At 55.0% G+C, this 52840-nt stretch carries 48 protein-coding genes, 1 tRNA gene, 2 pseudogenes and 1 riboswitch (1 of these 52 only partly in view); of the genes and pseudogenes, 24 read left to right on the top strand and 27 right to left on the bottom strand.

Annotated elements, in window-relative coordinates; translation table 11 throughout:
- Positions 1-179: 179 nt before the first annotated feature.
- A complete protein-coding gene (gene ybcJ, locus D4100_RS08985; protein ID WP_006322341.1) occupies positions 180-392 on the bottom strand; it encodes a ribosome-associated protein YbcJ in 213 nt (70 codons plus the stop codon).
- A gap of 10 nt (positions 393-402) precedes the next feature.
- Positions 403-1269 carry a bifunctional methylenetetrahydrofolate dehydrogenase/methenyltetrahydrofolate cyclohydrolase FolD gene (gene folD, locus D4100_RS08980; protein ID WP_006322343.1) on the bottom strand — a complete coding sequence of 289 codons (867 nt, stop codon included), beginning with the start codon at positions 1267-1269 and terminating at the stop codon, positions 403-405.
- A 209-nt stretch (positions 1270-1478) separates the two neighbouring features.
- Here folD and D4100_RS08975 point away from each other — a divergent pair, with 209 nt between their 5' ends.
- The 3 genes from D4100_RS08975 (at position 1479) to D4100_RS08965 (ending at position 2192) form a co-directional block, all read left to right on the top strand.
- Entirely contained in the window at positions 1479-1679 is a 201-nt protein-coding gene (locus D4100_RS08975) for a hypothetical protein (RefSeq protein ID WP_006322345.1), read from the top strand.
- Positions 1676-1969: a hypothetical protein gene (locus D4100_RS08970; protein ID WP_037432345.1), complete on the top strand. Its 294-nt coding sequence runs from the start codon at positions 1676-1678 to the stop codon at positions 1967-1969. The genes D4100_RS08975 and D4100_RS08970 overlap by 4 nt, the downstream gene beginning before the upstream one ends.
- A 146-nt stretch (positions 1970-2115) precedes the next feature.
- Positions 2116-2192: transfer RNA gene (locus D4100_RS08965), tRNA-Arg, on the top strand.
- Positions 2193-2213: 21 nt separating this feature from the next.
- Here D4100_RS08965 and D4100_RS08960 read toward each other — a convergent pair.
- Positions 2214-2579 (bottom strand): annotated as a pseudogene (locus D4100_RS08960) (tyrosine-type recombinase/integrase); the annotation flags it as partial.
- A gap of 333 nt (positions 2580-2912) precedes the next feature.
- On the opposite strand from D4100_RS08960, the gene D4100_RS08955 reads away from it, so the two are divergent.
- From D4100_RS08955 to D4100_RS08945, 3 genes are all read left to right on the top strand, one after another.
- Positions 2913-3545, top strand: a complete 633-nt coding sequence (locus D4100_RS08955; RefSeq protein WP_119804132.1) for a hypothetical protein — start codon at positions 2913-2915, stop codon at positions 3543-3545.
- Positions 3546-3767: 222 nt separating this feature from the next.
- Positions 3768-3953, top strand: a complete 186-nt coding sequence (locus D4100_RS08950) for a hypothetical protein (protein ID WP_119804080.1) — start codon at positions 3768-3770, stop codon at positions 3951-3953.
- A 330-nt stretch (positions 3954-4283) separates the two neighbouring features.
- Positions 4284-5744, top strand: a complete 1461-nt coding sequence (locus tag D4100_RS08945; RefSeq protein WP_119804079.1) for an APC family permease — start codon at positions 4284-4286, stop codon at positions 5742-5744.
- 57 nt (positions 5745-5801) lie between these two features.
- Here the strand turns inward: D4100_RS08945 and D4100_RS08940 are convergent, their stop codons facing one another.
- From D4100_RS08940 to D4100_RS08915, 5 genes are all read right to left on the bottom strand, one after another.
- Positions 5802-6479, bottom strand: coding sequence for a TetR/AcrR family transcriptional regulator (locus D4100_RS08940; protein WP_147417749.1), 678 nt, complete (start codon positions 6477-6479; stop codon positions 5802-5804).
- A 354-nt stretch (positions 6480-6833) separates the two neighbouring features.
- Positions 6834-8021 (bottom strand): cytochrome P450, encoded by a 1188-nt coding sequence (locus tag D4100_RS08935; RefSeq protein WP_119804077.1) that lies wholly within the window; start codon positions 8019-8021, stop codon positions 6834-6836.
- An 18-nt stretch (positions 8022-8039) separates the two neighbouring features.
- Positions 8040-8480: a flavodoxin domain-containing protein gene (locus D4100_RS08930; protein WP_119804076.1), complete on the bottom strand. Its 441-nt coding sequence runs from the start codon at positions 8478-8480 to the stop codon at positions 8040-8042.
- A gap of 68 nt (positions 8481-8548) precedes the next feature.
- The gene (locus D4100_RS08925; RefSeq protein WP_119804075.1) at positions 8549-9802 is read right to left on the bottom strand and encodes an FAD-dependent oxidoreductase; all 1254 of its coding nucleotides are present in this window, start codon (positions 9800-9802) and stop codon (positions 8549-8551) included.
- Positions 9803-10504: 702 nt separating this feature from the next.
- Positions 10505-11398 (bottom strand): LysR family transcriptional regulator, encoded by an 894-nt coding sequence (locus tag D4100_RS08915; RefSeq protein ID WP_119804073.1) that lies wholly within the window; start codon positions 11396-11398, stop codon positions 10505-10507.
- A 164-nt stretch (positions 11399-11562) separates the two neighbouring features.
- On the opposite strand from D4100_RS08915, the gene D4100_RS08910 reads away from it, so the two are divergent.
- On the top strand, positions 11563-12777 hold the full coding sequence (locus tag D4100_RS08910) for an L-dopachrome tautomerase-related protein (protein ID WP_119804072.1): 1215 nt from the start codon (positions 11563-11565) through the stop codon (positions 12775-12777).
- Positions 12778-12818: 41 nt separating this feature from the next.
- On the opposite strand, the gene D4100_RS08905 is transcribed toward D4100_RS08910, so the two are convergent.
- Positions 12819-13844 (bottom strand): GlxA family transcriptional regulator, encoded by a 1026-nt coding sequence (locus D4100_RS08905; RefSeq protein WP_244941650.1) that lies wholly within the window; start codon positions 13842-13844, stop codon positions 12819-12821.
- Between the two features lie 219 nt (positions 13845-14063).
- Here D4100_RS08905 and D4100_RS08900 point away from each other — a divergent pair, with 219 nt between their 5' ends.
- The 10 genes and pseudogenes from D4100_RS08900 to D4100_RS08850 all read left to right on the top strand — a co-directional run.
- Positions 14064-15962, top strand: coding sequence for a beta-ketoacyl synthase (locus D4100_RS08900; protein ID WP_119804071.1), 1899 nt, complete (start codon positions 14064-14066; stop codon positions 15960-15962).
- A 117-nt stretch (positions 15963-16079) separates the two neighbouring features.
- Positions 16080-16490, top strand: coding sequence for a hypothetical protein (locus tag D4100_RS08895; RefSeq protein WP_119804070.1), 411 nt, complete (start codon positions 16080-16082; stop codon positions 16488-16490).
- Positions 16491-16655: 165 nt separating this feature from the next.
- Complete coding sequence (locus D4100_RS08890) at positions 16656-17354, top strand: hypothetical protein (RefSeq protein ID WP_237141114.1); 699 nt, start codon at positions 16656-16658, stop codon at positions 17352-17354.
- 55 nt (positions 17355-17409) lie between these two features.
- Positions 17410-25248: a type I polyketide synthase gene (locus D4100_RS08885; RefSeq protein ID WP_119804069.1), complete on the top strand. Its 7839-nt coding sequence runs from the start codon at positions 17410-17412 to the stop codon at positions 25246-25248.
- Positions 25248-26264 carry an SMP-30/gluconolactonase/LRE family protein gene (locus D4100_RS08880; RefSeq protein WP_006319848.1) on the top strand — a complete coding sequence of 339 codons (1017 nt, stop codon included), beginning with the start codon at positions 25248-25250 and terminating at the stop codon, positions 26262-26264. The genes D4100_RS08885 and D4100_RS08880 overlap by 1 nt, the downstream gene beginning before the upstream one ends.
- A 1-nt stretch (position 26265) precedes the next feature.
- Positions 26266-27336, top strand: coding sequence for a 2Fe-2S iron-sulfur cluster-binding protein (locus tag D4100_RS08875; RefSeq protein ID WP_119804068.1), 1071 nt, complete (start codon positions 26266-26268; stop codon positions 27334-27336).
- A complete protein-coding gene (locus D4100_RS08870; RefSeq protein ID WP_119804067.1) occupies positions 27330-28484 on the top strand; it encodes an alkane 1-monooxygenase in 1155 nt (384 codons plus the stop codon). The genes D4100_RS08875 and D4100_RS08870 overlap by 7 nt, the downstream gene beginning before the upstream one ends.
- Before the next feature lie 26 nt (positions 28485-28510).
- Entirely contained in the window at positions 28511-29428 is a 918-nt protein-coding gene (locus D4100_RS08865) for an alpha/beta fold hydrolase (protein WP_119804066.1), read from the top strand.
- A gap of 263 nt (positions 29429-29691) precedes the next feature.
- A complete protein-coding gene (locus D4100_RS08860) occupies positions 29692-30600 on the top strand; it encodes a PhzF family phenazine biosynthesis protein (protein WP_119804065.1) in 909 nt (302 codons plus the stop codon).
- Between the two features lie 221 nt (positions 30601-30821).
- Positions 30822-30986: pseudogene (locus tag D4100_RS08850) on the top strand (MBL fold metallo-hydrolase); the annotation flags it as partial.
- A gap of 9 nt (positions 30987-30995) precedes the next feature.
- On the opposite strand, the gene D4100_RS25975 reads toward D4100_RS08850, so the two are convergent.
- Positions 30996-31301 carry a YnfU family zinc-binding protein gene (locus D4100_RS25975; RefSeq protein WP_006319856.1) on the bottom strand — a complete coding sequence of 102 codons (306 nt, stop codon included), beginning with the start codon at positions 31299-31301 and terminating at the stop codon, positions 30996-30998.
- Positions 31302-31469: 168 nt separating this feature from the next.
- The gene (locus D4100_RS08840) at positions 31470-32534 is read right to left on the bottom strand and encodes an aldo/keto reductase (RefSeq protein ID WP_006319857.1); all 1065 of its coding nucleotides are present in this window, start codon (positions 32532-32534) and stop codon (positions 31470-31472) included.
- Between the two features lie 97 nt (positions 32535-32631).
- On the opposite strand from D4100_RS08840, the gene D4100_RS08835 reads away from it, so the two are divergent.
- From D4100_RS08835 to D4100_RS08825, 3 genes are all read left to right on the top strand, one after another.
- Complete coding sequence (locus tag D4100_RS08835) at positions 32632-33543, top strand: LysR family transcriptional regulator (RefSeq protein ID WP_119804064.1); 912 nt, start codon at positions 32632-32634, stop codon at positions 33541-33543.
- A gap of 130 nt (positions 33544-33673) precedes the next feature.
- Positions 33674-34225: a flavodoxin family protein gene (locus D4100_RS08830; RefSeq protein ID WP_004949530.1), complete on the top strand. Its 552-nt coding sequence runs from the start codon at positions 33674-33676 to the stop codon at positions 34223-34225.
- A gap of 629 nt (positions 34226-34854) precedes the next feature.
- Positions 34855-36303, top strand: coding sequence for a GGDEF domain-containing protein (locus tag D4100_RS08825; protein WP_043912729.1), 1449 nt, complete (start codon positions 34855-34857; stop codon positions 36301-36303).
- 5 nt (positions 36304-36308) lie between these two features.
- On the opposite strand, the gene D4100_RS25775 is transcribed toward D4100_RS08825, so the two are convergent.
- Both D4100_RS25775 and D4100_RS08820 read right to left on the bottom strand, forming a co-directional pair.
- The gene (locus tag D4100_RS25775) at positions 36309-36470 is read right to left on the bottom strand and encodes a YnfU family zinc-binding protein (protein WP_167669652.1); all 162 of its coding nucleotides are present in this window, start codon (positions 36468-36470) and stop codon (positions 36309-36311) included.
- Between the two features lie 143 nt (positions 36471-36613).
- On the bottom strand, positions 36614-37093 hold the full coding sequence (locus D4100_RS08820) for a cold-shock protein (protein WP_043912731.1): 480 nt from the start codon (positions 37091-37093) through the stop codon (positions 36614-36616).
- Between the two features lie 224 nt (positions 37094-37317).
- Here D4100_RS08820 and D4100_RS08815 point away from each other — a divergent pair, with 224 nt between their 5' ends.
- A complete protein-coding gene (locus tag D4100_RS08815) occupies positions 37318-37827 on the top strand; it encodes a VOC family protein (protein ID WP_006319861.1) in 510 nt (169 codons plus the stop codon).
- 34 nt (positions 37828-37861) lie between these two features.
- Here D4100_RS08815 and D4100_RS08810 read toward each other — a convergent pair whose 3' ends face one another.
- The 5 genes from D4100_RS08810 to D4100_RS08790 all read right to left on the bottom strand — a co-directional run bounded on the left by D4100_RS08810 (position 37862) and on the right by D4100_RS08790 (position 42970).
- Positions 37862-38689 (bottom strand): amino acid ABC transporter ATP-binding protein, encoded by an 828-nt coding sequence (locus D4100_RS08810; protein ID WP_006319862.1) that lies wholly within the window; start codon positions 38687-38689, stop codon positions 37862-37864.
- A 9-nt stretch (positions 38690-38698) separates the two neighbouring features.
- Complete coding sequence (locus tag D4100_RS08805; RefSeq protein ID WP_006319863.1) at positions 38699-39586, bottom strand: amino acid ABC transporter permease; 888 nt, start codon at positions 39584-39586, stop codon at positions 38699-38701.
- Positions 39587-39628: 42 nt separating this feature from the next.
- On the bottom strand, positions 39629-40156 hold the full coding sequence (locus D4100_RS08800; RefSeq protein ID WP_119804063.1) for a GNAT family N-acetyltransferase: 528 nt from the start codon (positions 40154-40156) through the stop codon (positions 39629-39631).
- A 126-nt stretch (positions 40157-40282) separates the two neighbouring features.
- Positions 40283-41608, bottom strand: a complete 1326-nt coding sequence (locus D4100_RS08795) for an LLM class flavin-dependent oxidoreductase (RefSeq protein ID WP_119804062.1) — start codon at positions 41606-41608, stop codon at positions 40283-40285.
- 198 nt (positions 41609-41806) lie between these two features.
- Positions 41807-42970, bottom strand: coding sequence for a M20 peptidase aminoacylase family protein (locus D4100_RS08790; protein WP_119804061.1), 1164 nt, complete (start codon positions 42968-42970; stop codon positions 41807-41809).
- Between the two features lie 345 nt (positions 42971-43315).
- Here D4100_RS08790 and cspE point away from each other — a divergent pair, with 345 nt between their 5' ends.
- Entirely contained in the window at positions 43316-43525 is a 210-nt protein-coding gene (gene cspE, locus D4100_RS08785; protein WP_002210315.1) for a transcription antiterminator/RNA stability regulator CspE, read from the top strand.
- Between the two features lie 68 nt (positions 43526-43593).
- On the opposite strand, the gene D4100_RS08780 is transcribed toward cspE, so the two are convergent.
- The 3 genes from D4100_RS08780 to crcB all read right to left on the bottom strand — a co-directional run bounded on the left by D4100_RS08780 (position 43594) and on the right by crcB (position 46064).
- Complete coding sequence (locus D4100_RS08780) at positions 43594-44784, bottom strand: multidrug effflux MFS transporter (protein WP_119804060.1); 1191 nt, start codon at positions 44782-44784, stop codon at positions 43594-43596.
- 6 nt (positions 44785-44790) lie between these two features.
- Complete coding sequence (locus tag D4100_RS08775; protein ID WP_006319868.1) at positions 44791-45387, bottom strand: TetR/AcrR family transcriptional regulator; 597 nt, start codon at positions 45385-45387, stop codon at positions 44791-44793.
- A gap of 293 nt (positions 45388-45680) precedes the next feature.
- Entirely contained in the window at positions 45681-46064 is a 384-nt protein-coding gene (gene crcB / locus D4100_RS08770) for a fluoride efflux transporter CrcB (RefSeq protein WP_006319870.1), read from the bottom strand.
- A gap of 76 nt (positions 46065-46140) precedes the next feature.
- A riboswitch (Fluoride riboswitch) is annotated at positions 46141-46203 on the bottom strand.
- Between the two features lie 81 nt (positions 46204-46284).
- On the opposite strand from crcB, the gene D4100_RS08765 reads away from it, so the two are divergent.
- Positions 46285-46716 carry a GNAT family N-acetyltransferase gene (locus tag D4100_RS08765; protein ID WP_119804058.1) on the top strand — a complete coding sequence of 144 codons (432 nt, stop codon included), beginning with the start codon at positions 46285-46287 and terminating at the stop codon, positions 46714-46716.
- Here the strand turns inward: D4100_RS08765 and D4100_RS08760 are convergent.
- Positions 46713-47774, bottom strand: coding sequence for a diguanylate cyclase (locus D4100_RS08760; protein WP_119804056.1), 1062 nt, complete (start codon positions 47772-47774; stop codon positions 46713-46715). The genes D4100_RS08765 and D4100_RS08760 overlap by 4 nt on opposite strands.
- Before the next feature lie 219 nt (positions 47775-47993).
- Between D4100_RS08760 and tatA the strand changes: the two genes are divergently transcribed.
- Positions 47994-48200, top strand: a complete 207-nt coding sequence (gene tatA, locus D4100_RS08755; protein WP_119804130.1) for a Sec-independent protein translocase subunit TatA — start codon at positions 47994-47996, stop codon at positions 48198-48200.
- Positions 48201-48294: 94 nt separating this feature from the next.
- On the opposite strand, the gene lipA is transcribed toward tatA, so the two are convergent.
- From lipA to rlpA, 5 genes are all read right to left on the bottom strand, one after another.
- Positions 48295-49260, bottom strand: a complete 966-nt coding sequence (lipA, locus tag D4100_RS08750; RefSeq protein WP_006319875.1) for a lipoyl synthase — start codon at positions 49258-49260, stop codon at positions 48295-48297.
- Complete coding sequence (lipB, locus tag D4100_RS08745; protein WP_006319878.1) at positions 49253-49921, bottom strand: lipoyl(octanoyl) transferase LipB; 669 nt, start codon at positions 49919-49921, stop codon at positions 49253-49255. The genes lipA and lipB overlap by 8 nt, the downstream gene beginning before the upstream one ends.
- 134 nt (positions 49922-50055) lie before the next feature.
- Positions 50056-50319 carry a DUF493 family protein YbeD gene (ybeD, locus tag D4100_RS08740; RefSeq protein ID WP_004949579.1) on the bottom strand — a complete coding sequence of 88 codons (264 nt, stop codon included), beginning with the start codon at positions 50317-50319 and terminating at the stop codon, positions 50056-50058.
- A gap of 111 nt (positions 50320-50430) precedes the next feature.
- Positions 50431-51642, bottom strand: coding sequence for a D-alanyl-D-alanine carboxypeptidase DacA (gene dacA, locus D4100_RS08735; RefSeq protein WP_006319879.1), 1212 nt, complete (start codon positions 51640-51642; stop codon positions 50431-50433).
- Positions 51643-51882: 240 nt separating this feature from the next.
- A protein-coding gene (gene rlpA / locus D4100_RS08730; RefSeq protein WP_006319880.1) for an endolytic peptidoglycan transglycosylase RlpA crosses the window boundary here: on the bottom strand, positions 51883-52840 show its 3' portion. The gene runs 128 nt beyond the window's last position; only the last 958 of its 1086 coding nucleotides appear in the window; its start codon lies off the right edge, out of view; the stop codon is at positions 51883-51885.

Raw genomic sequence — 52840 nt, 5'->3', positions numbered from 1 at the left:
TCAACCTGCTCAACAACAGCAATTTTAAAAGACAAAGGATAGTCACGTTGTGTGCGTTTAAACTCAGCCATTATCACGTTCTCCGGATTTAAGTCGAAAACGTGTCAACGCTATTCAGGACGGGTCACCGCAAACAAAAAAGGCGCTGATGATCAGCGCCTTTTTCTATGGAGCGGGGCTTACGGCTTAACCACAACCTGGCCGCCGTTAAACTCCACTACCTGATCGGCGACGATTTTGCAGCGTTTGCGCGTTTCGACCTTGCCGTTCACTTTCACCAACCCTTCGGCGATGACTTCTTTGGCGGCACCGCCGCTTTCACACCAGCCCTGGAACTTGAGCAGGTCGCACAGTTCGACGTGCGGGTGATTATCCAGATTAAAAGTTTCCATACTGCCTTACTTATTTAGGTTGAACGTCGTGATATTCCTCGCAGGCCTGCAAGGTATTTTGGATCAGTGTAGCAACGGTCATCGGGCCAACGCCACCCGGAACCGGGGTAATGTAGGCTGCACGCTCACTGGCGGCATCGAAATCCACGTCACCGACCACTTTACCACTTTCCAGACGGTTAATGCCGACATCGACCACGATCGCGCCCGGTTTGATCCAGTCGCCCGGAATAAAGCCCGGTTTACCGACCGCCACCACCAGCAGATCGGCGTTTTCAACGTGATGACGCAGGTTCTTGGTGAAACGGTGGGTCACGGTGGTGGTGCAACCGGCCAGCAGCAGCTCCATGCTCATCGGGCGGCCAACGATGTTGGATGCGCCAACCACCACGGCATTCAGGCCGTAGGTGTCGATGTCATAACGCTCGAGCAGGGTGACGATGCCGCGCGGGGTGCAGGGGCGCAGCTTCGGCGCGCGCTGGCACAGGCGACCGACGTTGTACGGGTGGAAACCGTCGACGTCTTTATCCGGATGGATGCGTTCCAGCACTTTGACGTTATCGATGCCGGCCGGCAGCGGCAACTGCACCAGAATGCCGTCGATTTCGCCGTCGGCGTTCAGTTTGTCGATCAGTGCCAGCAGTTCGGCCTCACTGGTGGTGGCAGGCAGATCGTAAGAGCGGGAGAGAAAGCCCACTTCATCACAGGCACGGCGCTTGCTGGCGACGTAAATCTGTGACGCCGGGTTCTCGCCAACCAGCACGACCGCCAGGCCCGGGGCGCGTTTGCCGGCCGCCAGACGTTGTTTAACTTGCTCAGCCACTTCGTTTCTAACCTGCTGCGCAATCGTTTTACCATCAATAATCTTTGCTGCCATCAGTGAGGAAATCCATCAATTAAGAAAAGCGGGGGATGGCGCTATTTTGTCAGAAGCTGAGCGCGCTGTCAGGCGTTGAATCGCGATCGATGGCGTTTGCCGGTGGGGATTTACGTTTTTTTTATGCCAACGGAATGATCCTCTACGCCTTTTTTACCGGCTGCTGAGTAAGCTGGCATTATTCATACTGCGCTACGAGAGTAAAAATCATGATGGTCATCGCCCGGCTGCACTCATTGCGCCGCCCGATTGATAGCCAACCGAAGCACGTTGGTGAAACGGTGTTCGACTCTTCTTTGCACCCGGCGGATGTGGCGCAGCTGATTGCGTTGCACAAACTAGCGGTACACAAAGCGCAGCCTTCATGGAAAGCGCGGCTGCATGCGTTGTGCCGGGGGCTGCGAGCATGAGAAAACTCATGGGTATTAGTATGCTGCTGGCGTGGATGCCATTGGGCCACGCCTCGTTAAATGCTGAACCGGTCAGCGCCGCGCTTAACCAACAACTGACGGCGGCCTGCAACCTGCTGACGACGCAGCACGCCGACTGGGGGAATATCAACGCGGTGGTGCGCTCGGCCCGCGTTTGCCTGCAACGCCCGGCAGGGCAGGAGCAATCGGAACGCCTTCCCGCCACCGCCGATCGCGGCCTGGCCCAGCGCAGCAGCAGCCTGCTGCCGGATCTCACCCAAGATAAATGAAGGTGCTGGCCCAATGGGCGGCACGGGGGATGGGTGAAAAATCGCCATAAAGCACGGCTGCCGCCGTAACGTCATGAAAAGGCATTGACTCAGTGACCTCTGACCGTATAATCCCAACCCGCAACCCCCGGTTGCCGCATCTCAATGCGCCCTTAGCTCAGTTGGATAGAGCAACGGCCTTCTAAGCCGTAGGTCACAGGTTCGAGCCCTGTAGGGCGTACCATTTAGAATCAATGGCTTACGCTTATTCCCCAACGGCCACATTTTCCAAAAGTGCCAGATTAGTGACATTGCCCGCCAAGACTTCGTCAATTTTTCTCGCATGTTCGGTTAAATGGGAAGGGGAAAGGTGAGCGTAACGCTGAACCATCTCTATGCTCTCCCACCCCCCCATTTCTTGTAGCGCTGAAAGTGGCACCCCTGCCTGAACCAATCAACTTGCCTAGGTATGCCTCAAGTCATGGAAACGGAAATCAGTGATCCCTGCACGCCGTTTTCCTGTGTTCCATGCTGAGTTATCGTCAACGCGCATTTTCCTCACCGCTGGTGTTACTCCGCCACCAGGACGTCTGCGTACCGTCGTATGTACAAACACATAATTGGCCCGCCTCTGTGCGGGCTTTGTTATTTCTGGCGTATGGAACAACAAGGCTTGGAGCGCTTTCTATAGGGTGCGAAAACATGAAAAATTTTATGCCCTTTAAACGAAACAGAAAGCCATCTAAAAGGCGCATTTCTTGACAATAGGGTAACCTGCCTTCATTTTGCTCTTTATGGCGATGAGTATGGCGCTCTACAAGACGAGATAATTCAACTAGAAGTTGAAGAGGTCACGGCTAGGCGTTACACTGTTCGTTAAACAACCGTAGTTGTATGAAATAGCCGAAGCCTAAAACGCTTCGGCCTTCTTATCAGAAGTACTCCGGCAATGTTGGAGGACATTATGAACAGACAAACAGCGAACACGAGAATGCCATTAAATATCCCTGAGGCTGGTTTCAACACCAAGCTGAACGTCACAGCCAACAACATCGAGCACACGACAGCTTTCATGCAGAAAGGCGTTGTGGACTTCTCGCTGCCTGGCTACACGACGCCTCACGGTTATCGCCTCGTAAAAGCGCGTACTGAAGACCACTACCGCTTGGTTACCGACTCTCCAGATCCGGTGACGGTCTACGCTGTTCGTCTTGAATTCATGGACAACATCGTGCCCGGTAGAAGAAGCTGCACCCAGATTATGGTTTGGCGGAGTGTTCAGCCACAGTACACTTCTGCTGTTACAGGCTTGCCAAGAATGTTCTTCCAATATTTCTTGGAAAGTCATTCTATCGTGGTCTCCGACAGCGAGCAGACCAGCGACGGTCGCCGATTCTGGGAAGGCATGATTGCATGGGCAATTCAGGCGGATGGCTACCATGTTTATGTGTCAGATGGCACTGAGGAAGAACGTCCTCTGACTTTCATGACCTCGTGGGATGATTTCTATGGAACTTGGACTGATTTCTGTTGGGGTGATGATCGCGACTGTCATTCGCATCGATTGCTGGTAATAAGCAAAGATCAGCTTCACTGAGAATCAAGCACCAAAAATGAAACCCACCTCAGCCGGTGGGTTTTTTGCTATTAGGCACAGCAAAAGGGCGCATTTAGTTTTGATATGCACTATCGATCCCTATCCTGGGTATATTCTGAGTGTGCCCCTCTGATGTGAAGTGACAGTCGGGAAAGACCGACACCTAATCTAAGCCCTGGCATCCGCCGGGGCTTTTTACTTTCTGAAACCCGGAGCCGGGCAATGAATAACCAACACCTGCCGTCGGGGTTTCTCGAGGCGACTTTGCTGTGGATGAAAACCAATGCGTCAGCACTTTATGGCTCGTTCGCGGCATTCGGCATGGCTACCTTGCTGACGCTGCGCGATGGCAAGTTATGGATGGATGCTTTTATCGTCTTACGTCAATGGCTCAGACTTGGTAATTAATGGGGCTTACACTACCGCTTGAGGAGCTACCCATTAGCCTTCGGCATTGATGGACATTTTTCATTTCTCTTACTTTCTCGCAGTGGCCTACCACTAACGGGTAATCATCTTGGTGCATTTCCTTCATGCTAAGCACCTTCGAGGTGCATTGCTTAAACATACCCCCTGAGATATCCCTGCTAATACAGGCTTTATAACTTTGGCATGTCGCTTGCTTAACTTACGAACGGTCGTTCGTATTGGTGTTTGGTATCAACATTCATTTGACCAATAAATGTTGAGTCCTATGCCTTTCATAATTAAAACCATTCATCTGTGTGAGAAACTAACATGAGCCTGGAAACCAATGATTATGTTGTCACTCCTGCAACCGCTGGCGAATATAAGCTCAGCGGGCAGATGGGCATTATCAGCTTGGCACTGACGGTGCTGGCATTCTCTGCCCCGTTAACTACCGTTGCAGGTTATATTCCGGTTGCAATGATGTTTGGCGGTGTTTCAACGCCATTGATGTTTATAATCGTAACAGCAGTCATTCTGATTTTTGCTATCGGTTATACTGAGCTGATTGCAGTGATCAAAAAACCTGGCGATTTCTATGCTTTCATTAGCTTCGCTTTGGGAAAATCTACAGGGCTAGGAGCTGGGTTAATGGCTGCTGTCGCCTATTTCCTTATCCTGACTGGAGTCGCCTCTTATTTTGGCGTTGCGACAGCAGAATTGGTAAAAGGAGTGACTGGACTACAATATCCTTGGTACTATTACTCCATCATCTGCTGGGCTGCTGTTGCTCTGCTGGGATATCTACATGTTGAGCTTTCCGCCAAAGTCCTTACTTGGGTAATGCTGGCAGAAGTAATCATTTGTCTTTTTTTTTCTGGCAGCGTGATTGGCAGCGGCAACATTGCCATCCCCGTATTAATGCCATTTTCGGTTTCTGGCCTGACTGCTGAGGGGGTCAATACACCTTTCGCCATGCTTTTTGCTGTTTCTTTCTTTATAGGATTTGAGGCGACCTCCCTCTTTCGCGATGAAGTCCGATCGCCAGAGAAAACCATTCCACGAGCTACTTTTGGCGCCATCATCTTTATTGGGGCCATTTATACTATTTGCGCCTTCGCTCTGATTGCAGCTTATGGTCCAGAAGTTAGAACGGTAGCTCAGAACTCCCCGGCCACCATGTTCTCAGATGCACTGGCAAAATTTGTTAGCCCCAAAGTTAGCTTGACCGTTTCCGTATTAGTAATGACATCATCATTCGCTTCAGTGCTTTCCATTCATAACGTGCTGTCACGTTATTTATACAACCTAGGCACTGATGGTGCATTTCCTCGTGTGTTACGCAAAGTTCATCCACGCCATTCTTCTCCTTATATTGCATCACTTAGCGTTTCAGGCTTGGTCTTACTGGTGATGATGCCCTTTATCATGGGTGGCGTAAAACCTGAAGTTCTGTATGGACAGCTTTCCGGTGTAGGTACCGCAGGAATTATTATGTTGATGGCAGTAGTATGTATTGCATCTCTGGTCTGGTACTTCAAACAAGGCAGGAAAAGTACACTTAATTTTGGAAAACTGTTCTTCGCACCAGCGATTTCGGGAAGCTTTTTTATCGGGTTAACCGCGCTGGTGATGAAAAACTTCGATTTGTTAGTAGGTGGAGTACCAGGTGAACGGAGATGGATGCTGTTTTGTCTGCTTGGTGTGATGTGTATCGGCGCAGGTCTGGCACGAATTTATAAAAAAACAAGACCAGATGTTTATGCTCGTCTTGGTAGAACACATATGTAAGCGGTACAGCATAGTAAAGATGAGCTGCACTATGTGGCTCATCTCATTTAGTCGCTCTCAACTAATTTTAAGAATACCCGTCGCTATCTTTTCTGCATACTGAATACATTGTTCTAAATTCTCTTCACTGCCATCCCATTTCCACCAAGAGTTTGCGCCATCCAAAGTAACCCGAATTAATACCCCTTTCTGGTTGGCGTCTTCAATGCCAAAGTCTGTAGCAATTGACTCATACATAAAATCACAGAATGCCAGCCACTCAAGCATCTCTGAACGAAGCTCATAGGGCAAAATACCGCCCAGACGATCTGTTGACATCAGCATATCAAACAGGTCATTTTCGGGGTTTTTAATCTGTTGAGTGATATGTACACGAATCAATGCTGACCAATATTCGCTTTTGGTCTGACTTTGGCTCAACCCTTCTTTAACCGCAATGGCAAATGAATAGTAATGCCAGCGTAAAGCAGAGGAGACTATCTGATCCTTCCCATCAGGAAAATGTGAATAAATTGAAGGTGGCTTTAGATTCACTGCCTTTGCTAGGCTACGCATGGTTACAGCATCGTAACCATTCTTGGTAGCAAGCTTCAGGAAGGCTTGCAGGATTGATAGCTTACTTTTGGTGATATTTTCCCATTCAAAGGATGTCAGATAAGCATCCAGTCGCTGCAGCATTTCTTTTGTTGTACTGAGGGAGGACATAATTACCGCATAGATCAGAGAAAAGCTCACTTTACCTCAAAAAACACACATAACCTAAACGAAAATCATGCCTGTCAGGCCCCTTAAGAGCGGCCTGATAAACACCAATTTTGGACCATGGTTGGTTTTGGGTAAGTTATGACCTGCAGTAAAGAACGGGTAATTGCTTTCGAAGGACATTAAGCTGATTCATTTACGGCTCGAAAAACTTTACATCCCAGCAGTATAAGGGATAAAACATGCATAAAGACTCGAAACTATCAGCATTGCCATACTAACAGATATCATCAGAGTTGATGAAACAGTCATGTTCTTTACCCTTTTCATAACAATGATTTAATGACCGGAGCTAAAATAGTTTCCCGTTTTTCAGAGGCTTAACGATTAGTAAATGCGCAGCGGGAGTGAAAGATAACCACGTACGCGGTCAGTGTGCGCCAGGCCCGCTTCACCAGCGATTTCAATGCGGGACGCTTTTTTTGCGACGGCATCGAACACGGCCCGGATAGCCGCGCGACTGATCAACTGCCCAGCACACGCGTGATGGCCCACGCCAAACGTGAGGTTCATGCTGGTTTCAGGCGGGCGTTTATGATTGAACTCATGTGGATTTTCGAAGAATTCAGGGTCACGATTCGCCGCCGCAATCACTGAACGAACAGGCGTGCCTTTTACTACCGGAATACCATCAATTTCCGTATCTTCTGTCGCATAACGGATCATGGAAATTTCGGCCGGATACAGGCGCAGCATTTCGTTAATGATGGCATTACGTTCTTCAGGCTGTGTCCGATAAAGCTCGAATATTTTCGGCTCGCGAGCAAAATGGTTCAGGCCAGAAGCAATGACGGTCGCAGGGTTTGGCGAGCCTGAACCATAGAACAGCACCATCGTCTCCAGAACGGTACGTTCCGTTAGCTTACCTTCATCCACCAGCTTCAGAAAATCATCCACAAGACCTTGCGGTCCTTCATTGGGATTGCGGCGCTTCTCAGCAATATAATACGCGCAACGCTCGAACAAATAATTGAACGAATGCGCAGCCTTATCGGTATCATCCTGTCCTACACTATGGCCAAGTGCATCAGTACATGTCAGAAAATGGCGGTAAATTAAACCGGCATCATCTTCTGGTACACCGAGCGCGCGGCACATGGTTGCATGAGGAGGAACCACCGCCAGCTCGTAAAAGGCATCCATGATGCCGCCATCGCTGTAGCGAGCCAGCGCCTCTTCAGCAAGCTCCGTTGCCACGGTGACAAACTGATTGACCAGTTTAGGCGTAAACCATTTATTGGAGTATCGACGCAAGGTAGTGTGTTCCGGTGGATCGCAGTTCAGTACCGTATTGTCGAAATTGTTCCAAGGGCCATTACCGAAATGCGTCACACCTAGTGGGGCTTTCAGCCACTTCATTACATCATGATAACGTGTCAATACCACTTCGCCGTTTTCCATACGGTACACTGGATGTTCTGCGCGAACTTTATCGTACCAGGGATAGGGATTAACACGAAACAGGCGATCGGCCCATGGGAAGTATTTATCCTGTTTTTCTGGATGTGCAAACATAGCGGCTCTCCTCGTTAATTAAGCTACAATAAATTGACGACTGGCCCAACATACCGCCATGTCACTCACGTTATAAGGCAGAGTTGCATCATGGAAGCCTGTTTCTCCTACTTCCACTGCACCCAGTTCCCTCATCAAGGAAATCAGAGACTTAATTCCTTGATTATAAGTTTCGTAGGAACTGTCACCTAAGCCGAACGCGGAGAATTTCAGTCCCGACAGATCCGGAGAAGCCGCTTTTAAACTATCGTAAAACGGCGCGGCGGTCATAGGCAGTTCTCCTTCGCCATAAGTGGATGCCATCAAAATGACGTGTTCTTCCTGTGTAATCAGCGCCACATCATAGGTGTCCATTGCGACGGCTGCGGCTTCAATACCTGATTCGTTCAAGGCTGCAACCATGTCTTCTGCTGCCATTTCTGCGTTACCACTTTCTGTTCCAAAAATAATTTTCAACATATCAACCTCAGCAAAGTATTTGTCTAAAGTTACTGCATTTTTTTGCTTAAAAAAGAAAGCCTAAATGCTCAATTCATCTCCGATTGCGCAACCGAAAACGGCATCGTCATGACGGCAAGCATCTCCTCTACAGAAGTCATTTTCTTCCTGCACCGACCCGGAGGAGCAGAGAGAATTTCATGCTGATCCAAAAGCTTCCATTGCTCAAACGATACGGCTTTGTGCTGGATAACTGCCTCAATCGCGCAGAAACCAGGCTTGCCTTTACCAACCTTGCTTTTACGTAAATTAGCTACGATTGTCGCCGCGACCTCAGCTGCATCTCTTCTGTTTTCAGCTACTGTGCCGTTCGGTCCCCGTTTTACCCAGCCGGTGTAATAAATGTCAGTGGCCGGTTCAAATCGATCTGAAGGTGCATGGCAGAAGCCGATGGCCGTAATAATTGAGTCGCACAGGAAGTTCTTAACTTCACCACCGTCACTAGATTTCACCGTCAACACGGTATTTTCATTACGTGAAGAAATTAAAAGGGGAGTTGTATTGAAGTGAAAGCGGATCGCGACCTTTCCTTTTTTCTCTGTATTTGCTGCTAACGTGCTGAGCAGCAGATCTGCCGCGGGACAACTGATCGAAAGAGATTGATCTGCCGTACTCACCACAGCCTCTTGCAAATGACAAATCTCACGCAACATGGCGAGGTCAAATTTTGCGGCATCAATGGGAGAACGGCCTATGACGTCAATATGATTGACGCTACGGATATCATACTCACGTTTTGCCTCATCATTAATATCCGAACCATCCAGCTCGATTTCTGATTTCGCGATCAGTCTCACCACATCCATTGCAACATTGCCGTTACCAATCACTATCAATCTGCTACCTAAAGGGCGTGGCGCTTGATCGACACGCTCATCGCGTTTGGGATAACCATTAAGCGCTCTTAGCAGCTGCGCTGCACCCATTACACTCGGTTGGTCGTCTCCCGGAATCCCCAGTTGGCGATCAGCACTGAGCCCTGTTGCCATAACCACCGCATCGAACGCCGCCTTAAGCTCTTCGAGGCTGATGTCTTTGCCAATTTCGACGTTTCCTATAAAGCGCACTCCACCACGGCTGAACAACCGCTCAAATTGTGCAGAAACGTTCTTTGTTCCCTGATGGTCAGCGGCCACTCCGTAGCGCAAGAGGCCATAAGGTACAGGTAACGCTTCAAACACAGTGATGTCAGCATCAGGCAGAGCTTTCTTCAAAAACTGCGCGCTATAACATCCCGCTGGGCCGCTACCGATAATTGCTATAGAAGGGGTCAGTTCGCTCATACGAGTACCTTGATATTAAATACTACACAATACGAACGAACGGTCGTTCGCATGGATAAGGCTAAAAAAAACGACGCTATTATCACGGCCGTTGTTAACGATGCACATCAAGCTGTTGAACAAATCGCGTCAGGTTACTTCGCATCTCTGAACATACACTGGCATGCCACGAAGACAATAATCAATCTGTTTTTTAAAAAAAAAATCAGTAAGTTGGTAATTTATTTTTGAACACTTTTAGTGCGAAAAAAAACCAACTGCACCGTAAAGATGCAACTAGCCTTTTGTCAAATATTAAGGTTATCGGCTACTTTTATCGAAAACTAAAAAGCAAGGCTAACTCATTACTTTAGAATCACAGTGGTCAACGTGTGGTATTCCTGGACATGTAAGGAAGACTGATTACTTTGCTCAAAAATGGTGCAAGCCGAATTCTTTTCCTAATTTTTACCTTTAACGAAAAGTATATCTAAATTGGGCTTGCAAGCTTACGAGATTAAACTGTAAGTATCCCTGCAAACCGAACCATTCACTTTTAGAGATCTTCCGACATTCTTGACTATATCTCCTGAGGAGATCGCCATGCGTAAAGCCCGATTCACCGAACACCAGATCATCGCCATGGTTAAATCGGGCATGCAGGAGACTATCGCTAAGCTGGTGGAACTACCCCCGACCTCATAGACATTTCCCCCAACCCCCCTATAAACACAGCAGTTCGATCATCGCTCGCGTTGCCGGCGATTGGCGGCGATGCGGTGCGTATACCACCGAGAAGGGGCGTGAACGGCCGCGCAAATGCGGCAGTATTTCCACCAACCGGCCGTTTTCCATTCGGTCGTGAACGATAAATTCATAGCTCTGGCAAATACCGATACCCTGTTCGGCCAGGGAAACCACACCCAGTACGTCATCCGAAATTTCGATGGATGAGCTGGGTAGCCAGTCAACGTCACGCTCACCGTTGCGAAATACCCAGGGTGCGAGCCGGCCGGTGCGTGGCATGACGAATGGCAGGCACATATGCCGCTCCAATTCTTCCAATGTCTTGGGGGTACCGGCGCGATTGAGGTAGCCGGGTGAGGCGACCAAAAGCAACGCCGCATCCTCGAGCTTTCGCGCGACCAGGCCGCTGTCGGGCAAGTCGCCAAGGCGGATGGCGAGATCAAAACCCTCCGCGACCAAATCGACATTGCGATTGGTGATATTCAACTCCACCCGGACTTGCGGGTACTGCTGGGCAAAGCGCGCCAGCAGCGGCGGTAGACGGTAGTGCCCATAAGTGGTGGGCACGCTTATCCGCACGCGACCGGTCAGTTCGCCTTCCAACCCCTGGATCTCGCGCCCGGCGTCGTCCAACTGCTGAAATGCCGATCGCGCCTGCTCCAGGTAGAGCCGCCCGGCTTCGGTCAGGCCCAGATGGCGGGTGGTTCGATGCAGCAATTGTCGCCCCAGGCGCGTTTCAAGGCGGGAAACGGCCCGGCTCAGCACGGAAGCCGTGGTGGAAAGCGCCACGGCACCCGCAGTAAAAGAACCTTTCTCGCTCACCGCAATGAAAGCCTCTACATCCCCAAGGTAGTCAAATTTACGGCTCATCTTATCCTCTAAAGAACAAATCTTTGTCTATTAAGCCAATTTATCACCCTGAGAGTTATCAATACAATTTCCCTATTCCTTATTAAAGGGGGATTTACTGCAGCCTCGCCAAAACGCCTGAGCCCCCATTCACCGCTTTTCCTTACCTTCAACGGAGCACGTTTATGCCCAAACATTTCTTTCGTCTTTCCGCCATGGCCATGGTGGCTCTGCTGTCTTTCGAAAACGCGGCGATAGCGGCAGATTCACCAACCCTCGAACGCTGGCGCAGCTATACCGGTGTGAGCTGGGAATCGCCCAAAGGTGGCAAAGATCCGGTTGTTTTTTCCGGGTCGGTCAACGCGCCTATCGCCGGTATTCATTTCGATAAGCAAGGCACCGCGTTCGTGAGTACGCCGCGTCTGGTGTCCGCCGCTGCGCCTGCCACATTGAGCATTCTGGACACCCGCGCCACGTCCGGCCCCGCACGCTTGGCGGCATTCCCGTCCCGCGAGGGCAACGCCGTGAATGCCGCGCCGGAGCAAAGTCTGCGCAATGTGCTGGGCTTTTATGTCGATCGCGAGAACGGCTGGTTGTGGGCATTGGACATGGGCTTCGTCGCCGGCGAAGCCGAGGCTCCGGCCGGCTCGCAGAAGGTGCTGGTGCTGGATCTGAAGTCGGGCCGAACGATCAAGCGCATCGGCCTGGATGGCGTGGCCGACCGCAAAGGCAGCTTCCTGAACGACATTGTCGTCGATGAGCGCCGTCGCGTTGCCTATATCTCCGACAGCGGTTCGCGCAGCGCACCGAACAATAAGGTCGGCCTGATCGTGGTGGATTTTGCCACCGGCAATGCCCGCCGGGTACTCGACCGGCACGCGAGCCTGCAGGTTGAGGCGGGCGTGAAGGTCGTTGCGCATGGCGCAGACGTTTGGCCAGGTAACCCGTTACTTATCGGCATTAACGGCATCGCCTTGTCGCCGGATGGCCGCACGCTGTATTGGACAGTGACGACAGGCACGCACGCTCATGCGGTACCGACCGAGATGTTGCGCAATGCGGCGGCCACAGATGAACAGATTGCCGCAAAAATCCAGGATCTTGGCTCCGTCGGCGGTAATACCGATGGCATCGTGACCGACGCCGTCGGCAACCTTTATATTACCGACGTCACTCACAATGGCATCGTGAAGTTTGATCCCAAGAGCAGGGTGATGTCGCTGCTCGCCGCCGACGAGGGCATACGTTGGCCAGACACGCCGGCTATCCAGCCAGGAGGAGAGCTTATCTTTACCTCGAGCAGCTTGAATGATCACTTTGCGGGAAGCGTTAAACGGGGAGAAGAACGTTACGACCTGTGGCGCTTGCCATTGAGCGAGCGGCGAAAGCTGACTGATTGAGCATGAGATGTGATTGGGGCCCCTTGCGGGGCCCCTTCAGGTTAAAACTCTGATTCAGCCTCAGCGGTGGGGTGTTCGGCACGGAACATCTTGGCGCGAACGGTTTTGCGATAATCACCGGGCGAAACGCTGGAGATGCGTTTGAACTGGCGGTTAAAGTGCGCAATATCCTGGTAACCCACCAGAGCGGCAATTTCTTGAATACTTAAATTAGTCGTTTGTAACATATTGATTGCGGACTCAATCCGAACCTTTAATAGATATTGCAAGGGCGAAATATCGGTCGCATTTTTGAAGCGGCGGTTAAAGTTGCGCAAACTCATGCCTACCATATCGGCGAGTTTCTGCATCGGTAAGTCTGTCGTGCAATTTTCCTTTATCCAGGTTTGGATTTGGATTATATCCTCGTCAGGATGAGGCTTATTTTCTTCTCGGTAACACAGGCGTTCAAAGTGGCTGCGGATCTCGTGGAAGAAAGTCCGTTGCGTATGGTTTGCCACTTTTTTACCGTAGGTGGTCTCAATAAAATGAATGGTGAGGTCGGAAAGGGCCTTAACGCTGGCTGCACAGAAAATATTCTCGGACTGGGTGATGAAGTATTTTGTTTTTAAATTAACCTCGGGATAATCATGTGCGAACTGTTCGAAATAGTGCCAGTGGGTGGTGGCCGGTTGGTCATCCAGTAGCCGGGCTTCCGCCAGGAAGCAGCAACCGGTCCCGACGGCGGCTATCCGCGTGCCTTTTGCCGCCTGAATTGTCAGCCACCGGGTGATGGCCGTGTTTCGTCTCACAATAGGGCGCGGATTACGCCAGATGGCGGGAAGATAGATGATATCGTAATCGGCATCGTCTTCCAGTACGTCATCGGCAATCAGGCTAAAACCGCTGTGTGTCGGTATAGGATTTTTATTAATACCGATCGTGCTAATACTGAGGATGCTTTCAGGTTTACATAAGGTAAGTGCGTATTTATCTTGATTTTTATGATTGTTTCTTTGTTCTGCGAAATAACTACTCGCTGCTGCTTTCCACATTTCTATTGGCAGGCTGAGGCCGGAACTCAGCATGTGCTCACACAATACAAATCCTATCTTTGTATTTATCATTTTCCAATCAATACCTGATTTATTATTGGATTATTACTGCTACACCCGTCTTGGCCAAAAAAGTCTGCATTTTGGCCGGATTTTCATAATAGCTTTTGCCCACGCTTTGTAAACTGATATCTGTAAATTATCTAAAGTAAGTGAAGGCATAACGATGCCGCAGAAAGGCTAGGATACTCTATGGTCAAGTTACCTGTCATAACCGCATTCGGTGGCTACGGTCCCGCAGGTCGGAGCTCTTCGCACCACGCGTTTCGTCGCATGGTCATGGACGCTTTGCCGCAGGACCAGCAGCAAGAGACGCTATTATCATTAGCAGTACTGATGGGATTGCTTGAATATCAGGACGAAGGCTACCGTAACGCGGAAGGGAATATACGCTCAGCCGCACAGGCTGCGGCTGAAATAAAAGAAGCCGTGTTGCAAGGCACATTGATCAGAAAGATCGCCAAAGAGTATTTTGACGTCGATGCCGTGGCCAGCCATGCCAAATTGAATATGGCGGCGGGTGCCGAACCTTTGAGTTTTGATCTACCCAGCCGGCAGGTGCCCCAGCCTCTGCCGCAGGGGTGGCGGGCTGAACCGCTCACGAACGATCTGGTGCGCATTACCGTTCGCGGCGAGATGGATTGCAAAATCGACGTCACGCTGCGCACCGAAGCGCAAGCCGCGGGTCAATTGCCGCAGGGATTCAGGCCGGGCGACCACTACAGCTCGCAGTTTCATCCCCGTGCGTTGCAGATGGCGATCGTTGCGGCCTCCGATGCCATTAATGCCCTGGGGATCCCGTGGGACGAAGTCCGGGCGGCGATTGCGCCAGATCAGTTAGGGGTGTATTCCGGCAATATTCTGGGGCAGCTCGACGACCAGGGGTTTGGCGGTATGCTGCAATCGCGCCTGAAGGGCCACCGCGTCAGCGCCAAACAGTGCCCGTTGGGCCTGAACAGCATGTGCGCCGATTTTTTGAATGCCTATGTGTTGGGCAGTGTGGGGCACACCAGCGCTACCCTGGGCGCTTGCGCCACCTTTCTCTACAACCTGAATGCCGCAGCGGAAGATATCAAGGCGGGCAGGATCCGCGTGGCGATCGTGGGGAGCGCAGAGGCGCCGATCACCCCGGAAGTGATCGAGGGCTTCGATGCGATGGGGGCGTTGGCGACGGAGAGCAAGCTCAAACGTATCGACGAAACCGAAACGGCAGACTGGCGCAACAGCAGCCGCCCGTTCGGCAACAGCTGCGGTTTTGTGATTGCCGAGTCCAGCCAATATATCGTGCTGATGGATGATGAGCTGGCGTTGCAGCTGGGGGCGGAGATTCACGGTTCGGTGAGCGATGTTTTCATCAACGCCGACGGCTATAAACGCTCCATCGCCTCGCCGGGGCCGGGCAATTACATCACCATGGCGAAGGCTGTCGCTTCTGCCGTCACGATGGCCGGGCTGGAATGTGTACAACAAGGCTCTTTCATTCAGGCGCACGGTTCCAGCACGCCAAAAAACTGCGTGTCCGAAGCCGAAATCTTTGACCGAGTCGCCGAAGCCTTCTCCATTAACCAATGGCCCGTTACGGCGGTGAAATCCTATCTGGGGCACTCATTGGGGCCGGCGAGTGGCGATCAGTTGATTAGCTGCCTGGGCACCTTTAAGTACGGCATCTTGCCGGGAATCAAAAGCCTGTCTCAGATATCGCCGCAGGTGAATGACGCTCGCTTACTGATCCCGACCCAGGATCGGCCTTTGTCTGCCGAACAGGCGCAGATCGCTTTTATCAACTCGAAAGGGTTTGGCGGAAACAATGCCACCGGCGTGGTCTACTCACCGCAACTGACGGCGCAGTGGTTGCGCAAACGGCACGGCGAACAGGCCTTTGCCGACTACCTGCAACGTAGGAGACAGGTACAGCAGCAGGTGGCGGCTTATGATGCGGCGGCCTCACGCGGTGAACTGAAGGTTATCTATCTTTTTGGGCAGCATGGCATAAATGAGGCTGAAGTCGAGATCGACATGAACGGTATCAGAATGCCGGGATTTGAACAGCCGATTCATTATTCCAAGGTTAAACAATTTACCGACTTTTAATTATCCAGCTTTATAAATTTATAAAGTTTAAGCTATTCAAATAAATGTTTTTTATAAAGGTGCTTGCGATTGCGTAAGCACCTTGTCTATGTGGTGATAATAAACAGGAGAAGTAAAGTGGTTAATCTCGGTGAGATGCTGATTGCCTTTGGGTGGAGCGGTATTGTGGTGGGTATTATGATGGGGGGCTTAATGGGGATGTACGCCTTTAAGGGGCCTTTTCGGGCACCTAAAGGGCACGAAAATTACACCGATTTAAACCGCAGAATGCTGAGATTGGCGCATATCGCTTTTATCATGCTGCCATTGATATCAATGCTTTATGGAATGAGCATTGACGATTTACAGGTTCCTTATATCTACAAGTATTATGCAGCGATATGCATGGTCATTCTTTCTGTGGGTATCCCTGTATTACTGATTGCCGCCTGTTTTTACTTACCCTTCAAATATATTCAGGTTATTCCTTTTAGCTGTGGGATGTTTGCATTAGTTGTTATGGCAGTAGGCAGGGTATCCGCCCTGTAATCTATCAATCGTAGTCTTTATATTGAGATGCTAATCATGGAAAAGTTACTGAGTGCACGCCAACTCGGCAGAGACGCTATTGCTGCAACGGTAGAAAAGAATAACTATCAGCGTAATCATAAGTTCGCAAAGAGATTAATTGATCGCGTTGAATCGCATCCGTTGATGACAAATCCTATCTTGTCAAAAATGAATGGCGGTGAATTTGATCTCAACCAGATGAAAGTATTCCATCTGGAGTTTTATCATGCTTTTGCCCAGGTATTTACCGATGCGGTGATCGAAGCGTTGAGCTCGGCAAAACAGCTGGAAGGCCGCCTGGGTGCCAGGGCAAAAATGGCCGCGCGTTTCCTGCTGCAGATCAACCTGCTGGACGAACTGGGCTTCCACCCGGGGACCGGCAGTGACGGCAGCTATAACGGGCAGCCAGCGTTGGCGCACTATGTGCAATTCTTCAATACCATTGAACAGCTGGGCATGAGCGAGAACGAGGTGAAAGCCTGGATGCCGATGTCCAGTTCTGTGGCTTGCCGCGCGACCTTTGAAAATGCCTACGGCGATTACCCGCAGCTGGTCGCGCTGCTGGCCGTTGCGGAAACGGTGTTCCATGATTTTGCGACGCCTTGGGCGAAGAGCGTGGACGTGGCGACCGACATCGATGTCTCCCGCGGTTATCACAGCATTCACGTAGAAACGGAAACCGGTGAGTCGATTGAAGACGGCCATTCTGAAGATGCCTGGATTTTATTCTGCCAGGCAATAACGGAAGATCGTTTTGAGGAAATGGTACAACGTGTGGATTTGTGGCTGAAGGTATGGAATGACTTCTGCAACGATCTGCTTGCCGGCCGCGCCGCAAAATAATTTCGGGCTAATTTAACTTTTCATATTTTATATTGAGAATAAAGAGCTAATCATTATGCCGTCTCATCAGTTGTTTAACAGGGGATTTAATTCCTTCAACCAACTATTGCCCGAGCTTGCTGTTCGACATACCGACAAGACGGCATTTGAATTTTTGCGAAGTGCCAAAGAAATAAGCAACCAAAGCTACAGACAATTGCATCAGCGCGCCGCATCTCTGGCCAGCGCGCTTCAGCAATACGGTCATCGTGGCGATCGGGTTATTTTACTTTATCCCGACGGCGAAGATTTTATTGGCGCATTTTTCGGGTGTCTTTATGCCGGCATGATTGCCGTTCCTGTCCCTATGCCGGCCAAGGCCTCAGGAAGTGCGTGGGAGCGTTTTAGCGGGGTTTTACGCAATGCGCAAACGGGATTTATCGTCACCACAGGAAAAGGCGCTGAAACCTTAATATCGCTCGGTTTACCGCTGGCGCCGCTAATTTTCACCTTTGACCCACTGCCCGCAGTGGCATTGCCGGCGGGATACCGCCTTCAGCATCTCGATAGCCATTTTTCAGGGGAGTTTAATCCTGCACCGGTTAGCGATGACGATGTGGCTTTTTTGCAATATACCTCGGGTTCAACCGGTACGCCAAAAGGGGTCATGGTCACTCATGGCAACCTGTGGGCCAACTCGCAGGCCATTCATCACTATTTTGGTCACCACCATGAAAGCCGCGGCATGATATGGCTGCCGCATTTCCATGATATGGGGCTTATCGGCGGCCTACTGCAGCCGGTATTCGGAGCATTCCCTTGCCGGGTGATGTCGCCGATGATGCTGATGAAAAACCCGCTTAACTGGCTAAAGCAGGTGTCGGAGTACCGTGCGACGACCTCGGGCGGCCCTAATTTCGCCTACGATCTCTGCGTGCGCAAAATCAGCCCGCAGCAGGCCGAAGGCCTGGATCTCTCCTGTTGGGATGTGGCGTTTTGCGGCGCGGAGCCGATCCGCCCAGCCACGTTGCGCCAGTTCAGTGAACATTTTGCCCCTGCCGGTTTCCGGGCGCAGGCGTTTTTACCCTGCTACGGCATGGCGGAAACCACGCTGATCGTTACCGGCAGGGAGAAAGGCCAGGGGATGGCGATCGCCGAAGAAAAAGCGGGGGAGGTCGTCAACTGTGGCGAGGCGTTGCCCGGCACCGATGTACGCATTGTCGATCCCGACACTCTACAACCGCTTGCGGCCGGCCAAACCGGCGAGATCTGGTTACGTGGGCCCAGCATTGCGGCCGGCTATTGGAATAACCCGGCGGCGACAGAAGCCACCTTCCAGGCGCGTATCGAGCCCGATCCGGCGCATTGGTTACGCAGTGGCGACCTGGGTTTCCTGCAAGCGGGGGCGCTGTACGTCACCGGGCGCGCGAAAGAGCTGTTGATCGTCAATGGGCAAAACCATTACCCGACGGACATCGAGGAAACCCTCAGGGGAGCAGATATTTTGCTCGCAGACGCAACCGTTTGCGTCTTCGCCGCCGAAGTTGCCGAAACGGAACAAGCGGTAGCCTTGCTGGAGATCCCGGAGCGTCTCAGGGAGACCCTGGATACCGCTGCGTTGAACCGGCGTTTGAATGCCGTGGTGGCCGAGCGGCACGGCATTACCCTGGGGGAATGGGTGTGGGTCGGCCGCCGGGGCATTCCACGTACGACCAGCGGCAAATTGCAACGAACCCGCGCCAGAGAGATGTACCGGCAAAATGAGCTGGCGGTGCAATGGCGCAGCCGTGTCGTACAGCCCCCACCGGCCCAGGTTGCCGACGTTGCCTCATACAGCGAGCCTGCTCTGGCCGCGCTTATCGCCGGTATCATCGGCACTGCGGTCAACAGCGCTGTCGGTGAAGAACAGTGGGATGAGGCCTTTACCGCCTTTGGCCTGAATTCGTTACAGGCGGTTGGCGTGATCGGCGAGTTGGAACAACATTTGGGGCGCGAGCTGTCGCCGGCGCTGATTTACGATTATCCGACGATCAACAAGCTGGCTGCGGGTCTGTTGCAACCCGCTGAGCGACCGGAAGCACTTGCGATGGCCGTGGCCGGCCAGGATATCGCCGTGATTGGCATCGGGGTTGAACTGCCGGGCCACAGCGGCGTGCAGGCGCTATGGTCGATGTTGCAACAGGGGCAAAGCACCATGGGGGAAATACCGGCTCATCGTTGGGCCGGCTCTGCACTCAGCGGTTTTAACCGCAAAGGCAGTTTTTTTGATCGCGTGAGCGATTTTGACGCCGGTTACTTTGGTATTTCGCCGCGTGAGGCGGAGTATATCGATCCGCAACATCGCCTGCTGTTGGAAACCGTGCAACAGGCACTGACCGATGCGGGATTACAGGCTTCGGCGCTGCGGGGAAGCGATACCGCGGTGTTTATCGGCATCAGCGCCAGTGATTATGCCCTGGTCTCGGGCGACCGGGTTTCCGCTTATAGCGGGTTGGGTAACGCGCACAGCATTGCCGCCAACCGCATATCTTATCTTTATGATTTTAAAGGGCCCAGCGTCGCCATCGATACCGCCTGTTCCTCTTCGCTGGTGGCCATCGACGGGGCCATGCAAAGCCTGCGCTCGGGGCGCAGTTCGCTGGCGATTGCCGGCGGCGTGAATCTGGCGCTGACGCCGCATTTGCAAAAGGTCTTCACCGAGGCGCAGATGTTGGCACCGGACGGCCAGTGCAAAACCTTTGACGCGCGCGCCGATGGCTATGCGCGTGGCGAGGGGTGCGGCATCGTGGTGTTGAAACCCCTGGCGCAGGCATTGGCCGATGGTGACCGGGTTTATGCCACCTTGGTTGCCAGCGCCATCAATCAGGATGGCCGCAGCAACGGCATCACGGCGCCTAACGGGCCATCGCAGCAGGCGGTGATCGCGCGTGCGCTGGCCGAGGCGGGCATCGACGGCAATCAAATCGACTATGTGGAGGCGCATGGCACCGGGACTGCGCTGGGTGACCTGATCGAGTATCAGGCGCTGGAAGCGGTGTTTGCCGAGCGTAGCCAACCGGCACCGGTTCAGGTGGGGTCGGTCAAGACCAATATCGGCCATCTCGAAGCCGCCGCCGGCGTGCTTGGGGTGGTGAAGACCGCGTTGATGCTGCATGGCCAACAGCGCGTGCCTCATTTGAATTTCCAACAAAAAAATCCGCATATCGCCGCCATTAGCCGCCGGGTGGCGGTAGCGGGAAGCCAGCCTTGTGCCTGGGAATCTGCGGCGGGGCAACGTTATGCCGGCGTCAGCAGTTTTGGCTTCGGCGGGACGAACAGCCACGTGATACTGCGTGATTGTCCACAGGCCGCGAAGCGCGATGAGGCGGCCCAGCCGCTGGCGCTGCTGCTGGTGGCCTCGCACGAAGAACAAGGGTTCAGCGCGCAGCGTGACGGCATTTATAACACCTTGCAAATGCAACACGACGTTGACGTCCCGGCATGGTGTCGCCTGGTCAATACCCGTTATGACCACCCGCGCTATCGTGGGTTTGCCTATGGCGCCAACCGCCGGCAACTGGCAGAAAACATGGCGCAACTTACCGCAAATAAAGTGGAGAAACCGCGCCCGCAGGTCTGGTTGTTCCCCGGGCAGGGAACGCAGCAAATCGGTATGGGGGCGGCTTTATACCAGCACCTGCCGCACTACCGCACGCGCTTCGATAGCCTGGCTGATACCGTTCAGGAACGGTATCAAATTGATATTCGGCAAGCGCTGCATGCGCAGGACGACAGTTGGCAGCATTGCGCCAAAACCTGCCAGTTGGCCCTGTTTGCCTGCACTTATGCCACGGCGGATAGCCTGTTGCAGTTCGGGCTACGCCCGGCGGCGGTGATTGGCCATAGCCTGGGTGAGTATTGCGCTGCGGTTGTCGCCGGCCAGATTTCGCTGGATCAAGGGCTGGCGATGGTGCATCAGCGTGCAAATCTGATGGCCGGCCTGGAGCAACAGGGTTCGATGGCGGTGGTGTTCAGCGGCGAAAACGAGGTTCGTCGCTGTATCGCCCCCTGGGCCGACGATATTGATATTGCCGCGTTCAATACGCCGACGCTGACCACCATCACCGGCAGTTCGCCGGCGATCGATGCCTGCCTGCAGGCGATTTCAGCGCAAGGCGGCCATGCCCGCCGGATTAAAACCACCAACGCATTCCATTCTCACCTGATGGCTCCCATCTTGCCGGCGTATCGCCTCTGGTTGACGCAGCATATTGATTTTGCCGAGGGGAATATCCCTTTCTACAGCAATCTGGACGCTCTGCCGCGCCGGCACACCGATGCCGATTACTGGAGCCAACAAATCCGGCAACCCGTTCATTTCCTGCAAGGCATACAGGCGCTGCGAGAGGAAGGGAAATATACCTTTGTGGATCTGAGCGCCGACAGTTCGCTGGGCAAGTTTGTCGCCGCCACCGATCGCAGCCAACCGATTTTGGCGGCCGCTGATCATCGCCATGAATACCAATCACTGCTGACGCTGCTGGGTTCGTTGTGGCAGCAAGGGCATGACATCGACTGGTCCAGGCTGTATCGCGCAACAAGCCGCGAGGCGTTGACGCTGCCGGCCATCCAATTCTGTCGGAAAACCTATTGGTTGGCCGATGAAAAGCCAACGCTGCCACCATCTTCATACGAGGACGCTATGTCAAAACAACATCAATTACGCGCCGAAATCAAAGCGATCATTGCCGGGTATTTGGGGGCATCGCCCGAAGCTCTGGATGATGATCTGCCCTTCCTGGAAATGGGGGCCGATTCGCTGGTCTTGCTGGATGCGATTAATACCATCAAGGATCGCTATGGCGTGGTGATCCCGCTGAGATCGCTGTTTGAAGAGTTGAACACGCTGGATGCGGTGATCCATTTCGTTGTGGAGCGTGCGCAAGTGGCGGAGCCTGAACCTGTGGCCAGTGAAAGCCGGGTTGTGGCGGTAGTGCCGCAAGCTGCAGCCTCGGCGGCACCCGCGCCACCCTCTGTGATCGAACACGAATGGGCCATGCCGGCAGCGGCACCGGACGCGTTGCAAGGGGTGATTGCACGGCAATTAGAGGTTATGTCGCAACAGCTGCGCCTGTTGAGCGGCGGCCATGCTCAACCGCTTTCAGCACCCGCGCTGCCTTCGGTGCCGGCAAGTGCGCCGGTAGAGGCTCTTCCTCCACCGGCCGTGGCGAATAACGCGGCGGCCACCGCTGCACCGGCCAAAGCCGGCGCCCACAGTAGCTGGTTTAAAAAGGAAACCCAAAAGACCTCATTGGGGGCCGAGCGCGATAACCATATACAGCAACTGACGCAGCAGTTTGTCAGCAAAACCTCTGGCTCCAGGCACAATGCGCAGCAGTACCGCGCCGTGCTGGCAGATAACCGGGCATCGGCAGGTTTTCGTTTATCCACCAAGGAAATGCTGTACCCCCTGGTGGGCGTGCGTTCACAAGGCTCCCGTATTTGGGATGTCGACGATAACGAGTACGTTGATTTCACCATGGGGTTTGGTGCCAACCTGTTGGGGCATGCACCGGAGTGCGTGCAGCAGGCCGTTGCCGCACAACTGGCGCAAGGCATGCAAATCGGGCCGCAGAGCGCTCTGGCCGGTGAAGTTGCGACATTGATAGCGGAGCTGACGGGCCAGCAGCGCGTGGCTTTTTGTAACTCCGGTTCTGAAGCCGTCATGAGCGCGGTGCGCCTGGCGCGGGCCGTAACGGGCAAGAATAAAGTGGCGCTGTTCAGTGGCTCTTATCACGGCGTTTTTGATGGCATCCTGGGGCGCCAACAGGGGGGCGAAACCCCGGAGCGGGCAGTGCCGATCGCCGCAGGGACGACGGCGTCCCTGGTCGAGGATCTGCTGGTGCTCGACTACGGCAGCGAAGAGAGCCTGGCTTTGATTGCCCAGTATGCCGATCAACTGGCTGCGGTCATTGTGGAGCCGATACAAAGCCGCTATCCCGATCATCAGCCGCGCGACTATTTGCATGCGCTGCGTAAGCTGACGGCCGAACGCAATATCGCCTTGATGTTCGATGAAGTGATTACCGGTTTCCGCCTGGCTGCCGGCGGCGCGCAGGCGTATTACGGTGTCCAGGCCGATATTGCCACCTACGGCAAGATTGTCGGCGGCGGCCTGCCGATTGGCGCCATTGCGGGGTCGGCGCGCTTTATGGACAGCATTGACGGCGGTTTCTGGCAATACGGCGATGAGTCCTGGCCGCAATCCGAACTGATTTTCTTTGCCGGGACCTTCTCCAAACACCCCCTGACCATGGCGGCCAGCAAAGCGGTGCTCGACTATATCAAGAGCCACCCCGGGTTATATGACGACATCAACCAAAAGACGCATTACCTCGCGCAAACGCTCAACACCTGGTTTGCCACGACGGGCACGCCTATCGAGATCGTTTCGGCGGGCAGTTTGTTCCGTTTCAAATTCAGCGGTAACTACGACATTCTGTTCCATCACCTGATGCTGCGCGGCATCTTTATTTGGGAAGGCCGCAACTGCTTCGTGTCCACCGCGCACTCTTCGCAAGACATCGAGCACTTTATCGCGGCGGTAAAAGAGAGCGTTAATGCCATGCGCGTTGACGGCTTCTTTGGTGACGCCGGTTTGCACCCCAATACGCCTTACCCGGCCGCCGACAGCCAGCAGCGTTTTATGCTGCTGGCCGCCAAAGACGAAAGCGGGCTGTGCGCGGGCAACATTGGCTGCGTGGTTGAAACGGCGCGTGAAATCGAGGGATCACTTCTGGCCGAAGCCTGGGCGCTGCTGAGCGAACGTCATGAGTCCTTGCGTATGCAGTTCAACGGCGCGGGGGAGTTGCGGGTGGTTCCGGGCGGGGCCAATGTCGATTTTATTGAAGAACGCAGCGAGTCGGCAGATCTCGCTGCCCGGCTGGCCGAGTTTGCCGCTAAACCCTTCGCATTGACGGCCGCGCCGCTGGCGCGCGTTTTGTTGCTGAGCCAGCCCGGCCAAACGGCCCTGGCGTTGTCGGCGCACCATACGGTGGCGGATGGCTGGTCATTCATGGTGATACTGCGTGAACTGCTGCATATCTACGATGCGCTGGCGGCAGGGTTTAGCCCTGAGCTGTCGGCGGCACCGAGCTATCTGCGTTTTATGCGTGCGGAAAAGACGGCCAATGATGCCGAGGTTGCTCAACGGCTGGCCGCTATTCCAGCGCGTCGTTTCGATCCCGCCAGTGCGCTGCCGGTGGTTTTGCAAGCAGCACCCTATCAAGGCCGGCGTTTGAAACAGACCCTGGCTTACCCGAGTTTGTCGGCCCAACTGCGTAAAGTTGCCGCAGAACTGCGTACCACTCGCTTTGTGATGTTGAACGCTCTGTTTGTATCGACGCTCGAGAAGTTTATCGGCGGCTCTCTGTTGCCGATCGCCGTGCCGGATGCCGGACGTGACTTCGAGAGCAGCGAAGGGCTGGTCGGCCAATGCGTCAGCCTGATGCCGCTGTGCTTCAACAGTGCCGAGAGCGCTTCGTGGCCAGAGTTTGTCGGCAGGGTGCATCAGGCGGTGCTGGCGCAGCGTGAGGCTCCGGCATTGCCGTCCCGCTGTTTCCATGGCGAGCAGGCGCCACTGCCTCTGATTGCCACGTTCAATGTCGAACCGCCTGCGCCGTTGGCGGAAATGCGCCAGTGGCAGGCCAGCCTGTCGATGCTGCCGGTCAACGCGGTCGAATTCCCCTTGATGATGAACGTGGTGGAAATGGCCGACGAGCTGTCGATTGAACTTGATTATCAGGCGCGTTATTTCACCGAGCAAACCGCCTCAGCGCTACTGGAGCAGTATCTGGCTGCGATCGCGGTTCTGGCAGAACAAGGTGTGAGCGCAGTAAATCAGCAGTTTTATTCACCGGTTACCGTGGAAGCATGATGAAAAAGTTGATGGGTGTAGCACTGGCTGTCGCTGTGCTGGCGTATGTAATCAATCTGCTGTTTGACGCAGGCGCGTTCTACCGGGTTCAGGATATTAACCTGCGGCAATGCCAAAAAATATCGGGGATCAGCGGGGCGGAGGACATCGCGCCGTTGAAGGAGGGGGGCGCGCTGGTCAGCAGCCTGAATCGCCATGATAAGGCACCGGGCGCGCTCTATTACGTCCAGCAGGGGCAGGCGCCCCTGCGTTTGCCCGGCGACTATCCGCCCGAGTTTTACCCGCATGGCATCGATGTGTGGCAAAAGGACGCCGAGACGTGGGTTTATGCAGTGAGCCACGGCTCTCAGGGGGATCGCATCGAAACGTTCCGTTTTGAGCGGGCGGCGATGCGGCTGGTTTATCAGCCTGAGCTGTCGCGCAGCGTCGGCAAGAATATCAATGACATCAGCGTGATTGATCGATCCCGTTGGCTGCTGACGCGCGACCATGCCTATGCCGGGGGACTTGGGCGCGCGGAAGACTATTTGCGCCTGCCACTCGCCAGGGTCTTGCTGGTCGACGACGCGGGGGAGCATACGCTGCTCGATGGGTTGCACTTTGCCAACGGCATTTACTACAACCCGCAACGGGGGCGGCTGTATGTGGCGGAAACCACCAGCGGTGCCGTGAGCAGTTGGGCATGGCGGCCGGGTGAGGCGTCACCCGTCTTGCTGGGGCGATTCACCGGGTTGCACGGCGTCGACAATATCATGCCCGAGGGCGATGGACTGTTGGTGGCCGCGCATCCGAAACTGTTGAAATTGTCCGCCTATCAAAAGGATGCGCAAGCGCGCTCGCCATCACTGGTCTGGCGCCTGGCGTTGGGCCCACAGGGCGCGGTCGAGCGCTCACGGATTTTTTACCAGAGCCACGGCCAGGCGCTGGCGGCGATCAGCGTGGCGGCGCCGATCGGCGGGCAGATCCTGATGGGCAGCGTATTCGACGATGGGCTGCTGATATGCGGAGAGCAATAACATGCTGAAGAGATGGTTCTCACGCCGCAGCACCTTCCAGGGGATGCTGGAGGGGCAAACGTTCACCTTGGCTGCGGGGGAAACGGTGCTGGAAAGCGCCCTGAAAGCCGGCGTGGCGTTGCCTTACAACTGCCAGGTGGGGTCTTGCAAATCCTGTCTGTGTCGGGTGGTCAGCGGTGAAGTGCGTTCGCTGGTGGATCTCGGCTACTTGCTCAGTGCCGAAGAAATTGCGGCAGGCCATGTGTTGGCTTGCCAGTGCCTGCCCCAATCGGATTTAACCCTGATGCCGGCTACCGTAGCGACGCATTGGGTGCCAGCTCAGATAAAGCAGGCGACCCCTCTGTCAGCTTCGGTATGGCGGATCACTTTGTCGCCCGAGCAGGCCATGCCCTTCCTGCCTGGGCAGTTTTTCCAGCTTTGCCACCAGCCGGACACGGATGTCCGCAGTTATTCGGTGAGCTGGTCCAGTAGCGCGCGGGAGATTGTCGTGGATGTCACGCTGAGAGAGCAGGGACGCCTCTCTCCCTTTTTATGCGATCGGAACAACATCGGGCGCACCCTGTGGCTTTCTGGCGGCAGCGGGCAGTTTGGGCAAGCGGATGACGGGAAAGGGCCCTTGCTGGCCATAGCCAGCGGTTCAGGTTTAGGGACCACGCTGGGGCTGGTTCGAGCGGCCCTGGCGCGTAATCCCTACCGGGCTGTGATGCTGGTGCATGCCATTCGCAAGCGGCAGGACAAGTTCGACGTTGCCGAACTGCAGCGGTTGCAGCAACAACATCAGGGCTTCCATTACCTGCATGCGCTATCGCAAGAAAGCGAAGGGCACGCGCACGAGCTTGCCGGGCGCTTCACATCCTGGCTGGAGGCGTGGCGCAGTCTCTACCCGCATCAAAAGTACGGGTTGGAGGCTCACGGCTGGCGGGTGTTGATCTGCGGTAACCCGGGGTTGGCGCAGGCGTGCCAACGGGGGCTGCCGGCATCCGGGGTGATGGCGCAGCATATTCAAACAGACTGTTTTTCTCCCGCCGGTGCCGAGCAAAAAATATCGAATAATAAGGAGTTAGTATGTTGAGTTACCTAAGGTTTGCCTTGGTGCCACTGGTGTTTTTGCCCATGACTGCGGTGGCCAATTTGCTCGGTGGCGGGTGGATAGTGGCCGCCATGCTGTGCGTATCCTTGAGTTATTTGATCTTCGATAACCTGACCAAAGTAGATACTGCCGATCACCACTATCGGCTAACCGCTTTTTTGGCGTTGATCCCCTATCTGCAACTGCCTGCCGCCTTGCTGGCGTTGTTTACGTTGATCTGGCAGGCGGCGCCGGGCGATTTGTTGGGGGCTGGGGCCTGGATCTCGGCGGCGACGGGGTGGGATGTGCCGGCTTTGCACGGTATGCGGACGCCAGAATTGCTGCTGGCCGCCGTCTCCACCGGTTATACGCTGAGCACCAACACTGTGGTGGCTCATGAGCTTATCCACAAAACCCAGAGCCTGTTGGCGATGACCGTTGGGCGCTGGTTACTGGCATTGGTTGCGGACGCGCAGTTTTCCATCTCCCACGTGTACTCGCATCACCCCAATGTGGCGACGTATGCCGATGGGGCTACGGCACGCCGTGGCGAACATGTTTACCGTTTCTTTATCCGCTCGTCGCTGTCGCAGTACCGCGAGTCGTGGCAGGTGGAACAGCAACGGCTAAAAGGCCAGGGCAAACGGAGTATTACGCTGGGCAATAGGGTGATTCGCGGCGTCATCATGAGCTTGATGATCCTGGCCGCCTGTTATGCGGCGGCGGGGGGGCGTGGATTACTCGCTTGTCTGGTGGCCATGCTGGTCTCCAAGTTCTTGTTTGAAACCGTCAACTATATCCAGCATTACGGTTTAATCCGGGTTCCCAACACCCGCGTTGAGCCAAGACACAGCTGGGATTGCAACAATCAGGCTTCTTCTGCCGGCCTGTTGAATCTGACGCGCCACTCGGATCACCATACGAACCCACGTCGGGAATTCTGGAAGCTGCAAACGCACAGTTATGCGGTGGGGATCGACCATGGCTACGTGGCGCATATCCTGTATGCGCTGGTACCGCCACTGTGGTTTAAACGCATGGAAGCAAAACTGGCGTATTGGGATCGGCATGTCGCAACGGATGCGGAAAGGGCCCTTATTCGGCAGCTCGATAAACGCCAAGCGGCGCAAGATGCGCCCGCGCAAATCTAACGTTACCCGCCATTCTGGAGAGTACAATGAGTGAACACTTTGACCAACTTATCGAACAAGCCTACCGGCAGTATCGTGGGCCGGCTTATATGCGTTCACCGGCCGTATCCTGCATTAAAATGGGTATTCGGTTGATGGATCTTGTGGTGCCTGGCCCCACGGCCGCCTACCTTGGCAAACGTTTTTTCACCCCACGTCGCGTCCCAACGCGTGAAAGCGATAAACAGACGATGGGGATGGCGAGCAGCGTTACTTACATCACCCTGAGCAACGATAAGCAAGCGGTGGTCTATCACTGGGGGCAACAGGGGCCAAAGGTACTGTTGGCGCACGGTTGGGAGTCGCGGGCATCGCATTTCGCGCGTTTGATCCAGGTGCTGGTGGAACGCGGTTTCCAGGTTATCGGTTTTGACGCGCCTGCACACGGGGATGCGGAAGGTGACCAGAGCAGCATCGTCGAATTCATTGAAATCATTCAGCAACTGGAACGGCAAGAGGGCGGGTTTGACGCGATCGTGGCCCACTCCTTCGGCGGCCTGTCGGCGATCAATGCGGTGAAAGCGGGGCTGCGTACCAAAGCCTTGGTGATTGTCGGCGCGCCCACGCACTTTAGCGGCCTGGTGACCAAGTATGCTTCTATCCTCAATTTGCCTGCGCGCCAGCAGCAACGTTTACGGGGCTACATTGAGCGTTATTTCGGTATCGGGGAGGCCGTTTGGCAGCGTTTTAACGCCTATGAAGGGTTGCGGCAGATTGAGCAACCGGCGTTAATCATCCACGACAGCGCCGACGATATCGTCCTGGAGGTTGAAGCTGAATGCCTGGCCCAAGCCTGGCCTGCCGCCTGTCTGGTGAAAACCCAGGGGCTGGGGCATAACCCGTTGCGCCGCCCGGGGGAGGGCATAGACCTGGTGCTGGCGCATTTGGCTCCGCTTCAACCTTAACCGGCGCTATTCTTGCCGGGGCGGGATGATTTGCCCGATAGCGAGAAATAATGGCTATCGGGCTCCGCTAAATAGCAGCGGTTGACGCTTATCCTGCTTACGGGGATTTCAAGTCGAAGGGCCGATGAGAATGCTGCGGGCAAAATTATTCTTACTGACATAGGGTGAAAAGCTAGGAGTATGTAATAGCTACAGGCTGACAAATTGATGTAATTCATTGAATAGAGCTATCATCAAGCCTTGTATATAGCGGATTACGGCAAATGTTCAGAAGAGATAATGTGATACCACGCGCCTACAAACAGGTGGATGTATTTACCACCTCGCCCTTGCAGGGGAATCCCTTGGCGGTGATCCTGGAGGCGGAAGGGTTGAATGAAATGCAGATGCTTTCATTAGCTCGTTGGACCAACCTTTCGGAAACGACGTTTGTTTTCAAACCGACTAATCCGGTTGCAGATTATCAGGTGCGCATTTTTACCCCCGAAAAAGAGTTGCCCTTTGCCGGACATCCGACATTGGGTACGGCCCATGCATTATTGGAAGCCGGATTGGTGACCAAACAGCCGGGGGTTGTTATGCAAGAATGCGGGGTTGGTCTGGTTGCGGTCAATATCTTGCCTGACGAAACACTGGCGTTTGCCGCACCTGAGGTAACGTTTCGAACGCTGGCCGTTGAGGAAAGGGAACGGCTCATGGCTGCTTTTCAGCCTGCGGTCATTGAAACGGACAGGATGCCGGTGATTGCCGACATGGGCATTCGCTGGCTTATGGTACGTATGCCAAACGCTCAGTCCTGCCTGACGATGACGCCGGATCAAGCCATGATTAAAAAGCTGCAAATGGCTTGTCATGTTGATGGCGTGGTGATTTATGGCGCCTATTCATCTGGTGGTCCGGCAGATTACGAAATGCGAGCGTTTCTGGTCGAATGGGATAAGTTGGTTGAGGATCCTGTGACCGGCAGTGCCAATGCATGCCTGGCCCGTTGGTTGAAGGCCAATAACTTCCCCGACGGTGGCTTGACGGCACAGGGGTATCAGGTTCGACAAGGTACCCAACTACATCGGGAAGGACGGGTTAGCGTTCGTTTTATTCACGATGAGCCATGGATTGGTGGCCAGAGTTGTACGCTGATTAATGGCTGGTTGCATATTCCAGAGGAACAATAATCCTCGTTGTTAAATCGTCAAAATAATCATTCTGAATAATCAGGCAAACTACTCCGTTGAATCGGTGTGGCGGGTAATCTCCCGCACCACTTCCAATAGCCACAATAAGGCCGGATCCTGATTGCGTTTGTGGTGCCACAGCATTGCTACTTCGAAAGGTGGGATCTCGAGCGGGAGTTCACTGCGTTTCAGGCCGTAATTCTTTTTCCAACCAGGACTAGCAACAGGCGGTGCAAACGCGCGAGCGCATTCTGGCGCAGGTTGCGCGTGAAGGGGACTGGGTGGCCGCGGCCCATATTTCATTCCCCAGGCTGGGGCATGTGAAGGCCGAGGGCAGCGGCTACCGTTGGCTAGCCGCCAACTACACCACAGAGTTGGCGCATTGACGGGAGGCGTTACTTTTCTTCTCCAGGGCGGAAATAGTGCCCGCATTTAGGGCAGATCATGGTGATATTTTTGCGCACCTTGCTGCTGCTTTGTTCGGAGGCGTAAGCGCATTTTGGGCAGGTCACTTTTACGGATGTGGCGCTGAACATCTTAAGGGCATCAAAGATAGACATATCTTTCACCGGGTAGATGTAGGGGCTATCAGTATACCACCCGGCGCTTTCAATAGCCCTGAATCGATTATTTATTAATCTGTTGTGTGAGATAGGTAAGGCGTTATGCCCATCCCTGAGCGTCGGCGCCACGGTCAACATGTCACATTTCCATCCGGCGTTACATCTGCCGGAGCAACCTTACGCAGGAATGACAGTTCTATACATAGGGATTGGTAAGGTAGTTCTACCCGATGATGTTGTGTGTTAGTCCCTGTAGTGTATTACCCCATCCCTGTTAAGTTTATCCCGCCTCGTGCGGGATTTTTTTTATCTGCGCCCGGCGATATTCAGGCCGCCGGACATGATGTCGCGGGTGGTCGACAGCGTCAGAAAATCATGCGGGAAGCCCAATTCAATCGCGCTAAGTGCATCCAGCCGTTGCCACCGATCTTCCGCCAGCCCGACCGCCAGCGCGCCGAGGTTATCATCCAGTTGCGTCAGCGTGCGTGCGCCGATAATCGGCGCGGTTACCGCCGGATTGCGCAGCGTCCAGGCCAGCGCCACCTGGGCGGGCGTGTAACCGGCTTCGCGGGCGATATCGCCCACGGCATCGGCAATGTCGAGGTTGTGGGCGGTCAGCGTTCCTTTGGTGCGCACGACCTCGCGGCGGGTACCCGCTTCATTCCCCTCGGGGTGCAGATCCTGCCGCCGGTATTTGCCGCTCAACACACCGCCCGCGAGCGGTGACCAGGGGATCACGCCCAACCCCAACTCTTGCGCCATCGGGATCAATTCACGCTCCACCGTGCGCTCCAGCAGGCTGTATTCGATCTGCAGGCCGATCAGTGGCGACCAGCCGCGCAAATCCGCCAGCATCTGCATTCTGGATGCCTGCCAGGCCGGGAGATCCGATACCGCCAGGTACAGCACCTTGCCGGCGCGCACCAGATCGTCCATCGCGCGCATGATTTCTTCCACCGGGGTGGTGTAGTCCCAGGCGTGCAAATACAGCAGGTCGATATAGTCGGTGTTCAGCCGCCGCAGGCTATCCTCCACCGATCGCACCATGCTTTTGCGGTGATTGCCGCCGGAGTTCGGGTTATCGGGCTGCATCGGCAAAGTGTATTTGGTGGCGATCACCAGACGATCGCGGCGCCCGGTGGCGAATTCGCCGACAAAGCGTTCGGCGCTGCCTTCGGTATAGCGGTTGGCGGTATCGATAAAGTTGCCGCCGCGATCGACATAGGTGTCGAACAGGCGGCGAGCTTCGGCCTGTTCCGCTCCCCAGCCCCAGTCGGCACCGAAGGTCATGGTGCCGAGCGCCAGCGGCGAGACGCGCAGGCCGGAGCGGCCCAGCAGGCGGTAACTGTCCAGCGATAAGGATGTGTTCATGGGTATTCTCCTGTTGATGTGGATTTCAAGATAGACCCGGCGGGCTGTTCACGGAATACGCTATAATCTTCATGAATTAATAAGCGATGGATGCATAATGAGAGGAAGTGAATTTGCAGAACTGCGCGCTTTTGCCGCCATTGTCGAACACGGCAGCTTCGCCCGCGCCGCAGTGCACCTGGGCATGACCGCTTCAGCGCTGAGCCAGACGCTGCGCAATCTGGAAAGCCGCCTGGGGTTGCGGCTGCTGAACCGCACCACCCGCAGCGTGGCACCCACCGACGCCGGGGCGCAGATGTTGGCGCGCCTGTTGCCGGCTATCGCCGAAATCGATGCGGCGGTGGAGCAGGCGGTCAACCAACGCCAGCAGCCCACCGGGCGTTTGCGTCTTAATATTACGCGGATCGCCGCCATGCATTATCTGGCACCCTTGATCGCACCGTTTCATCGGCAGTACCCGGATATCCTTCTCGATCTCAACGTGGAAGACCGGCTGGTGGACATTGTCGCCGGCGGTTTCGATGCCGGCGTGCGCCTGCACGAGAAGCTGGAAAAGGACATGGTGGCGATCAAGCTTGGCGGAGATCTGCGGATGCGGGTAGTCGCCTCCCCGGCGTATCTGGATCGTCATGGCCAACCGCAGGCGCCGCGCGAGCTGCGCCAACACCTTTGCCTGAATTTTCGCTGGCCAACCAATGGCAATCTTTACCGCTGGGAGTTTGAGCGCGACGGTGAAACGCTGGATATCGCGGTGGAAGGGCCGGTGATCGTCGACGAACCGGAGATCCTGGTGCGGGCGGCGCTGGACGGCGTGGGCATCGCCTACCTGTTTGAGCATCAGGTGGCCGCCGCGCTGGCAGAAGGCCGGCTGGTGCCGCTGTTGGATGCCTGGACACCGCCTTTTCCCGGTTTTTATCTTTACTACCCCGCCAACCGACAAATGCCGCGCCCGCTGCGCGCGTTTATTGATTTCACCCGGCAACAGGGCGCGCAAGGGAGCGGCGCATAAATACCACCCGGTTTTTTTGAATAACTCCGTCAGATAAATTGGGTATTCACCCTGTGGCCGCTTGAGTAGATTGGATCAGAGTATTTATGGGTGCCGCCGGCACCCCGATGCAACTACCCGGGAGTTCCTTATGGCGAAGACAGTGGTGATTTTTCATTCCGGCTACGGCCACACCGAGCGTTTGGCGAACATTGTTGCCGAAGGCGCAGAAGCCGAGCTGATCGCTATCGATCAAGACGGCAACATCAGCGAGGAAGCCTGGCAGAAACTGGATGAGGCCGACGCCATCATCTTTGGTTCGCCGACCTATATGGGCGGTCCGTCGTGGCAGTTCAAGAAATTTGCCGATGCCAGCTCAAAAGCCTGGTTCACGCGCAAATGGCAGGACAAGGTGTTCGGCGGTTTCACCAACAGCGCCAGCCTGAACGGCGACAAGCAGGTTACGCTGATTGCCCTGCAAACGCTGGCTTCACAGCACGGCGGCCTGTGGGTCAGTCTGGGGTTGCCGCCGGCCAACAGCAAAGCGGCGCAGCGTACCGATGTGAACAATTTGGGCGGTTCTGTCGGCCTGCTGGTACAGACGCCTGCCGATGCCGGCGTAGATGAAATGCTGTCGGGGGATTTGGAAACCGCCAAATTGTATGGTCAGCGCGTCGCGAGCATTGCCGCCAAATTGGCGTGATCCTGCTCCCCACCACGTCCGGCGGAAGGAAGGCTTCGTTCATTTTTTCTGCACATTTGGCGTGTATACTGCGAAGTGTTATTAGCCTGCTTGGGCTAACACTGCATTTCGTACAAATATTCCCGGTTCCTAGACCGGGTTTTTTGTCACTAAGGTCCGCTTAAGCTTCAGTCGATATCATGAACAGCAGCACAGACATGCAATGGCTGTGTCGTAACTGTCAATTTGCTGCTCTTCAAGCGAGCCCGTTCTGCGGGCTTTTTTTATGTTTCCGGTTCTAATTGCGCTTCCGGGTGACTTGCTGGAAAATAATCGGCGGTACAATAGGGTAAATGTAAATACCCATTTTATTTATATGGTCTTTATGTTTGTGCGGATCCGCGGTGGCTTAGGCTATGCTGTTAGATATCGTTGAACATTATTCTGCGGATCGGTGTGAATGCGTTTCACACGGAGTTGTGCTGATGGGCCGTGGTGTTAAGAACATTCTGCTAAATAAAAATGAATGTCTCTTTTTTTGATTCATCTGTATTTACTGGTTGAAAACGGGTGTTTTGTCCTCCTTATCACGCCGGGCGAGGGAATATGCAGACAATTGCTCTGGTTATTATGAATGTATGGGTAAGGTGATGAACGCCAGAATAAATGCCAGACATGGCCTGCCTGTTACTCTCCAGCTGATCACTCTTTTTCTGCTGGCGTTTTTGCTTTCCTTGCTGGGTATATTTACTCGTCCTATTGGATCCCTTTCCCTGTTTTGGCCGGTGAATGCGATTTTACTCGGCCTGCTGTTGCGCAAACCCGCCTATGCCACGCCGCTGGGCTGGCTAACCACCTACCTTGGCATGATTGCCGCCGATTTGACGACCGGCGAAGCGCTGCCTTTGGCGATGTGGTTGAATGCCTGCAATATGTCGCTGATCGCCACCGGTTACGGCGTGATGCTGCTGTTACCGCAGTCGCAACGCAGAATGGGCAAACCGCAGGCGATACTCTATATGTTTACCGCCAGCCTGAGTGGCGCGGCGGTGGCATCGACCCTGTCGATCCTGCGCAATGACAGCCTGTACAATAATACGGTGATCACCGCCTGGCTGGCGTGGTTCAGTGAACAGTTCTCCACTAACCTGCTGCTGTTGCCGGTGTTTCTGGCGGCGCCGCGGCTGAAGCAACTGCTGCGCATGCCGATCAACTGGCCGCTGCGGGCCGGCATGCCGCTGTTGGCGCTGTTGTTTTCCCTGATCTTCAGCGTGTACATCGGCGGCCCGGGGGCGATTGCCTTCCCGATCCCGGCATTGCTGTGGTGTGCGGTCCGCTACCAGTTGTTCACCGTGACCTTGCTGACGCTGTTGACCGGCATGACCGAAATCAGCAGCATCTCCGCCAACCTGATGCTGTATGAAACGCCGAACAACCACAACGCATTTCTCGATACCCTGATGTCCGCCCGATTAGGGATCGCCATGCTGGTAATGGGGCCGCTGATCCTCGCCAGTTCGATAGCCGTTAACCGCAAGCTGATGCGCCGGCTGGAGCACAGTGCCAATCACGATTTCCTGACCGGGGTACTGGCGCGCAGCGCGCTGACGCGAAAGGCCGGCGAGTTGCTGGAGCACAAATATAAATCGAAAGAGGCAGTGTCGCTGCTGTTGATTGATATCGACCATTTCAAGCTGATTAACGACACTCACGGCCACGTAGTGGGCGATCAGGTATTGGCTTCCTTCGCCCACATCGTCCGGCGTGAACTGCGCCACGATCAGCTGTTTGGCCGCCTCGGCGGGGAAGAGTTCGCGATTATGCTACCGCGTGCGCTGGCGGCGCAGGGGGTGGCTTTGGCGGAGCATCTGCGGCAGTTGGTGCAAAAAACCGATCTGTATCCCGGCGGCAAAACGCCGCTCAAAATCACCATCAGCGTAGGCGTCGCCAGCCTGGCAATGAATGAAGTGAAGTCGCTGGAACAGCTGATGAATATGGCGGACATTGCGCTTTATCGCGCCAAATCGCAGGGGCGCAATCGCGTAGAGTCGTTTAACGTGGTGAGTGGCAACAGCGTTGAGCACATCATGTTCAGATAAAGGCTTCAGTTCTGCCTGGGCTCAAATCGGGTACCGCAGTTTGGGCAAATCAGCATAACGTTTTGCCGTAGCGTCGCGCATTTTTGGCTGGTGACGTAGGCGCATTTGGGGCAGGCGATGTCGGTGGAGCGGTTGATAAAGCCTTTGACGCTGCTGGAATCAGTCATATAGCACGGCCTGTGTCAGGTGAAAACCCACGCTAACATAGGTGATATCAAATTGCTTCGATAGTTTTATACCCGTCGCCTTTCAAGCCGCAGCGTTGTTGGCTGCGACTCGAAATTCATAGGGTATAGGAGTTAGGTGGTGATTAGAGGCTTTTCAGCACTTTCAGCGTTTCATCCATGTCGATCTCCTGTTCGGAGAAGGTATGGGTCGCGTTCTGGAAAGTGGTGATGGTCAGCATGCGCAGCGTCTGCATGGTTTGTGGCGCTTCTTCGGACTGCGGACGGATGCGGTTCATCAGCAGGCCCACCGAGAGCACGGTATTTTCTTTGTCGACGTCCGCTTTTACCGGCACTTCTTTGGTGAAAGTGTTGAAGGACTTGATGCTGGCGATCTTGATTCTTTCGTTGGCGATGATGATGTATTTGCTTGCCGCCAGCACCTTGACCGCATACGCCGAAGGGCCTTTGGTGTTGTTGGTCGGCTCGAAGGTCACCGCCGCATTTTTCTTAATCAGCTCCGGGTTTTGCACTTTAATCACGTGAAAATAACGATTTTCCCCGTTCTCATCGGTAATAAAGCCGAAGCCTTTGTCTTCAAAAAAAGTCGTTATCTTGCCGTTCATCATCATTCTCGTTAATTCGTTCAATACAATATTTATCCCCTATGAATTTCAAGTTGCAGACAACAGGCTGCGGCTTGAAAGGCGACGGGGATATGATAGCGCGGAATGCCTTGCAGTGACAGGTTAGGCTCTCCGGTTTTGATAATGCGATAACGGCATTTAGCGGGTTTCCGGCCACATGCTATTTTCAAGCTGACTGTATTCAATGCGGAAAGGGAAAATCGATGGGAATTAAACGGCTTAACCACGCGGTGTTGTATGTCAGCGATGTGCAGCAAAGCGCGAATTTTTATCATCAGGTGCTGGGGTTTAAGCTAAAACCTTCGGGCAGCCCCGACAAAGCGGTGTTTACCCAGGCGGCCGATTCGGATAACGATCACGATCTGGCGCTGTTCAGCAAAAATCTCGGGCAGCAGCGGGCCGGGGTGTTTCGTGCCAAGGGTGAACCGCCGGCGGAAAACGAACCACCGGCCGGGCTGTACCATCTGGCGTGGGAAGTCGATAGCCTGGATGAACTCGAACGCATTCGCGAGCAGCTGGCGCAGCGTGGCATTCTCGGGCTGGAGGAGGATCACGGCGTGCACAAGAGCATCTATGGACACGATCCTGACGGGTTGTTATTTGAAGTGACCTGGTTTATTCCGCCGGCGTTGCTGACCGAGCAGGATCGCAATCAGCGCGGCATCAAGCCGCTGGATTTCGCTGCGGAGAAACGCCGCTTCGCGGAGGGATAAGCTCATCGGGCGGGGCGCGGTTGCGCCCCGTAAGTCACAGTACTTTGTTGAGGAAGTTAATGGTGCGATGGTGCTGCGGATGGTTCAGTACCTGCCGGGCGTTACCCTGCTCGACGATCTGTCCGTCGACCATAAACACGATCTGATCCGCCGCTTCACGCGCAAAACCAATCTCATGGGTGACCACCACCAGCGTTACGCCCAGATCCGCCAGCCCCTTGATCACGTCCAGCACTTCGCCGACCAGCTCAGGATCGAGCGCCGAAGTGGGCTCATCGAATAAAATGACCTTCGGGTTCAACGCCAACGCACGTGCAATGGCGATACGCTGCTGCTGGCCGCCGGACAGGTGGCGCGGATAGGCGTCGGCCTTGTGGCGCAGGCCGACGGTATCCAGCAGCTGATAAGCCACCTCTTTAGCCTGAGCCCGTGAGTAGATCCCATGTACCACCGGCGCTTCAATGATGTTCTCCAGCACGGTCAGATGCGGGAACAGATTGAAATTCTGAAATACGTAGCCGACGTTGATGCGCTGCCTGAGAATGGCGTTCTCTTTCAGTTCGTACAGTTTGTCGCCTTTACGCCGGTAGCCGACGTAGTCGCCGTCGATGCGGATAAAGCCTTCATCGACCCGCTCCAGGTGGTTGATGGCGCGCAGCAGGGTGGATTTGCCCGAGCCGGACGGCCCGAGGATCACCGTGACCGTGCCCGGCTGGAGCGTCAGGCTTACGTCGTCCAGTGCCTTGTGCTTGCCGAAAAACTTGCTCACGTTACTGATTTCAATCAGGCCACGCGCCGGCACCGGAACGATATTGCGCACCGGCGCTTCGCGCAGGGCATAGTAATCAATAGCTTCGGACATAAAATTCTCCTAACGTTTTATCCAGCCGGCCAGTTTCTGCCAGGGTGTCGGCGGCAGTTCGCGCACGGCGCCCCGGGCGAAATAGCGCTCAATGTAGTATTGGATCACCGACAGCGCGGTGGTGATGAACAGGTACCAGACGGTCGCGACCATCAGCAGCGGTATCACCTGCTGCGTGCGGTTATAGATGACCTGAATGGTGTAGAACAGCTCCGGCAGCGCCAGCACGTAAACGATCGAGGTGCCCTTGGCCAGGCTGATGATTTCGTTGAAACCGGTGGGAACGATTGAGCGCAGCGCCTGCGGCAGAATGATGCGGAAAGTACGGCGATAGCCCGGCAGGCCAAGCGCCGCTGCGGCCTCATGCTGGCCGTATTCCACCCCGAGAATGCCGCCGCGGATGATTTCTGCGGTATAGGCCGATTGCACCAGGGTCAGCCCCAGCACCGCGACGGAAAACTGGCTGAGTATATCTATGGTCGGGTAGCTGGCGAACACCAGCGAGGTAAAGGGAATGCCCAGCGAGATGGAATCATACAGGTAAGAAAAATTATACAAGATGATCAGTACCAGAATCAGCGGCAGCGAACGGAACAGCCAGATATAGCCCCAGGCCAGCGACGCCAGCAGATAAGAGCGCGACAGCCGCGCCAGCGCCAGCAAGGTACCGAAAATAATGCTGAACAGCGTGCCGAGCAGCGTCAGCAGCAGGGTTTGCCCCAGGCCGGAAAGCACCGCCGGCGCGAAGAACCATTCGGCAAACACGCCCCATTCCCAGCGCTCGTTGGCCGCCACCGACTGGACGATCGCCGCCAGAATAAACACCGAAAACAGCGCGCCCACCAGCCGCAGCGGGTAGCGCGCGGGAACCACTTTCAACACTTCTTGTTTGGACATCGTATCGCTCCTGAAACAGATAAAAGGGGAGGGGGCAGGCCCCTAGGCAATCTTCCTTTCCGGCGCGCAACAGAGTGCGCCGGCTGTCATCAGGCTCTTGCGAAACGGCAACCGGCCGTCGTAGGGCGGGCGGCTGTAAACTTCACTGTCGACGGTGGGATCGAACTGCGGCTGATAGCCGTTGCTCAGATACAGGCCCACCGCCTCCGGCTGGCGAAAACCGGTGGTCAGGTAGAGCTGGCGGTAGCCCTGTTCCAGTGCCAGCGTCTCCAGTTGCTGCAAGACCTTTTGCGCCAGCCCCTGGCGACGCAGGTCGGTTCGCGTCCAGATGCGCTTCAGCTCGGCGGTGTGCGGATCGTAGCGTTTGAACGCGCCCATGGCGATCGGCTCTCCGGCGCGCAACAGCACGATAAACGCGCCCTGTGGCGGGGCGTACAGATCCAGCGTTTCTTGTTCCTGGTCACCAAAATAATCGCCGTAGCGCTGACGATACTCGCCGAACAGTCCTTGAATTACCGGTTCGACCAGCGGGTCGTCCGGCAGCGTTTGAATGAAGACGTCGTGTGCCATAGGTATGCTCCTAGTCGCCCAGAATTTGCTGGTTTTTCGCCACGTGGAGACGGGTTTTGATGGCTTTTAAATTGATGCCGGTAACGGTTTTTCGCATAGCGGAATATCCCTGAAGAAAGAGTATTTTTATTGCGTAAATTGGTTCAGCGGTTGCTTCAGGCCAAGGTGGTCGCGCAGCGTATCGCCGCTGTAATCGCTACGGAACAGGCCACGTTGCTGCAGGATAGGCACTACGCGGTCAATAAAGTGGTCGAAGGAGTTCGGCGTACCGCCACTGATGATGAAACCGTCGGCGGCCTGGGTGTCGAACCAGTTTTGCAGGCCATCCGCTACCGCCTCCGGCGTGCCGCCGAACACCGGGCGCGGCGAGGCAGCTTCCAGCGCCACTTCGCGCAGCGTCAGGTTGCGCTCGCGGGCGTTGCGTTTGATGGCATCGGTGGTGCTGCGGAAGCTGTTTTGCCCCAAATTGCCGACGTCCGGGAAGGGCTCGTCCAGCGGATGGCGGGAAAAGTCATAATGCTCGAAATAGCGGCCAAGGTAGTTGAGTGCGTTTTCGATGCTGACCAGCCGTGCGGTTTCCCAATATTGGCGTTCCACGTCTTCATTGTCGTCGCCGACGATCACGCTGACGCCCTGGAAAATTCGCAGGTCGTCCGGTTCGCGGCCCTGTTCTACCAATTGTTTTTTTACGTCCTGATAAAACGTCTGCGCCAACTGTTGGGTTTCATGGTGGGTGAAAATGGCGTCGGCGTGCTTTGCCGCCAGTTGCTTGCCGTCTTCCGATGCACCGGCCTGGAACAGAATCGGGCGGCCCTGCGGCGTGCGGCCGATATTCAGCGGCCCCTGCACCGAGAAGAACTCCCCCTGATGGTTCAGGGTATGCAGCTTACCGGCGCTGAAAAATTCACCGTTGTTTTTGTTACGCACAAAGGCGTCGCCTTCCCACGAATCCCACAGCCCTTTGGTGACATCGAGATATTCGCTGGCGATGCGATAACGCAGGCTGTGCTCCGGGTGCTCGGTGCGCGAGAAATTCTTTGCCGACCCTTCCAGTGGCGACGTCACTACGTTCCAGCCCGCCCGGCCTTTGCTCAGGTGATCCAGGCTGGCGAACTGGCGCGCGACGGTAAAGGGATCGCTGTATGAAGTGGACAGCGTGCCCACCAGCCCGATTTTGTCGGTGGCGGCGGACAGGGCGGCAAGCAGGGTCAGGGGTTCAAAACGGTTGAGGAAATGCGGAATGGATTTCTCATTGATATATAAGCCGTCGGCGACAAACACGAAATCCAATTTACCCTGTTCGGCTTTTTTCGCCGTGGCAATATTAAAATCGAGATTAATGCTGGCGTCGGCGGTGGCATCCGGATGCCGCCAGGCAGACATATTTCCCGATGCGCCATGCAAAATGGCGCCAAGACGCAATTGCCGTTTGTTTTTCGCACTGTTGCTCATTGCTTTCACCCTGTTAAGTGCCGCTGTGGCGCTATCTGTCGAGTTCCCACTATTGATGAGCGCTCTCAGGATGTAAAACAACAAAACAGCATATTCAAATGTTGAAATAGCAAATATCGTGGCGGGTATGGATAAAGGGAAAATAATAATTCGCAGCGCAGAACCTGCTGCACCGCGAAATAATAATGAGGTGATTTTTTACGCCTTGCTGGTGATTTTTTCCGGTGCGGTGGCTAATTGTTGCAGCGTGCGTTCAGCGAGCAGCTCGAAATATTGCGAGGCCGGGAAGATCGCCTGTTCATCCGGATTAAAGCGCGGATGGTGCAGGCCAAACTCACTGGCTGAACCGATACTGACAAAAGCGCCCGGCACGTGGTGCAGGTAAAGCGCGAAATCCTCGCCCCCCATCTGCAGGTCCGCTTCCTCCACCCGATAGCCGGCTTCGGCGGCGACGGTTTTGCTGAAGGCTGCCCAGCGCGCGTCATTGACCACCGCCGGTGGACCAGGCTGCCAGCGCAGTTCCGCTTGGGCGCCAAGCGATGCGGCTACGCCGTTAATCACCTGACGGATTTTGTCCGGGACCTGAAGGCGGACTTTCTCGTTGTGGGTGCGCACCGTCCCTTCCAGTTCTACGGTCTGCGGCAAGACGTTCCAGGTGTTGCCCCCCTCGATGCGCGTCACGCTCACCACCAGCGACTCCAGCGAGCTAAAGCTGCGGCTGGGCAGGGTTTGCAGCGCGTTGACAATTTGGCTGGCGGTGACAATGGTGTCTACGCCTTGCTCCGGTTTGGCGGCGTGTGCGCCTTTACCGGTGATCAGGATCTGGAAGCGGTCGACGTTGGCGTAAAACGCGCCGGCGCGGGTGGCAAAGGTGCCGGTCGGCAGCTCCGGCGCATTGTGCAGGCCGAATACCGCGGCCACGTTATCCAGGGCGCCGGCGTCGATCAGGTGCTGGGCACCGTTGAAGGTTTCCTCCGCCGGTTGGAAGAAAATACGCACCCTTCCGGGCAGGGTGGCCTCGCGCGCTTTCAGCAAATGCGCTGCGCCGAGCATCACCGAGGTATGAAAATCATGCCCGCAGGCGTGCATTACACCGCTATTTTGCGAGCTGAAGGGTACGCCGGAAATTTCCTCTATCGGCAGGGCGTCAATATCGCCGCGCAGCGCAATGATCGGGCCCTTGCCGCTGCCGATTTCGGCGATCACGCCGGTCTTCAGCCCGAGCGGCAGAATACGGATACCGGCCTCTTCCAGCCAGCGGGTGAGGCGCGCGGTAGTGGCAAACTCGTGGTTGGACAGCTCAGGGTTCTGATGCAGTTCACGGCGGTAGGCGATGATCTTCTCGGCCAGTTGGCTGGTCATAGTCTTGGCTCACAGTGGTTGATAAGCCCTAACCCTAGTGCAGGGTGGCCGGAAGCAAAAAGACTATCTGGTTATATTTCATAGCTATTATGTCTGCATCACACTGGCAACGAGCGCTGCCGAGGCTGAAACAGGCGTTCGGCCGCTGTTCGACGGGGATTAAAGAGCATTGAGCTGTCAAGATTGGCAACGGCGATCGGTGCAACAGATTTACAGCGGACGATACCGATTTTTTCACTTTTTATCGGTTTTATGTGATCCAGGTTGTGGACAAAATCCGGTCTAATTGCTGTACTGTACTGGACACACATTTTGTGTCTTACATTCACGTTAAAGGTAAGTTTGATGTCTAAGATTAAAGGTAGCGTTAAGTGGTTTAATGAATCCAAAGGCTTCGGCTTCATTACTCCGGAAGATGGTAGCAAGGACGTTTTCGTTCACTTCTCTGCCATCGCTAGCAATGGTTTCAAAACTCTTGCTGAAGGCCAGCGTGTAGAATTTGAAATCACGAACGGTGCCAAAGGGCCATCTGCTGCTAACGTTATCGCTATCTAAGCTACAGTAGCCGAAATTCTTAAAACCCGCTCCCAGAGCGGGTTTTTTATTGCCTTTTTTGCGCTAGCTTACGCCTGCGGTTTGCGTACCAGCAAGGTGAACAGCAGGATGGCAATGGCATAACAGCCGACGATGGTCAGCGCCATCGACACGCTGGAAGTGCCACCCAGCCCGGTGATGGGCACGCTGCACGCGCCGAGCGCGAACATGCATACGCCGATCAGCGCCGAGGCGCTGCCCGCTTTGTCACCCTGGCTTTGCATCGCCAATGATGACGCCGTTGGGCCGACAATGCCGATCACCGCCACCGAGAAGAACAGCGGAACCATCAACAGCGGCAGCGGCGCGTGCAGGCTGCCTGCCAGCAGCAACAGCAGTGAGGCGACGGCCGCTAATGTCAAACCGCCTTTCAGCACTTGCCTTTCCCCCCAACGCGCGCTCAGGCGGCTGGCAAGCTGTGCGGAAATAATCAAACCTACGCCGTTAACGGCAAAGCACAGGCTGAACATCTGCGGGCTGAGGCCATAAATCTGCTGCAATACGAAGGGAGATGCGCCGATGTAGGCGAACATCCCGGCCATGACGAACCCTTGCGTCAGGCACAGGCCCATAAACTGGCGCTGGGTCAGTAACCCGCCCAGCGACATCAGCATCGCCAAAATACCGCCCTGGCTGCGGCGCTCCACGGGTAAGGATTCGTGCAGCTTCAGGCTTGAAAGGGTAAACAGCAGCACGGCAATGGCCGCCAGTACACCGAAGATCCCGCGCCAGTCCATTAACCGCAACATGGCGCCGCCCAGCACCGGCGCAATAATCGGCGCCAGGCCGTTAACCAGCATCAGCAGGGCGAAGAAGCGCGTCAGTTCGTGCCCGGCATAGAGATCGCGCGCGATGGCGCGGGAGATCACCGCACCGCCGGCGCCGGCCAGCCCTTGCAACAAACGAGCAATCAGCAACTGGTCGATATTCGGCGCCAGCGCGCACCACAGAGAGGCGGCCAATAACAGCACCAGCGACAGCAGCAACGGCCGCATGCGGCCGAGTTTGTCGCTGAAGGGGCCAAAAATCAGTTGGCCCACGCCCAGCCCGAGCAGGCCGGCGGTCAGGCTGAGCTGAGCCGTGGCGGTGGAAGTGTTCAGCTCGCCGGCCATTTCCGGCAGGGCTGGCAGGTAGAGATCGGTGCACAGCGGCCCCAGTGCGGCCAGCAGGCCAAGCACCACCGCGTACACCAGACGTTGTCTGGATAATTGTCTGGTCATAGGGAATCAGGGTTTCCTGAACAGGTGAGAGATAGCTTGTTGATATAAGCCGCTCAGCAAGCTGACATCGGCTTTTTGCGTGGTAAGGATGCGATAACCTGTGCCTTCGCTTAATACGGCGATAAATTCCACCCGTGCGGCGATTTCCTGTTCGGTGAAATGCGGATACATCCGCTGCAGATTCTGGCAGACATGACGAAACAGCCGCGTTTCCGCATCGCTGAGCATTTTCGCGACCACCGGGTTACGCGTGGCTTCGGCGGTGACCTCCAGCATCAGCATATGGTCAGTTTCGTTTTCACCCGGTTGCTGGAACTGGGCGCGGGCTGCCAGAGTGCCGGCAATCAGGTTAATGTGATCGCCCAGATCCTCCAGACGGCGCATTTTACTGGCGATGATGCGATTGACGATTTCTTCGATGATCGCGTCTTTATTGGCAAAGTAGCGGTAGATTTGACCGACGCTGAGCTGCGAACCCTGGGCGATTTCCGCCATGCTGGCGGCGTGAAAACCATGCTGACGAAAACAAAGTTTCGCCGCATCGACAATTTGATCGCGGCGGGCCTGCGCTTTGGCTTGCCTGCTGTCGCTGGTGGATATCATTTCCCGATCCTTTACCAAGAGAGGGGTTCGCGTTTTGGGTGCGAACGTTCATTCTCAATTGTAATGCAAGAACGGCAGAAGGGGAACTCTAAAGGGGGAGCCAGTGGGGACGAAGCGTCAGGCGAACAGATAAACTTTGATAAAAGCGGCGACAATCAGCAGGCACAGCAGGGTGGCGGTCACTTCAGCGGCGGTTTTGGGCAGGCTAAACATCAGAGGTCTCATCCAGTTTGGGGCACTGGATGAGATTATGCGTGCGGCAGATTAAGGAAACATTAAGAGAACTAAATTAGCTATTGCCCGTTAACCCAGACGACCAGCATAAACGCCAGCAGGGTCATTGCCAGTGAGCCGGCCAGATTGAGCAACATATTGGCCAGCGCCCAGGCGAAGCGGCCATCTTGCAGCAAGTACACGACCTCCAGCGAAAAGGTGGAGAAGGTGGTTAAACCGCCGCAGAAACCGGTGGTAATCAGCAATTTCCAGGTGGGATCCAGGTGCGTCATACGGGTAAATATCGCGATGGCCAGCCCGATGACAAAACCGCCCACCAGATTCACCGCCAGTGTGCCCAGGGGGATATGCGCGTTAAGCGGGTTCATCTTCATGCTTACGGCCCAACGCAACACGCTACCGACACCACCGCCAATAAAGACTGCCAGTAAAGAACTCAACATGGTTGAAATACCTTTCACTAAAAGGGGAAACCCAGGCTCAGAAAGGGTCAGGCGCAATGCTACGCACCCTTTGAGAGGTTACGTAGACATCATCAGCCTGTGAAGGCGGTTATGGAGGAATGTCATCTCCTTCGATCGGCGCCGCTTTTTGCCGCGCAGACTGGATCTTACACCTGGCGTCGCCTATTTTGTAGTATCTGTGACGACGGAAACAACCGAAATGAAAGTGAGAACGGCGGTACAGGCTGATAAAGAAGCCATTGTGGCGTTGATGGCGGCGCTGGATTACGCCGGAACCGAAGCATTTATTGACGCGCGTCTGGCGCAACTATTGGTGCACCCCGATGAAGCGTTGCTGGTCGCGACCGACGATGACGATAATGAGGTGCTGGGGATTTTGTCGCTGCATTTTTTGCCGCAATTGGCGTTGGCCGGAGATATTTGCCGTATCAGCTATTTTTGCGTTGATAGCCACGCGCGCGGTTTGGGTGTCGGCCAGACCTTGCTGGCTGAAGGCGAGGCATTGGCCCGCCGGCGCGGCTGCGATCGCCTTGAAGTGCATTGCCACAGCCGCCGTGAACGGGCTCACGTGTTCTATCAGCGGGAGGGCTTTTTTGAAGCCCCTAAATACTTTGCCAAGCTGTTGAGTTAGTTGCCGGGCACCGCCAGTTCCAGGCGGTTGCGACCGTTGTTTTTTGCCCGGTACAGCGCATTGTCGGCGGCTTTCAGCCAGTCCAGATAGCCGCCCATTTCACCGTGGTAATCGGCTATACCGGCGCTGATGTTCAGCCGCAACTGCGGCGCTTCACGAAAAATAATGTCATTCAGCCGTTCCTGAATGCGCATCAGCGCAATGCTGGCCTGTTCGGCACTGGTGTTCGGCAGCACGGCGCCAAACTCGTCACCGCCGTAGCGCCCAACGATATCCACGGTGCGCAGGCCAATTAACAGTTCTTCTGCCAGCACCGCCAGCGCTTCGTCACCCAGCGCATGGCCGAAGGTGTCATTGATGGTTTTAAAACGATCGATATCTATCAGGATCAGGGTCGCGGTGTGTTGGTAGCGGCCGCAACTGTCGAATTGGTGATGCAGTAAATGCTCCCAATGGCGGCGATTGTATAGCCCGGTCAGGCCGTCGCGCATGCTGATGCGCAGCAGCTCTTGTTTTTTCTGCGCCAACCGCTTGGCGGTGCGGTAGGTGACTAACCCCAGCAGCGCCGGGTAGAGATAGATCATCGGCAGGCACAGATAGATCTGCAGCGGCGTACTCTGCGGTTGGAAGGGAAAGCCTAACAGGGCGCTGACCATCAGGGCTCCGGCCAACTGGGCAACCAGCCCTTTAAAGAACAGCGTCTTGCCGGAGGCGGCAATGTTGTTCATGCCCATCATCGACAGAATGACCACCGACGGCAATGCATTGAAGGCCATCATGGCTGCCCACAGGCCGCCAAAAAACGAATCGATCAGCAGATTGCGGGTTTCAGCCTTGAAGGGCATGGCTGAGCGACTCGCCCACTGGTAGGCGATATGTGGCCAAATAAAACCGTGAAAAATCAGCAGACCCCATACCCAGGGGCCAGGCTGATGCGAATAGAGCACCGAGAACACACAGAGAAAACCGATCCCCAGGCCGACGATGCGTGGCAGATAGGTACGTCTGGCGAAGCTGAGGCCGGATCGTCGGGTATCGATAACTGATGGTGCATACATCCTGCGGCTCCCTGATAGGTGTAGCGACAGCGTACCATGCAGTGCGATAACTCAGAATAGTCTGATTAATGCTCAACGCATTTAAAAGAGGTATCGGCGCAGGGATCTCACTCTGTTACATGTTGCTGTTGTCTTGGTTTAGCGAAAGTAGGTAAATAACCGCAGGCAAGGTTTGTTTTTTCGCTGCCTCTGCAGCGCTATATGAATAAGAAGGTGAGTATGGAAGGTATCAGTATTACCAAACTTCTGGTGATTGCGGTGTTGATCATCTTGCTGTTCGGTACCAGCAAACTGCGCACTCTGGGCGCCGATCTGGGCGCTGCGCTGAAGGGCTTTAAAAAGGCCGTGGGCGACGACACCACGCCGCCGGCAAATGCGGCAGAAAGCCAATCCAACCCGCAAAGCGTCGAAAAGAAAGACCAGTAATTACGTTTTCTGCGGAGCAATAAAAAACGGATGCCGCAAGGACATCCGTTTTTGGCGTTTCCGCCAGCCGAAACGTAACAAGTTATTTCCGCGTTTACTTCACTTCCATCCCTTTCGCCTGCAAATCGGCATGATAGGAAGAACGGACAAACGGGCCGCAGGCCGCATGGGTAAAGCCCATCGCCATCGCTTCTTCTTTCATTTCATCGAATTCGGCCGGGCTGACATAGCGCTGGACCGGCAGGTGATGACGGCTTGGCTGCAGGTACTGGCCCAGGGTCAACATGGTGACACCGTGGCGGCGCAGGTCGCGCATGACTTCAACGATTTCCGCATTGGTTTCCCCCAGGCCGACCATCAGACCGGATTTGGTTGGGATGTGCGGATGCGCTTCTTTAAACCGCTCGAGCAGTTTTAGCGACCATTCGTAGTTGGCGCCCGGGCGAACCTGACGGTAAACGCGCGGCACGTTTTCCAGGTTGTGGTTGAACACGTCCGGCGGTGTCTCGGTCAGAATTTCCAGCGCGCGATCCATACGGCCGCGGAAATCCGGCACCAGCGTTTCGATTTTGATGGTCGGGTTTTTGGCGCGGATCGCGGCGATACAGTCGGCAAAGTGCTGAGCACCGCCGTCGCGCAGATCGTCACGGTCAACCGAGGTGATCACCACGTAGCGCAGCGCCATATCGGCGATGGTCTGGGCCAGTTTTTCCGGCTCGTTGGCATCCGGGGCTACCGGGCGGCCGTGGGCCACGTCGCAGAACGGGCAGCGGCGGGTACAGATGGCGCCCAGGATCATAAAGGTGGCGGTGCCGTGGTTAAAACATTCAGACAGGTTCGGACAGGAAGCTTCTTCGCACACCGAATGCAGACCGTTTTTACGCATGGCGGCTTTAATGCCCTGAATGCGCGTAGAGTCGGCAGGCAGTTTGATCTTCATCCACTCGGGTTTACGTAACAGCTCCTGCCGTTCGGTGACCACCGTTTTAACCGGGATCAACGCCATTTTGTCTGCATCGCGGTATTTAACGCCGCGTTCCATCTGAATTGGTTTACTCATAATCGTGCAGGTTCCAGTTACGAAGCTCGACCTTCGGGTAGCCGAGTAAATGAACAAATTCCTGTACCAGGATTGGATGTACGTCTTCTATGCCTACGCCGGGCGCCAGCGCGCTGACCTGCGCCATTTGCATGCCGGCGTAACCGCAAGGGTTGATACGTTGGAAGGGGCTGAGATCCATGGCCACATTCAGTGCCAGGCCGTGGAATGAACTGCCTTTGCGGATCCGCAGACCCAACGAACAGATTTTTTGTTCCCCCACGTAAACACCGGGCGCATCCGGGCGGGCGCGTGATTCGATATGAAAGTGGGCGAGGGTATTAATAACGGTATCTTCGATAGCCGTGACCAGCTGGCGAACGCCAACCTTGTTGCGTTTCAGATCGACCATCACGTACATCACCTGCTGCCCCGGACCGTGATAGGTCACCTGACCACCGCGATCGCTCTGGACAACCGGAATATCCCCCGGCATTAACACATGCTCCGCTTTACCGGCCTGGCCCTGAGTAAACACGGGCTGATGCTGAACCAACCACAGTTCATCGGGCGTGGCATCGGTTCTGCGATCGGTGAAGTTGTGCATGGCTTGGGATACAGGCTCGTAGGGCTGCAAACCCAGCTGACGCAAAATGATCTTGTCTGGTTGCAAAAGAGTCATCGTCAGGTTACAGAAGTGGTAATGCCATTATACCGGGCGCTCTGGCCGGCGACCAGCATTTAGCTGACCAAAAATGCGCAACCCGGGCAGACGATCCTCTGGCCCGGGTTGGTAAGCAGGGTTTTATGCTGGAATTACAGCACCATGCGGACAATTTCAATGTTGCCCAATTCATCATATAACGTCTCCACCTGGTCGATATGGGTGGCGTTGATGGTGATGGAAACGGAGTGGTAATTGCCTTTGCTGCTCGGTTTAACTTCCGGGTTGTAATCCCCGGGTGCATGGCGCTGTACCACTTCCACCACCTGGTCTACCAGCTCTGGTTGTGCCAGGCCCATTACCTTGTAGGTAAACGAGCAAGGGAATTCGAGCAGTTCGTTCAGTTTAGTTTTCATGTGCGCTCCAGAGTGCTGCTATCAACATAGCGAATCTATAAATTATAACTCCCGCCGGAGCGGGAGTTAATGTTAATCAGTATATGGGGGCAATTTTGCCCGTTTCAACTGTTAACCGAACCAGTGGTGGAACATCAGTTTGATATAATCCACGATGCGGCTGAAGAAACCGCCTTCTTTCACTTCGTTCATTACCACCAGAGGACGCTGATCGATGGTTTTGCCATCCAGCTGGAAGTTGATGCTGCCGACAACCTGGTTTTTCGCCAGTGGCGCATGAATTTCCGGTGTGTTCAGCACGTAGCTGGCTTTGAGATCTTTCATCCGGCCGCGTGGGATGGTCAGGTAGACGTCTTTGTCCACGCCCAGCTCAACGCGATCTGCATCGCCGAACCAGACAGGTTCAGACGCAAACTCTTTGCCCACTTTCAGCGGTGCAACGGTTTCGAAGAAGCGGAAGCCCCAGGTCAGCAGCTTTTTGCTCTCGGTTTCACGGCCTTTATAAGTCCGACCGCCCAATACCGCAGAAATCAGGCGCATCTGGCCTTCAGTGGCGGAAGCCACCAGGTTGTAACCCGCCGCATCGGTATGGCCGGTTTTGATGCCGTCCACATTCAGGCTGGTATCCCACAGCAGACCGTTACGGTTCATCTGACGGATGTTGTTGAAGGTGAACTCTTTTTCTTTATAAATCGCGTATTCGTCCGGCACGTCGCGGATCAGCGCCTGGCCGATCAGCGCCATATCGCGCGCCGAGCTGTATTGGCCCTGTGCGTCGAGGCCGTGTACCGTCTGGAAGTGGGTGTTCTGCAGGCCCAGCTTGTTGACGTAAGTGTTCATCAGGTTAACGAACGCGTCCTGGCTGCCGGCTACGTAATCGGCCATCGCCACACAGGCGTCGTTACCGGATTGCAGGTTGATGCCGCGGGTCAGTTTGGAAACCGGCACGCGATCGCCTGGCTTCAGGAACATCAGCGAGGAACCTTTGAATACCGGGTTGCCGGTTGCCCAGGCGTCTTGCCCCACGGTAACCATGTCTTCCTGGCCGATTTTGCCCGCTTTCAGCGCCTGGCCGATGACGTAGCTGGTCATCATTTTCGTCAGACTGGCCGGATCGCGGCGTGCGTCGGCGTTCATTTCCGCCAAAACTTTACCGGAGTTGTAGTCAATCAGGACATAGGCTTCCGCATCGATCTGCGGGACCCCTGGGATCATGGTCTTGATATTAACGTCATCGGCTTGCGCAACGGAAACTGCGCTCATCGCGATAACGGAGCCGAGCGCTATGCTCTTGATTAAGCGAAAAGAAGTTACTTGTTTCATGATCGAGAGGACAACATCCATGAGGGTAAAGTTAAAAACGAGCCACACTATAACAGATGAGATCCCGGCAGGCATTATCCATTCATCTGACTCATAGCGCTTTACGGACATTTTGCTGAAAGAAAATGTTTCAGCTAGAGAAACGCTTATCAGTCGCGATCGCTCGCCGGGCTTCATGCTTTTGACCTTTCAGGTTGCAGCGTGGTTGGCTGCAACTTGAAATTGATCGGGTATCTCTGTTTAGGGTGCGGCAGTGACAAAAGATTGTTGTTGCGCTTCTGCGGCCAGGCGCTGTTGCAGCTGGGCAGCCTGCTGGCGATCGCTGAACGGGCCTAACTGCACGCGGTAGACGCCGCCGCTGGCGGCAACCTTGCCTGGCACGCCAAACTGCTGGCTCAGGCTCTGTTGCCAGGTTTGCGCGCGTTCGGCGCTGCTGAGAGCGCCAACCTGCACGACATAACTCCCGGCGGAAGAAGCTCCGGCAGCAACGGCCGCGGTGGCGGCAACGGGAGCCGCAATGGCTGCGGCGCTGACGGCCGGTTCAGGCTCTGAACCTTCCAATACTCCGGAAGGAACCTGGCTTGGCGCGCCGAGGAAACCGGTACGCGAGTTGCCCACAGCGGCGGCCGGGGCGTTGTCATCGGCGTTCAGGCTGCTGTTATCGATTGGACGCACTGCGGCACCGCTGGCGACAGGAGCTTCCTGTTGCACTGGCGTCCCCATGCTGCTCGAACCGAGATCCGGGCGCGACGGCAGGGCGTAGCTTTGTTTGGCGACGGTGGTACCAATGGTGCCGGGGCCGCTCAGAGTACCGTCCGGCGCCACGTTGATGAAATCAACTTTAACCTTGGTGTTGTTGGACAGGTTCAGACGATCGGCGACGGCTTTTGACAGATCGATAATGCGGCCGTTGGTGTAAGGCCCGCGATCGTTAACGCGCACCACCAGTTGACGGCCATTGGCGAGGTTAGTTACACGTACATAGCTTGGGATCGGCAGCGTGGGGTGCGCGGCGGTGAGGCCGTTAGGATCGAACTGCTCGCCCAGCGCGGTGGTGTTGCCCCGGGCTTCTTCGCCATAGGAGCTGGCCAGGCCAGTCTGCGAGAAGTTCTGCGGATCTTTCACGATGCGGTAAGTGTCGCCATTAACCTTATAATCCTGCAGGGTGCCAGGGTTATAGGGTTCATATTGAGGCTCA

Source organism: Serratia inhibens, assembly GCF_003591175.1.
GTDB classification, from domain to species: Bacteria; Pseudomonadota; Gammaproteobacteria; order Enterobacterales; family Enterobacteriaceae; genus Serratia; species Serratia inhibens.
This window is presented reverse-complemented; position numbering and strand designations above follow the sequence as displayed.

What these genes read in the sequence shown, in the direction of transcription:
- ybcJ (WP_006322341.1), bottom strand. Translation starts at nt 392, where the DNA reads ATGGAAACTTTTAATCTGGATAATCACCCGCACGTCGAACTGTGCGAC.
- folD (WP_006322343.1), bottom strand. Translation starts at nt 1,269, where the DNA reads ATGGCAGCAAAGATTATTGATGGTAAAACGATTGCGCAGCAGGTTAGA.
- D4100_RS08975 (WP_006322345.1), top strand. Translation starts at nt 1,479, where the DNA reads ATGATGGTCATCGCCCGGCTGCACTCATTGCGCCGCCCGATTGATAGC.
- D4100_RS08970 (WP_037432345.1), top strand. Translation starts at nt 1,676, where the DNA reads ATGAGAAAACTCATGGGTATTAGTATGCTGCTGGCGTGGATGCCATTG.
- D4100_RS08955 (WP_119804132.1), top strand. Translation starts at nt 2,913, where the DNA reads ATGAACAGACAAACAGCGAACACGAGAATGCCATTAAATATCCCTGAG.
- D4100_RS08950 (WP_119804080.1), top strand. Translation starts at nt 3,768, where the DNA reads ATGAATAACCAACACCTGCCGTCGGGGTTTCTCGAGGCGACTTTGCTG.
- D4100_RS08945 (WP_119804079.1), top strand. Translation starts at nt 4,284, where the DNA reads ATGAGCCTGGAAACCAATGATTATGTTGTCACTCCTGCAACCGCTGGC.
- D4100_RS08935 (WP_119804077.1), bottom strand. Translation starts at nt 8,021, where the DNA reads ATGTTTGCACATCCAGAAAAACAGGATAAATACTTCCCATGGGCCGAT.
- D4100_RS08930 (WP_119804076.1), bottom strand. Translation starts at nt 8,480, where the DNA reads ATGTTGAAAATTATTTTTGGAACAGAAAGTGGTAACGCAGAAATGGCA.
- D4100_RS08925 (WP_119804075.1), bottom strand. Translation starts at nt 9,802, where the DNA reads ATGAGCGAACTGACCCCTTCTATAGCAATTATCGGTAGCGGCCCAGCG.
- D4100_RS08915 (WP_119804073.1), bottom strand. Translation starts at nt 11,398, where the DNA reads ATGAGCCGTAAATTTGACTACCTTGGGGATGTAGAGGCTTTCATTGCG.
- D4100_RS08910 (WP_119804072.1), top strand. Translation starts at nt 11,563, where the DNA reads ATGCCCAAACATTTCTTTCGTCTTTCCGCCATGGCCATGGTGGCTCTG.
- D4100_RS08905 (WP_244941650.1), bottom strand. Translation starts at nt 13,844, where the DNA reads ATGCTGAGTTCCGGCCTCAGCCTGCCAATAGAAATGTGGAAAGCAGCA.
- D4100_RS08900 (WP_119804071.1), top strand. Translation starts at nt 14,064, where the DNA reads ATGGTCAAGTTACCTGTCATAACCGCATTCGGTGGCTACGGTCCCGCA.
- D4100_RS08890 (WP_237141114.1), top strand. Translation starts at nt 16,656, where the DNA reads ATGACAAATCCTATCTTGTCAAAAATGAATGGCGGTGAATTTGATCTC.
- D4100_RS08885 (WP_119804069.1), top strand. Translation starts at nt 17,410, where the DNA reads ATGCCGTCTCATCAGTTGTTTAACAGGGGATTTAATTCCTTCAACCAA.
- D4100_RS08880 (WP_006319848.1), top strand. Translation starts at nt 25,248, where the DNA reads ATGAAAAAGTTGATGGGTGTAGCACTGGCTGTCGCTGTGCTGGCGTAT.
- D4100_RS08875 (WP_119804068.1), top strand. Translation starts at nt 26,266, where the DNA reads ATGCTGAAGAGATGGTTCTCACGCCGCAGCACCTTCCAGGGGATGCTG.
- D4100_RS08870 (WP_119804067.1), top strand. Translation starts at nt 27,330, where the DNA reads ATGTTGAGTTACCTAAGGTTTGCCTTGGTGCCACTGGTGTTTTTGCCC.
- D4100_RS08865 (WP_119804066.1), top strand. Translation starts at nt 28,511, where the DNA reads ATGAGTGAACACTTTGACCAACTTATCGAACAAGCCTACCGGCAGTAT.
- D4100_RS08860 (WP_119804065.1), top strand. Translation starts at nt 29,692, where the DNA reads ATGTTCAGAAGAGATAATGTGATACCACGCGCCTACAAACAGGTGGAT.
- D4100_RS25975 (WP_006319856.1), bottom strand. Translation starts at nt 31,301, where the DNA reads ATGTTGACCGTGGCGCCGACGCTCAGGGATGGGCATAACGCCTTACCT.
- D4100_RS08840 (WP_006319857.1), bottom strand. Translation starts at nt 32,534, where the DNA reads ATGAACACATCCTTATCGCTGGACAGTTACCGCCTGCTGGGCCGCTCC.
- D4100_RS08835 (WP_119804064.1), top strand. Translation starts at nt 32,632, where the DNA reads ATGAGAGGAAGTGAATTTGCAGAACTGCGCGCTTTTGCCGCCATTGTC.
- D4100_RS08830 (WP_004949530.1), top strand. Translation starts at nt 33,674, where the DNA reads ATGGCGAAGACAGTGGTGATTTTTCATTCCGGCTACGGCCACACCGAG.
- D4100_RS08825 (WP_043912729.1), top strand. Translation starts at nt 34,855, where the DNA reads ATGAACGCCAGAATAAATGCCAGACATGGCCTGCCTGTTACTCTCCAG.
- D4100_RS25775 (WP_167669652.1), bottom strand. Translation starts at nt 36,470, where the DNA reads ATGACTGATTCCAGCAGCGTCAAAGGCTTTATCAACCGCTCCACCGAC.
- D4100_RS08820 (WP_043912731.1), bottom strand. Translation starts at nt 37,093, where the DNA reads ATGAACGGCAAGATAACGACTTTTTTTGAAGACAAAGGCTTCGGCTTT.
- D4100_RS08815 (WP_006319861.1), top strand. Translation starts at nt 37,318, where the DNA reads ATGGGAATTAAACGGCTTAACCACGCGGTGTTGTATGTCAGCGATGTG.
- D4100_RS08810 (WP_006319862.1), bottom strand. Translation starts at nt 38,689, where the DNA reads ATGTCCGAAGCTATTGATTACTATGCCCTGCGCGAAGCGCCGGTGCGC.
- D4100_RS08805 (WP_006319863.1), bottom strand. Translation starts at nt 39,586, where the DNA reads ATGTCCAAACAAGAAGTGTTGAAAGTGGTTCCCGCGCGCTACCCGCTG.
- D4100_RS08800 (WP_119804063.1), bottom strand. Translation starts at nt 40,156, where the DNA reads ATGGCACACGACGTCTTCATTCAAACGCTGCCGGACGACCCGCTGGTC.
- D4100_RS08795 (WP_119804062.1), bottom strand. Translation starts at nt 41,608, where the DNA reads ATGAGCAACAGTGCGAAAAACAAACGGCAATTGCGTCTTGGCGCCATT.
- D4100_RS08790 (WP_119804061.1), bottom strand. Translation starts at nt 42,970, where the DNA reads ATGACCAGCCAACTGGCCGAGAAGATCATCGCCTACCGCCGTGAACTG.
- cspE (WP_002210315.1), top strand. Translation starts at nt 43,316, where the DNA reads ATGTCTAAGATTAAAGGTAGCGTTAAGTGGTTTAATGAATCCAAAGGC.
- D4100_RS08780 (WP_119804060.1), bottom strand. Translation starts at nt 44,784, where the DNA reads ATGACCAGACAATTATCCAGACAACGTCTGGTGTACGCGGTGGTGCTT.
- D4100_RS08775 (WP_006319868.1), bottom strand. Translation starts at nt 45,387, where the DNA reads ATGATATCCACCAGCGACAGCAGGCAAGCCAAAGCGCAGGCCCGCCGC.
- crcB (WP_006319870.1), bottom strand. Translation starts at nt 46,064, where the DNA reads ATGTTGAGTTCTTTACTGGCAGTCTTTATTGGCGGTGGTGTCGGTAGC.
- D4100_RS08765 (WP_119804058.1), top strand. Translation starts at nt 46,285, where the DNA reads ATGAAAGTGAGAACGGCGGTACAGGCTGATAAAGAAGCCATTGTGGCG.
- D4100_RS08760 (WP_119804056.1), bottom strand. Translation starts at nt 47,774, where the DNA reads ATGTATGCACCATCAGTTATCGATACCCGACGATCCGGCCTCAGCTTC.
- tatA (WP_119804130.1), top strand. Translation starts at nt 47,994, where the DNA reads ATGGAAGGTATCAGTATTACCAAACTTCTGGTGATTGCGGTGTTGATC.
- lipA (WP_006319875.1), bottom strand. Translation starts at nt 49,260, where the DNA reads ATGAGTAAACCAATTCAGATGGAACGCGGCGTTAAATACCGCGATGCA.
- lipB (WP_006319878.1), bottom strand. Translation starts at nt 49,921, where the DNA reads ATGACTCTTTTGCAACCAGACAAGATCATTTTGCGTCAGCTGGGTTTG.
- ybeD (WP_004949579.1), bottom strand. Translation starts at nt 50,319, where the DNA reads ATGAAAACTAAACTGAACGAACTGCTCGAATTCCCTTGCTCGTTTACC.
- dacA (WP_006319879.1), bottom strand. Translation starts at nt 51,642, where the DNA reads ATGAAACAAGTAACTTCTTTTCGCTTAATCAAGAGCATAGCGCTCGGC.